The sequence below is a fragment of the Kribbella pittospori genome, from assembly GCF_004331465.1.
Lineage (GTDB): Bacteria > Actinomycetota > Actinomycetes > Propionibacteriales > Kribbellaceae > Kribbella > Kribbella pittospori.
Map to the genome: position 1 here is coordinate 1 of NZ_SJKB01000001.1, position 57,149 is coordinate 57,149.

Consider the following 57,149-nt stretch of genomic DNA (forward strand, 5'->3'; position numbering starts at 1 on the left):
GAGCAGGCAGCCCCTACTCGGCAACCCACGAATCTGTGCGAGTGAGGCCCCGGCCCGCAACCACCCAGCAACCCCGAGCGGTCACTTCATACCGTCTAGCCGCGGCCTGAACACCGGTCCGACTTAGCGCAAGGTAGTCGCCGGCTACTACTTGTCTCTCGACGGAGTGGCTGAGGCTCTTAACTGCGGCAATCGGTCGTTGGCGTACCTCCGCCATCGTGTGAATGGAGAACGTAAAAGGGCACGCGGCGAGTGGCCCAACAAGTGATGATGATGCGATGCCCGAACAACACTCACGCCCGGTGCCCGGCGGCCGCGCCTTCTACTTCACCGAACGTCTCTGGAAGCTAGCGGAAGACCTTCCAGTCGAGCCCGTGCCGATCGACTCCATCCGCGAGTTCGACGAGAACTGCTGGTTCGGCGACGGACCGGTCACCTGCCGAATGGTCGCCCAGCACGCCGACCGCATCCAGAAAGCCGATCTCCGCTACCCAGTGATCCTGTCCGCAGACGGACGCCTAATGGACGGCGGCCACAGAATCGCCAAAGCCTGGCTAACCGGCGCAACAACCATCAACGCGACCCGATTCACCACCGACCCCACCCCGGACTACATCGAGCCGACCCCCACCCCCTGAATCCAGCCGGCCAGACAATCGACCGGCCGGGGAACGGAACGAACCGGCGGTCATTGCCAGAGGTCAGCACCTTCTCGGCCGGATGGATCCGCGGTAAGGATGCTTTCGTGTAGCCCACCGACAACTCGTCCGCTTGGTGTGCCCTCGTCGCTCTCGTCGAACCGGATTTCGACCAACGACCATCCGGGAGCGTCCGTAGGAGCCTCGGGGTCGTAACCTTCGTCGACGCGTGAAAGCACGCCATATGCGGCTTCATATGCGGCCGATCTCATGGCTTGGGCAACATCCGCAGGATCTGCGCCAGCGGCGACAGCGCGTTGAGCGGCCGGTACTGCGGCGATGGTGTCAACTGTCCAACCGTCAATGTCCCGCCAGATTCCGCGCAGGACCAGCCAGCGCGCCTCCTGTGGACTGTCTTCTCGCAGTTCCGACTCTGCCCAGCCTTCGGGATCGTCCGCACCCAGCTCGCGCATGCGCGCGACGAGGTCATACTTCCGAGTCACCATGCGGGCATGGTTCCACGCAGTACGACGACAGCCCCGGCGACGTCCTCAAGCCGGCAGCTCGCGGCGGTTGTTCGTCGGGTGGTCAGCGACGGTCGAAGCCAAGGATCGCGGTACGAGGGTGGGCTTGCGGCGTACGTGCTCGCGCATAAGCCGGTGGACGGGCTGATCTGCGCGGCATACGGTCTGGCACGTGACGATCGAACTCCGGCCGCTGACGGCGGCGGATGCGGAAGCGCATTGTGCGGGGGAGGACGAACTGACCGTTCGTTGGCTGACCGGGGGGTACGGCGACGTCGAAGGGACCGTCGAGTACTTCGAGTGGCTCGCAGGGAATGCCGACGCGGGCGTTGGCAAGCGCGGGTTCGGGATCTGGAAGTCCGGGCGACTGTGCGGGTACATCGACTACACCCCTGATCTCGATGACGGACTCGACCCCGACGACGTGGCCCTGTCGTACGCCGTCCATCCGTGGGCTCGCGGCCAAGGCGTCGCGGTCGAGGCCGTCCGGCTCATCTGCGACGTCCTTCGAACCAACGAAGTCGGCAAGCGAGCCGCCATCCGCGTAGAGCCGCAGAACTCCGCGTCAGTCCGCGTCGCACAGAAGGCCGGCTTCACATACGTCCGCGACTTCCCATCCAATCGAGACACCCACCCAGACGGAACACCAACAACCTTCAGCCTCTACTTGCTGGACCTGTAGCGCACACTCAGGCGACCGCCGATCCGCTCATTGGCAGGAGGCGCTTCCCTCCCCGCGGGATGTGCGGACGTATGGAGTCCCCGGGCTATACCTCCGGTGCGGCCGGACGGATGCATGAACGCACTCACCTGCCTGATGCGCGCAGGAGGTCGGTCCAGGCGGGGCCTTCCATTCGCAATGCCGTCCATCCTGGTGAGTGCCACATGGGCCATGACTCTGTATGTCTGCGGAGCCGCTCGCACAGTTCGTCGGGTGGATCGAATGCGATATTCAGTCCGGCGCACACATCCTGCCCATGCAGGATCAGTTCCAGGCCTCCGCGTGGCACGAAGTCCGCGGGTCCGCGGGTTTCGACTCTGGGCCTGCGCCAGATCACGGCTCGCGCCTGCGAATCGGCATCTCGCACCACGGCCGACAGGACGCGGGTCGCCGTCTGGAGAGCCTCGATGTACTGCAGGGGATCGGCATCCGGACCCGGCGTGGTGATGCGATATTCGGGATAGCCGCCCAGGTTGCGCGATGCCAGGAAGATCGCAGGAGCGAAGACGGTGTCGACCGTGTGGTCGGCGGTCTGGCTACAGCTCCACTCGAGCAATCCCGCCCGCGCCGACCAATCGCGGTCCAGCCCGCGCCCCCACGCCTCCGTCACCACGCGTGTGAGCTCGTGAAGGTCCTCGCACGTGAAGGTCACGTCTCAACACTAAGGCGGCCCGAATCCAGTAGGAGGGCAGAAGCCCAAGCGCCACTCACCAGGAAGGTGGGAGCGTCGTCGAAGCGCGGGGGAGCCATTCATCCTCGCCGTACGCATCCCTCGACAGGGGTTGGTGGTTGCCGCAGACGCTTGGGATCAGGAGGCCGCACCCTTCCCCGATGGTCACTCTCATGACGGGTCGGCGCAGTAGCTGAGAGACAACCATGCGGTGGGGTTGGCGGTCGGGTGGGCTCAGGCTGGGTTTGGGCGGTGGAGCAGGTGGTAGGCCTTGCAGCCCAAGCACAGGCCGGTGGATGCGTTGAGGGCTGCTAGGGCGAAGGCGAGGGCGGTGAGGCTGTAGCCGGCGACATCGACGCTGAGTAGGAAGGTGATCAGCGCCAGGGCGGTGAACACGAAGCCGACGCCTTGGGCGAATCTCGGCGGCCGGGCATCCTCCAGCTCGCGTGGCGCTGCGATCCGCGGCCAGACGACACGGGCGAAGATCTGCGCCCACAGCGACCAGTGAAAACTCACGAACGCGGTGAATGCGAACACGGCGACCTGGGAGGCGAGCAGGCCGAGTCCCAAGGGTCGAGCGACGTCAACGATGAGCAGTACGACGCCGAGCACGGTCGCTGTGGCCCCAGCGCTGAATCGCAAGAGGCGCGGATCGACATGGGCGCGGAGCGGGCACGCGCCACTACCGGTGCTGCGCATGTGGCTCTCCAGAGTGGGATGCCAGCTAGTCCGATCCAGCTCAGGATACTCGGCTCACACCTGCATCTGTTCGGCCTTGGGGAGTGGAGCGGGTGACGAGAATCGAACTCGCGTAGCCAGTTTGGAAGACTGGGGCTCTACCATTGAGCTACACCCGCGGTGCTCGGACATGATTCCACATACCCCGGGGTGGACTCAAAACGCCACGGGTGGAGCCCTGATCGGCATGGTCGGTCGGGGTGGTGGCGCGAGCACTGGTTCGGGTCGACTAGACTCGTCCGGTCACTGCGGGGCGTAGCGTAGTGGCTAGCGCGCCTGCTTTGGGAGCAGGAGACCGCAGGTTCGAGTCCTGTCGCCCCGACAAACCCCCTGCAGCACCGCTGCAGCGCGGGCTGTCGCCCACGCTGTGAACGTCATCGATCAAGGAGAACCGCCACCGTGAAGAGCACCGTCGAGTCCTTGAGCCCGACCAAGGTCAAGCTCATCGTCGAGGTGCCGTTCGAGGAACTCAAGCCGAGCCTCGACGCGGCGTACCAGAGCATCGCCTCGCAGATCACCGTCCCGGGGTTCCGCAAGGGCAAGGTCCCGCCGCAGGTGATCGACCAGCGGGTCGGCCGCGGGCCGGTGCTCGAGGAGGCGATCAACGACGCGCTCCCGAAGCTGTACTCGCAGGCGGTGAGTGACAACCAGGTGAAGGCGATCGGCCGGCCCGAGGTCGACGTGACCGAGTTCAACGACAAGGAGAGCCTGCAGTTCTCCGCCGAGGTCGAGGTACGCCCGGAGATCACGCTGCCGGACCTGGAGGGCCTGGAGGCCGAGGTCGAGGACATCGCGGTGTCCGACGACGAGGTGACCGAGCAGATCGAGGCGCTGCGGCAGCGGTTCGGCTCGCTGAACCCGGTCGAGCGCGCGGTGCAGGACAACGACTTCATCACCCTCGACCTGTCCGCCAGCAAGGACGGCGAGAAGGTCGAGGAGGCGCAGGCGACCGGCCTGTCCTACCAGGTCGGCAGCGGTCAGCTGCTGGACGGCCTGGACGAGGCGGTCGTCGGGCTGAACGCCGGTGAGAGCAAGACCTTCGTCACCCAGCTGGTCGGCGGCTCGCTGAAGGGCGAGGACGTCGACGTCGAGGTGACCGTCACCGCGGTCAAGGAGCAGGAGCTGCCGGAGTTCGACGACGAGTTCGCGCAGACCGCGTCGGAGTTCGACACCGCCGACGAGCTGAAGGCGGACGTGCAGGGCCGGCTGGAGCGCGGCAAGCGGCTCGAGCAGGCCGGCGAGGCGCGTGACGCCGTACTCGAGAAGATCCTGACCCTTGTCGAGGTGCCGGTGCCCGAGGGCCTGCTGACCGACGAGCTGGCCGCCCGGAAGGAGAACCTGGAGCAGCAGCTCGGGTACTCCGGGATGACCTTCGAGCAGTTCCTGGAGGGCGAGGAGCAGTCCCAGGACGAGTTCGACGAGGACCTCAAGAAGCGCTCCGAGGACGCGATCAAGGCGCAGTTCGTGCTCGACCTGGTGGCCGAGCAGCAGGAGCTGAGCGTGAACGACCAGGAGCTGACCGAGCACATCGTGCGGCACGCGCAGCGCTCCGGCGTCAGCCCGGACCAGTTCGCCCAGCACGCGGTCGAGAACAACCTGGTGCCGAGCCTGGTCTCCGAGGTCGTCCGCGGCAAGGCGCTGGCCCACCTGGTCGAGAACGCCAAGGTCACCGACGCCTCCGGCAACGTGGTCGAGCTGAAGACCCTGCAGCCGGACGGCAGCTACGCCGACCCGGACGCGGAGCAGGCGGCCGAGGCGGCCCCGGCGAAGGAGACTCCGGCCGAGGAGCCCGCGAAGGCCTGATCAGCAGTACGCCGAACGGCCCGGACCCACTGTGGTCCGGGCCGTTCGCCGTTGAAAGGGAACTGAAAGGCGGCCGGCCTAGCGTTGCCGCCATGACCTGTTCCCTCGACGAACCACGCGTGCCGGTGCAGGACCAGCCGGCCGCCCGGGTCGAAGTACCAGCTGACAATGCCGGCGCGCCCCGGGAACGCGTTCCCGCCGACGCTTCCGTCGCAGTCTGCGGCTGGTGACCCTCGGCGAACCGGGATGAACGGTGTTCACCGGAGACCGCAGCCGCCTGTGTAAGGCGCCGCGAACCTCGCAGGCGGCTGCTTCCGGAATTCGCTCACGGCAGACACGGTGCGCCGTGAGCGAACACCTGTGGCCCAGCCTTAGGTCTGTCGCCGCCGCCCAGTAATGTCGGCTTCGTGAACGAGACATTTGCAGCCAGCCCCACCGCCGCGGGCGGCAACGGATCCGGCGGACTCGACGACCACATCTACCAGCGCCTGCTGCAGAACCGGATCATCTTCCTGGGGTCCGAGGTTCGCGACGACAACGCGAACGCGATCTGCGCGCAGATGCTGCTCCTCAACGCCGAGGACCCCAACAAGGACATCTGGCTGTACATCAACTCGCCGGGCGGTTCGGTCGACTCCGGCATGGCGATCTACGACACCATGCAGTGGATCTCGAACGACGTGGCGACGGTCGGGATGGGCCTGGCCGCCTCGATGGGCCAGTTCCTGCTCTGCGCCGGTGCGAAGGACAAGCGCTTCGCCCTGCCGCACGCGCGGATCATGATGCACCAGCCGTCGGGCGGTATGGGTGGTACGGCCTCCGACATCAAGATCCAGGCCGAGCAGTCGCTGCACATCAAGGCACAGCTGTTCAAGCTGATCGCCGAGCACACCGGCCAGCCGCTCGAGCAGGTCGAGAACGACGCCGACCGGGACCGCTGGTTCACCGCCGACGCGGCCAAGGACTACGGCTTCATCGACCACGTGGTCGCCAGCGCCGCGCAGCTCACCTCCGGCAGCCCGAACTCCTGATCTCCCACTCCGTCAGTTAAGGACGCACCATGAACTACTTCATCCCGCAGTGGGAGGAGCGCACGTCGTACGGCATGCGCCGGATCGACCCCTACACGAAGCTGTTCGAGGACCGCATCATCTTCCTCGGTACGCCGATCACCGACGAGATCGCGAACGCCGTGATGGCGCAGCTGCTGTGCCTGCAGTCGATGGACTCCGACCGCGACATCAGCATCTACATCAACTCTCCGGGTGGCTCGTTCACCGCGCTGACCGCGATCTACGACACCGTCCGCTACATCAAGCCGGACGTCCAGACGGTGTGCCTGGGCCAGGCCGCCTCGGCCGCCGCCGTGCTGCTCGCGGCCGGTACGCCGGGCAAGCGGCTGGCGCTGCCGAACAGCCGGATCATCATCCACCAGCCGGCCACCGAGGGCACCTACGGGCAGTCCAGCGACATCGAGATCCAGGCGAACGAGATCCTCCGGCTGCGCGCGCTGCTGGAGAAGATGATCGCCGACGCCAGCGGCAAGCCGCTGGAGGAGGTCTCGCGTGACATCGAGCGGGACAAGTTCCTGACCGCTCAGCAGGCGATCGAGTACGGCCTGATCGACGACGTGCTGCAGACCCTCAAGACCCCGGTTCCGGCCGGCGTCTGAGCGTCTCAGTCAGGTCTGACCCGGTTCGACGGTGCTGACACGAGGGCTGTCAAGAGCGGAGCGCGTTCGCCAGCGGCGTAGTCACAACGCGGCGCCGGGCGCGGCTTTTAAGCCATCGGCGCGGTACCGTCGAATCGGGATCCGGGGCGCCACACGGCACCCGGCCCGAGCGGCCTACGCCCCCTTGGCCCACGGTTCGACTGCTCAGAGAAGGGATCTGTCCCGGTGGCACGCATAGGTGACGGCGGCGATCTGCTGAAATGCTCTTTCTGCGGGAAGAGTCAGAAGCAGGTCAAGAAGCTCATCGCCGGTCCCGGCGTCTACATCTGCGACGAATGCATCGATCTCTGCAACGAGATCATCGAGGAGGAGCTGAACGAGGGCTCCGAGGTCGGACTCACCGAGCTGCCCAAGCCGCGCGAGATCTACGACTTCCTCAACGCGTACGTCGTCGGACAGGACGTGGCCAAGAAGGCACTCGCGGTGGCGGTCTACAACCACTACAAGCGGGTCCGTGACGGTCAAGGCAGCTCGAGCGCCGGCCGGCACGCCAAGGACGAAGCGGTTGAGCTGGCCAAGTCCAACATCCTGCTGATCGGCCCGACCGGCTGCGGGAAGACGTACCTCGCCCAGACGCTGGCCCGGATGCTGAACGTTCCGTTCGCGATCGCCGACGCCACCGCCTTGACCGAGGCCGGGTACGTCGGTGAGGACGTCGAGAACATCCTGCTCAAGCTGATCCAGGCGGCCGACTACGACGTCAAGAAGGCCGAGACCGGGATCATCTACATCGACGAGGTCGACAAGATCGCCCGCAAGAGCGAGAACCCGTCGATCACCCGCGATGTCTCCGGCGAGGGCGTACAGCAGGCCCTGCTGAAGATCCTGGAAGGGACGACGGCCTCCGTGCCGCCGCAGGGTGGCCGCAAGCACCCGCACCAGGAGTTCATCCAGATCGACACCACCAACGTGCTGTTCATCGTCGGCGGCGCCTTCGCCGGCCTCGACCACATGGTGGAGCAGCGGGTCGGCAAGAAGACGCTCGGCTTCAACACCTCGCGCGAGCCGGAGAAGCCGAAGGAGCTCGGCGGGTACGCCGACGTGATGCCGGAGGACCTGCTCAAGTTCGGCCTGATCCCCGAGTTCATCGGCCGGCTCCCGGTGATCACCACCGTGTCCCCGCTGGACCGCGAGGCGTTGATCAAGATCCTGTCCGAGCCGAAGAACGCGCTGGTCAAGCAGTACCGGCGGCTGTTCGAGATCGACAACGTCGAGCTGGAGTTCAGCGACGACGCGGTCGAGGCGATCGCCGACCAGGCACTGCTGCGCGGCACCGGCGCCCGCGGCCTGCGGGCGATCATGGAAGAGGTTCTCCTCAACGTGATGTACGAGGTGCCCAGCCGCGAGGACGTCGCCAAGGTCGTCGTCACCGGCGAGGTCGTCCTGGAGAACGTGAACCCGACGCTGATCCCGCGCGACCAGATCGAGCGCAAGCGCGAACGGCGCGAGAAGACCGCGTAACCCAAGTCTCGACAAGGAGGCCGGAAGTCCGACGGACTTCCGGCCTTCTTGTCGTCCCGCTGCGCTACAGCGCGCGCAGCACGTCGTCCGCTGCGCGGATGGTTTCGTCAATCTGCCCGTCGGTGTGCTCGGTGGACAGGAACCACAGCCCGCGCGGGACGATGTTGATCCCCGCCGCGTACAGCCCGGCATGGAACCTGGCCATCGCAGCCCGGTCGCACGCCGCGAACGACCGGTAGTCCGTCACCGCAGCCTGGTCGGTCAAATACGTCTGGAACACCGGCCCCGGTCCATCCACAAGCATCGGTACGCCGTGCCGCTCAGCGGACTCCCGCAGACCGGCCATCAACCGCTGGCCCGCGGTGGCCAGCGGCGGATAGACGGTGTCGCGGTGCTCGTCGAGATGACGCAGTACGGCGTCCGCCGCGGCCATCGCGACCGGGTGTGAGTTGAACGTGCCGGCGTGAGCGACGGTCCCGTTGGCGATCGAGCCCATCACCTCGCGGGACCCGACCAGCGCCGAGACCTGCATGCCACCGGCCATCGCCTTGCCGAAGGCGGACAGGTCGGGGACGACACCTAGCAGCTCCTGCGCTCCGCCCGGGGCGACGCGGAAGCCGGAGATGATCTCGTCGAAGATCAGCAGCGCACCGTGCTTGCGGGTCAGCTCGCGGAGTCCCTCGAGGTAGCCGGGCTGTGGAGTGATGCAGCCGGTGTTGCACAGCAGCGGCTCGAGAATGACCGCGGCGATCTGGTCGCCGTTGTCGCCGAAGACTTCTTCGACAGCGGACAGATCGTTGTAGGGCAGGACGATCAGGTCTTCCGCGCCGTTTCGGGGCTGGCCTGCCGTACCGCCGACGGCTGCGGGGTGCTGGGCGTCGCCGGCCAGGGCGAGGTCGGGGTGGACGCTGTACAGGACCGGGTCGAGCCAGCCGTGGTAGTTGCCCTCGAACTTCACGATCTTCGGCCGGCCGGTGTGGCCGCGGGCCAGCCGGATCGCGCCGTGCACCGCCTCGGAGCCGACGCTGTTGAAGCGCACCAGCTCCGCGGACGGGACCATCGCGCAGAGGCGCTCGGCGACGACCGCCTCCAGCTCATGCTGGGCGGCGTACGCGACGCCGCGGCTGACCTGGGCGGAGACCGCCTCGGCGACCAGCGGGGAGGCGTGGCCGAGCAGGTTGGGGCCTTGCCCGAGCACGTAGTCGACGTACCGGTTGCCGTCCACGTCCCAGAGCTCGGCGCCGCGAGCATGGTCGACGAACAGCGGCTGGTCGGCGCGCCGGGCGTCGCTGGACACGCCGCCGGCGATCACCTGGCGGGCGCGTTCGTACAGGCGCTCGGTGCGTTCGTAGCCTCGGGCAACGGTCTGCACAACATCCTCCAAAAGGGGCGGATCAGTCGAGTTTCTCGGTGAGCAGCCGGAACTGCTGGCGGGGACGGCCGCCACCGGTCGAGCGGGCCGGCGGCACCGGCCAGGCCAAGCCGGCCTCGACCAGCTCCTTCAGCATCCGGCGGCCGGTCCGTGGGGTGACCTGCATGATGTCCGCGACGCTCTCCACGTCGACGACCACCTGCTGGCCGGCGACCGGTGTGGTCGCGGCAGCGATCGAGGTGACGATCTCGAGCGCGCGCGGATCGATCGACGGCGTACTGTCCTGCGGCGCGGCCTCGGTGACTGCCGGACCCGGAGCTAGGTCGGTCCGCACGTTCGTGTCGTCGAGGTACACCGCGACCTTGCCGCCGGCGTTGACCGAGTCCTCGACCGCCATCAACGCGTTGGCCTCGGCGGCGCGAGCCGTCTGTCCGGCACCGGCTCCAACGGCAACAGGTACGCCGAGCTGCGCCGTCAGAGCGCTCAGGAACGGCGCGACCGTGAACTGCTCGGTCAGCCGGACCAGCGCACCGTGGGTCGTGGTGACGAGGAACAGCGTGTCCGATCGGCGCGCCACCGACGCACCGACCTGCCGTGCCTCCGACAACAGCTTCTGATGAGTCAGCAGCGCGAGCTCCTGCTGCCAGTAGTCACCCGACTCGGCGCGAGACGTGCCGGTCGGGATCAGCTGGACGGCGATCATCGCGAGCTGGTGGGCGCCCATCCGGGTGCCCTGGCCGAGCAGCACCGCGGTCTCCAGGGCGTCCCGCACACTCGCTCGTGTCGGGGCGACCCGCAGCACCGGGATGCCCTGGGTCCGCAGCTCGCGTTCGACCGCCAGGATCGTGGTCAGTGCGACTGTGGTGTGCTGCTGCTTCCACTTCTCCCGGTGGAAGGCGGCGAAGCCCGCGACCGACTCCGGGCCCTCGTACGGGATGTCGTAGACGTTGGTGGTGTCGAGGCCGATCTCGCCGTACGCCTCCTCGACGTCGGCTGCGGACAGCGAGTCGATGCTCACGCGGCTGAGGTCGACGTCCTCGATCGTCAGCGACGCCCGGAGCAGGGCGGCGTACAGCGCGGCGCCGGTCAGTGGGAGGTGCGTCGACGGAACCGTCAGCCAGTGCCCGTCGGTGGCCAGGTCGAACACCCACGGCCCGGGGAACACGGCCGAGTCGATCCGGTCCCGCAGCCGCAGGTACCGCTCCTCGGCCTCGCCCGGGTCGTCGTACCCGCCGGGGATGAACCGGACCCGATTCTGAGGTCGCAAGGCGACGTCGATCGCCACCTCGGACATCATTCGCACCAGCTTGCGCGGGCCGAAGAGCCCAACCGTCACCGCGGGCAGGCGATCACCGTTCGCCGGCTCAGCCGCTCTGACATCCTCACTCATCGACGTCCTCTCCCGTCCCTCCCGGTAGCTGGCGCCACCGGAACAGTCTGCGGGCATTCCCGCTGAGAACATCTTCGCGTTGACCGTCCGTCAGTGGCGCGCGCACCACCCGGCCGAGCGACATCCGCTGGTCGATGAAGGGGAAATCGGAGCCGAACAGCACTCGCCGGCTGCTGACCCGATCGATCATTTCCTGGATCAGCGGCCCGGTCATCTGCGAGCCGCACACCTCCAGCCAGAGCGATTCGTACCGGGCCGCGGCCTCGATCGCCTCGTCCACCCCGGCCGGCGTGATGCCTGCGTGGCCGAGGATGATCGGCGCGCGCGGGTACTTCGCCGCGACCGCCTCGAAGAGCGACGGAGCGTCGTACGCCGATCGATGCTCGGAATGACTGAGCACCGGGCAACCGGTCTCCTCGGCGAACGCCCACACGGCGGCGTACCGCGCACCGGTGACCGGGTACTTGTGCAGGGACGGATGCACCTTGATGCCGACGAACCGCTCGTCGGCCGCGAGCCGCTCGAGCTCGCGCTCCGGGTCCTGCCACGGGTTGATGACCGCGTACGCCGCGATCCGGCCGGGGTGAGCGTCGACCGCGGCGAGGGCCTGGGTGTTACCGAGGTGTGCGTCCTGCTGGATCGCGCGGTTCGCGGCGACCACGGTGACCTCGGTCCCGGTCCGGTCCATCACCGACACCATCGTCGCGGCGTCGGGATCGGGAATGTAGAACAGCGAGTACGGTCCGAGGTGCGCGTGGACGTCGACGACTCGGTGTTGGGGCAGCCGTCCGATCATGAGTGTCCTCCCGCCGCGAACAACCGCTGTGCGTTCCCTGCACCGATCCGGGTGACCGTCTCGTCGTCAAGCCCGGACCAGGCGAGGCGGACGATGCTCTCGCCCGGATCACGGATACCGAGTCCGGTCGCGAACACGATCCGATCGCTCAGCCCTTCCGCGGCGAGCCACTCCACGCCCTGATGCGCGGCGAAGTCGACGAGATCGACCGCGAGGTTGTGGTGGTCGCGCAGCGCCGACCACAGCCTGCGCAACTGGCGGTAGCCGAGATTCGACAGGACGATCGGCAGCATCGGAAAGCGAGTTGCGATCGCATCCAGGTCCGACCAGCCGATCTCCGCGGTGTCGACACAGAGCGGCAGCCCACTGCCCTCCAGCGCTGCATAGAGATCCAGCAAGGCATCCGGTGCGTAGCCGTGGGAGTGAGGATGGATCCGGAACGCCGCGACGCCTTCGGCAATTGCCTGAGCGACCAGCTTGTCGAGCGAGTCCAGCTCGCCCGCTGTGGTGGGGACGGCGGTCCAGCAGGCAAGCACACCGCGGTCCGCGAGGCTGTTGGCCACCGCGGTCGCCTCGGCGTTGCCGCCCAGCGGGTCGTGCAGCCAAGACGCCATCGCACTGACCAGAGCGCCCGACATCGCGTAGGTGTCCAGGTGAGCGGCGATCGCGTCGCGGTCGGTGGACGGCACCAGGGACGACGGGTGCGCACCGGTCACGATGCGCGCGTCGAACCATCCGGTGGTGGCATCGTCAGTCATGGCGAGCCCCGTCGACAGTCCAGCGCCCCGCGTACGGCAGGGTCAGGTGCGCCCAGCCATCGCCATCGCTCTCCGCGGTGACGAGTACGCCGTCGAGCCGGATGTCACCGAGCGGCCGGATCCACAGTCCGCAACGCCCGGAGCAGGTCACCTCGAGGCTCAGGACCCCATCGACGACTGTTGCCGACACGTCCACGTCCTCGGAGGTGCGCAGCAGATCGAGCAGCGTGCGGGTCCGCCAACCAGTTGCCCAAGACAACCTTCCGGACGTGGTCCGCACCCAGGTCGACGGTCCGATTCGGTCGACAGTGTCACCATGGTCGATCGTCAACTCGTCATCGTCACGGGTGACCGCGACCTCCGGCACCTGAGCGCCCGCATGCGGGAGGAGAACGGTCGTGAACGCTCCGCTGTCGCGCGTCAGCCCGAGCGAGCAGAGCGGTCCGTACTCCGCGACCGGCTTGTCGACGAGCGGACGCCGCGCGACGCCCTCAGACGTCTCGACTGCTGTGGTCGAGGGATCGCCTGTCTCGATCAGAAGCAGCCCCGGTCCCTCGGCGGCAGAAGCGTCGTACGCGAGAGCACCGACCTGCTGCCACGGGTTGAGGGCGTGCCAGTGCGCGCGGAACGTGTGCTCCCCGGCGGCGCTGTCGTCGGAGACCACCAGGACGGCCGGCTCCTCGCGCACCATCGCGATGGTCCGCGACTGCGGTACGACGTTGCCGTGGTGGCGACCGGAGAAGACCGCGACCTGCCCCGTGTCGACGAGCGGATCGACGTGGACGCCGCGATCCGTGCTCAGCTCCTGGTCGTCGACGAGCACGGTGTTGTGACCCCGACCGGACTGGTACCAGGTCAGGTAGTCCGGATCGTCATAGCTCGGCGGACCACCGGCCTCCCACAGCAGCGGGCGCTGCCAGCCCTCGAGGACCAGGTCGAGCACGGCACGGTGCGAATGCGACTCGAGCTCGTGCTCGATGTGCGGTCCGTAGTTGATCACGGCCCGCAGATCGTCGCTGCGCAGGATCACATAGCCGGTGTCGGACAGCACGGTGCTCTGCGGCGGAGCCGGCACTGTCCTGTCCCGTGCAGTGGCAACCGTGTCCAGCCAGCGACGCTGCCTGTCTGCGTCGTCCCACGCCGGTAGTGCCGCCGCCTCGACCCCGAAGTCCTCAGCAGACAGCCACTGCGCGGCAGTCCGCGCCAGCGCCGGGTTGTCGAGCACGTAGCTGCCACGCAGGAGTGACGTGGCCGGCCACTCGATACCGCTGTCTTGCAGGTGCGGGATCCAGCCGCCGGGGGAGACCAGCTCGCACAGCCACTGGTGCATGGCGGCAACCTTCGGGTGCGCTGCCACGTCCGCGTCGAGCAGAGCGGCCGTCTGCAGAGCAGTCAGGCACATCTTGTGATAGCCGGGGGAGCGCTCGTAGTGCCCGCCGTCTCCGTACACATCCAGCAGGAGGTGCTCGTCGATGCGTTCACGCGCCCGCTCCGCCCAGCTCCTGGCCTCAACCAGGTCGGGCAGAACGATGCTGATGTGGAGCAGTTCGGTCGCACACACCAGTTGCCAGTTCCCATGCCGGAACACGTCATGCTCGTCGTACGCCCAACGGGCTCCACCGACCAGCGTGGCAACGAGACTGCCCCACGCGCGGTCCGACAGCGCGGAGTCGGTCAGAACCTCCAGCGTGGGCAGGAGATTCCGGCAGCGTGCCCACGTGCCCAGCGAGTACCAGATGACGTCGAGGCCCGGCCACTCGCCGGTCACCGAGTCACGCTGCTCGACCCAGTCCTCGAGATGCTGCTCGAACGCGTGCAGATACCGGTCGTCGCCGGTCAACATCCATGCATGGATGCCAGGCGACAGCCAGCCCAGGTAGTGGAAGCCGTACCGCTGCGAGCGGCCGCGCTCGCGCCCGGTCACGTCCACTCCGGTCAGCAGTGGAGCGGCCGCGGCGAGTACGTCGTCCGCCGCGGACGTTGAGCGGATCGCGTCGGTCCACTCCTGGAGCGGCCACGCCGGCCGCCGGAGCCTGCCCGCGACGAAGGCGCGCAACGCACCGAGATCCTGGACGCCCGGTGGGGAGCCGAACGCCTTGATCAGGTCGTCGGTCCCGATCCGGTTGATCCGGCCGTCGATGTGCCGTGGCTTCTCGGGGCCTGTGGTGGCGTTCATGCGTTCCCTGGGTCAGCGAGCATCGAGACGTCGACCGGCTGCCGGGTCTCGATCGAGGTGTGCGCGGCCTCCAGCACGGCGGTCACGTTCCGGCTGCTCTCGATGGTGATCAGCGGCTGCTCGCCGGTGCGGCAGCAGGCGACCCAGTGCGCGATCGCATCGGCGTACGCGCCGGCCGGGATGCCGTGCATCACCCGTTGCAGCATGTTCCTCGGGTAGCTGTACCCGTCCGGGCGGGCCACCACGACGCTCTCCTTCTGCCGGTCGAGTTGGACCACACCGTTGTCGGTGACGACGGAGACGTAGGAGTCGACCGTGGTCGGGAAGGTGTTCGGGTAGATCCAGGCCGACTCGAACGTCGCCACCGCTCCGCGCGAGTACTCGGCCTGGATCTGGATCGCGTCCGGGGTGTTGATGCCCAGCGATCGAAGCTTGCCCCACCGGGCAGTCGCGTAGACCCGGCGGACTTGGTCTCGCAGCAGCCAGGAGACCAGGTCGATGTCGTGGCTGGACAGGAACCACGCGCAGGTCGTGCGGTCGGCCCAGGACAGCATCTCGGTCGGCACGAAGATCGTGTCGTCCTTACGGGCGTACGCGACCGCGCCGTCGCCGAGGTCCGCCAGCAGGTCGTAGGCCTGCGCGTAGGCGGGAACCCAGCGGTGGTTGAACAGGCACATAGCGACCACACCGTTCTCGCGGATCGCCTTCACCGCCGCGTCCGCCTCCGCGACGGACGTGGTCAGCGGCTTCTCGACCAGGATGTGTTTCCCGGCCTCGGCGGCCCGGACCATCATCTCGCCGTGCAGATGGTCCGGCGTGGTCAGGACGACCGCGTCCACCGACTTGTCGGCCAGCACGGCGTCCAGGTCCGGATGGATCGCCGGCCGCGGCGCACCGCGCCCCTCGATCTCGTCGGCCAGCCGTCCGGCGGAGTCCGCCGAACGACTGGTCACCGCGGTGACCTCGACCTCCGGCAGCCCGGACAGGGACAAGGCATTGCCTCGTCCCATGATCCCGGCGCCGACGATCCCGATCCGCACCCCGTTGCTCACCAATCCACCGACCTTTCGATTCTGCGGCTCACCGGTCTGTCCGACGCGAGGGCCAACTCACTTGCCCTTCGCGAGGGTGTCGTTCCACGCCTTCTCGGCGGCGTCCAGCGCCTCCTTGGCGGACTTGGTCCCGGACATGAACGCCCGGACCTGGTCGTCGAACAGCTTCCGCAGCTGCTCGTCGTTGCCCGAACCCATCGACGCGTCCACGCTGTTCTTGAACGTGTCCAGCAGGGTCTTGCGGGCCTGGTCGGCCGGCGTCGTTCCCTTGATGTCGGTGAAGAACGGGTCCTCGAGCGCCTTCACCGCCGACGGGTAGATCGGCACCAGCTTGCACAGCGCGAGCTGCTGCTCGGGCGCGGTGACGTACTTGAGCCACGCGGCTGCGGCGGCCTGGTTGTCCGACTTGGCCGGGACTCCCATCACCTGCTGGCCGGGCATGTAGAACTTGCCGTCGGCACCGGTCACCGGCGGGCCGACGACGATCGACTGGTACACCGCCGGGGCGTTCTTCTGGACGTTCAGCAGCGTGCTCGACGTGGCGGCCGGGTTGAACGCGATCAGCTTGTTCTCCAGCGACTGGGGCAGGTCACGCTGGTTCTGGCTGAGGCTACCCGGGGCGATCGCCCCTGCGCTGAAGAGGGTCTTGAACTTCTCCAGCAGTGCCGCCGCTTCCGGCGTGTTGAAGGCGGCCTTCTTGCCGTCGTCCGACAGCATCGGGATGCCGTCGGCCTGGACCACGGTGGAGTAGGACATGAAGTTGGTCGCGGACTTGCCGCTGCCGTCGTGGTACGTCTTGGCCAGCGCGAGCGCGTCGTCGTACGTCTTCGGCGGCTTGGCCTGGTCGAAGCCGGCCTTGGCCAGCAGATCCTTGTTGTAGAACGCCAGCGTGGTGCCGCCGTTGTACCAGGGCAGCGCGATCCGCTTGCCGTCGGCAACCAGGGGGTCGGCCAGGTTCGGCAGATAGGCGGCGATCTCGTCCTTGCTGAGCAGGGAGTTCAGATCGGCCATCGAACCGGCGAACAGACCGGTGGTGTCGGAGGTGAAGTTGACGACGTCCGGCACCTTGCCACTCGCGATCGCGGCCAGCAGCTTGGTGGTGATGTCCTGGCCCGGGACGTCGACCCACTTGATCGACACCTTCGGGTGTTCCTTCTGGTAGGCGTCGATCCACTTCTGGATGTCCGGCCCGTAGTTCTTCTGCAGGTTGATGGTCCACCACTCGACGTCGCCGGAGTAGGCGTCGGTCGATTGCTGCTCCGGCTCGTCCCCGCCGGCCGGGCTGCCGGAGACGCAGCCGGCCAGGGCCAGCGGCAAGGCCAGAACCATCGCGACGGTTGGGACCAAGCGGCCCCTCAGCATGGATCGTGTGCGTCGCGCCATCGCGAGCTCCTCGGGGATGTGTGTCCTAAACAGTGCTTACAGACACCACAGTGTTTGCCATCGATGGGCCGTCGTCAACCGGTGACTTCCAAAAATTCTTGCCAATTAACGCTTCCGGCGGCGGATGTGGTGAGCTACGGTTCCGCATAACCGCGAATCTGAAAGCCAGGTTTCAGACACGAGAGGCGGAAGGCATGCCGGGTCTCAGGGGCCGCGTGGTCGGTCAGCACTGGTACACGCCGTACGCGTTCATGCTGCCCGGGCTGCTGATGTACGCCGCGATGTTCGCCTGGCCGGCCGTGATCGCGATCCAGTTGGCCTTCTCCGACTACAACATCGTCAGCCCGATCCGGTTCTCCGGGCTGGACAACTTCTCCCGGCTGCTGGACGACCCACGGGTCTGGATCGCGCTGCGCAACTCGCTGCTGTTCGTGGTGATGTTCCTGCCGCTGACCGTGGTCGCCCCGCTGTTCCTGGCGATGCTGGTGAACCTGAAGCTGCGGGCGATCCAGGCGTTCCGGATGCTCTACTACCTGCCGGTGATCACGTCGATGGTCGCGGTGGCGGTCGCCTGGCGGTACGTCTTCAACCGCGAGGGCGTCATCAACTGGGTGCTCAGCCTGGTCGGGGCAGGTCCGATCGACTTCCTGCTCGACCGGCACTGGGCGCTGCCGACGGTGGTGCTGCTGGAGGCGTGGAAGAACGCGGGCCTGTTCATGATGATCTATCTGGCCGGACTGCAGGCGGTCCCGCCCGATCAGGTCGAGGCGGCCAGGATCGACGGCGCCAACAGTTGGCAGCGGCTCAGACACGTCATCGTCCCGTCGCTGCGGCCGACGTTCGCGGTCACGCTGATCCTCAGCATGCTCGAGGCGATGCGCGCCTTCGAGTCCGTCTACGTGCTGACCCGCGGCGGTCCGCTCGACTCCACACTCACCCTCGGCTACTACATCTGGTCGAAGGCCTTCGAGGACTACGACATGGGCTATGCGAGCGCCGTCGGCCTGCTGCTGTGGGCGATCATGATCGTCCTGGCCGGCTTCAACCTGGTCGTGACCCGGCGGAGGGACGGCTGATGGCGACCCGGAGCCGGCTGGCCCGGCGCGCCGGACAGCTGCCACGCGTCGGTCCGCCCACGACGCAGGCCACGCCGGCCGGGACGTCGCGGCGCAAACTCCGGTGGATCGGGCTCTACGTTCTGCTGATCGCGGTGGCGGCGCTGTTCATCGGTCCGTTCCTGATCCTGCTGAGCTCGGCCACCAAACCGGCCAGCCAGGACGTGTTCGGCTTCCCGCCGGACCTCATTCCGCGCCCGCCGGTGGCCGACTGGTTCCGGGAGGCGTGGACGACGATCCCGTACGCCCGGTTCCTGGTGAACTCGCTGATCTATGTCGGGGTCACGGTCCCGATCTACCTGGTGGTCTCCGCGCTCACCGCCTACCCGCTGGCCCGGATCGCGTTCCGCGGCCGCGGCGTGTTCTTCATGCTGTTCCTGTCGATCATGTTCCTGCCGGGTGAGCTGATGCTGATCCCGCGCTTCCTGGTGATGAGCCAGTTGGGACTGACCGACACGTTCGCCTCGGTGATCCTGCCGGCCATCCTGTCGTCGCTCGGGATCTTCCTGCTCCGCCAGGCCTTCTCGCAGATCCCCGACGAGATCGTCGAGGCGGCCCGGATGGACGGTGCGAACGAGTTCGCCATCTTCTGGCGGATCGCGGTGCCGATCGTCGCCCCGACCCTGGCTGTGCTGGCGATCCTCGGCTTCGTCTCGGTCTGGAACAGCTTCATCTGGCCGCTGGTCACGCTGACCAGTCAGTCCAAGTTCCCGATCGCGCTCGGCATCGCCTACCTGAGCGGAGTCAGCGGGACCGACGTCCGCGGTCTGGCCGCGGGCACGGTGATCTCGCTGGTCCCGGTCGTCATGGTCTTCCTGTTCCTGCAGAAACGCATCCTCAACAGCATGGGCGGTGCGGTCAAAGGCTGAGTCGCCATGTCCGCCCGCCCCCATGTGGTTCCCGCCTTTCCCGTCCACCCCAGTGAGGCATCATGTTGAACCCGCCCGTCAGCCGTCGCACGCTCTTCCTCGGTACCGCCGCCACCGGAGTCGCCGCCTGGACCGGTCTCCCAGCCCTTCCGGCGTCTGCCGATCCACTGGACTACGACTCGCCCGAAGCCTTCGACGCCGCGCAGACGGCGTACCTGGCAAGCAACCCGCAGGACAACGAGGAGGGTTTCTACGCCTGGGGCGAGTCCTACTTCCTGCTCGGTCTGCTCCGGATGTACGAGACCTATCAGGACGAGCGCTACCTGCGCACGTTCGAGGACCGCGCCCGGCACCTGATGGCGACGACCGACCACGCCCGCGGAGTCACCGACTACCTCGGTCGGTCCGGCCCGGTCTGGCGGACCGCCGGCAACTACACGGTGGCCCGTGGAGTCATCCCTGACGGCAACGGCACACCCGCTGTCGAGGTCCGCTGGGCCTGGTCCAGGGCGGCCGAGTCGACCGTCGAGGTGACGAACGTCGTCGGCACGCTGTTCGATCTGATCCTGCGCAACCCGTACCAGAACACCACGGTCAACGTGCGTGGCGTCTCACTGGACCCGGCTGCCCCGACGTACGTCGTGACCGCGGTCAACAAGGTGTTCACCCCGTCGCTGCGGTGGACGGCGGCCGATCTCAGGTCCGCACCCGCCGCAGCTCCGGCGCCGGCTCCGGCCACGATCACGTTCACGTCTGACCACTACGTCTTCGCCGTCCACACCGGGATGGTCGCGTATCCGCTGGCCAGATTCGCGCGGATGGTGTTCGAGAATCCCAAGCTGCGACACGGCGGCCGGATGAAGACCGCCAAGCAGTTGCTCGCCGCGGCCACTGCGGCGCTGGAGTTTCACGACGACGAGTACGTCGCTTCCGCGGACGGGACCGGCAACTACGTCTGGGCCAAGGGCGCGCCGGTCCCGTGGGACGGCACCATCCAGCCGTACAACCAGAGCCATGCGCTGGGGGCGGTTCTGGTCGAGCTCTACCGCGCCACCCGCCGGCAGGCTTATCGCACCAAGGTCGAGCAACTGATCAAGGCCTTCCGCGCCGGCTTCCAACTGACGGCCGAAGGCGCCTACCTGTGGACCTACTGGCCGCCGTACAGCCAGGTGTACGCCGGCTTCTCCAGCACCTCCGGGATCTCGGAGTACACGCCGTCGTACCCGCGGCAGCGGCAGTACGAGGACATCAGTCATGCGGCCATCAGCACCGAGTTCATGCACGCGGCGTACGACGCGGGGATCGACCCCGACCTGGCGACCGATGTGGAGCGGATCGCGGCGACCTTCACCCAGCGAATCATCCGGTCGGAGACCGAGGTGTGGTTCGTGATCGACGGTCGGACCACCGCAGTACCGGCCAACGCCGTGCAGTGCGCCCGCTGGTGTCCGTACGCTGAGCAGGACCCGCTGGTCTACGAGCAGTCGCTGCGGGTGTACGACGCTGCACAGCTGGAAATGACGCAAGGCTCCCACGCGCTGGGAGTCGCGTACCTGAACTGGGCCGGACAAGCCGCATGGAGGAATCAGTGAGATTGCTACGTGTCCACACCGACGACGGTCTGCGTGACGCCGTACTGACCGAGGACGACCGGGTGGTGACGCTGGCCGGGGAGCCCGGGGCGTTCGACCCGGCCGGGCTCCGGGAGCGCGCCACCGCGGCCCTCGCCGACGTGGGGACGGCTGCCGCGTTGGACGAAGTACGGCTCGCCGCACCACTCAGCCCCGGCAAGATCGTCTGCGTCGGGCTGAACTACGCCGACCACGCGGCCGAGGGCGGCCAGGCGGCGCCGGCCGAGCCGATCCTGTTCATGAAGGCACCGGACACCGTGGTCGGCGCGCGCGACGACATCGTCATCCCGCGCGGCAGCGAGAAGACCGACTGGGAGGTCGAGCTCGGCGTCGTGATCGGGCGTACGGCGGCCTATCTCGACAGCGAGGCGGAGGCGCTGGAGCACGTCGCCGGCTACGTGCTGGCCAACGACGTGTCGGAGCGGCACTTCCAGTTGGAGCGTGGTGGCCAGTGGGACAAGGGTAAGAACGCGGCCACCTTCTGCCCGCTGGGTCCGTGGATCCTGACCGCCGACGAGGTGCCCGATCCGCAGGCGATCAAGCTCGGCCTGGACGTCAACGGCGACGTACTGCAGGACGGCTCGACGGCGAACATGATCTTCGGCGTCGCGCACCTGGTGCACTACATCTCGCAGTACATGACGCTCTACCCGGGCGACGTGATCAGCACCGGCACGCCGGCCGGCGTCGGGGCAGGACAGAAGCCGCCGCGGTTCTTGCGCAAGGGCGATGTCGTGCGCGTGTGGGCCGATGGTCTGGGTGAGCAGCACAGCAGGCTGGTCTCCGCGTCTTGATGATCGTCGACAACCTGGAGGTCGAGACGCTTCCAGATCCCGCAGCCGTCGGGGCGGCGGCAGCGGCGGCCGCGGCCGAGTCTCTGCGCCGGATCATCGAGGCGCAGGGCTCGGCCCGGCTGGTCCTCGCGGCGGCGCCGAGCCAGCAGCACACGCTGGCCGCGCTGTCCGTTGCCGAGGGCATCGACTGGTCACGGGTCGAGGCGTTCCACATGGACGAGTACGTCGGGCTGCCGGTCGCTGCGGAGCAACGCTTCGGCCGGTGGCTGGGCCGGCACTTCACCGCCCCGGCGCCGCTCACCGTGATCGACCCGGACGGCGGCGCGGATCCGGCCACCGAGGCCGCTCGCTATGCGGCGCTGGTCGCGGCCGCGCCGATCGACATCGTGCTGGCCGGGATCGGTGTCAACGGGCACCTCGCGTTCAACGAACCGCCGGCCGACTTCACCACCACTGACGTCGTGCAGGTGGTCGCACTCGACGAGACCAGTCGCCGGCAGCAGGTGGACGAAGGGCTGTTCGCGGCGCTGGACGACGTACCCACCCATGCCTGGACGTTGACGGTGCCGTGCCTGCTGTCGGCCCGCGAGATCTTCTGCATGGTGTCGGGTCCGGCGAAACGGGATGCCGTACGGCGGACGCTGCACGGTCCGGTGGATCCCGACGTACCGGCGAGTGCGCTGCGGACGCATCGGCGGGCCCGGCTGTATCTCGACCAGGAGGCCAGTCCCGATGAGTGAGTACCTGACCGCGATCACGGCGTTGCTCGGGCGGATCGAGGCCGAGGAAGGCGAGTCGATCGCGGCCGCTGCCCAGCTGATGGCCGAGCAGGTCGCTGCCGATCGGCTGATCCAGGTGTACGGACCGGGCGGGCACTCGAACCTGGCCGCGCAGGAGATCTTCTTCCGGGCCGGCGGCCTGATGCACGTCTCCGCGATCCTCGACGAGGGCACCTTGCTGTCGAACGGCGCGCTCCGCTCCATGGCCGTCGAGCGCACGCCGGGTTACGGTCGGATAGTGATCGAGAACGCCGGGCTCGGCCCGGACGATCTGTTGCTGCTGGTGAACGCCTACGGGATCAACGCGGCGCTCATCGACGCGGCCCTGACCGCGCGCGAGCGGGGTGTGCGGACGATCGGCGTGAGTTCCCGTGAGCACGCCGCGCAGACGGCGAAGTCGCATCCGGCCCGGCATCCGTCCGGCGCGAACCTGCACGAGGTCGTCGACGTTGCCGTGGACACCAAGGTCCCGATCGGCGACGCGGTGGTCGAGGTCGCCGGGATGCCCGAGCGCGTCGCCGCGGTCTCCACCTTCGCCAACGCGTTCACGCTCAACACAATGGTGCTGGCCGCGATCGAGCGACTCCTGGAGCAGAACGTCGTGCCGCCGGTGTGGCGCAGCGGCAACGCGCCGGGCGGCGACGAGGCGAACGCGGCCTTCATCGGCAGGTTCCGGGAGCGAGTGCGGTGGCTGTAGACAGGTTGTCCGGCCGGGACCCATGGTCGGGGGAGACCCTCCACCTCGAGTACGCCGACGGCCTGATCTCCCGCATCGAGCGAGCGCCAGGTGATGCGGATCTGCCGTGGATCAGCCGGGGACTCGCCGACCTGCAGGTCAACGGGTACGCCGGCTACGACCTGAACGGCGACGACTTGTCCGTGGACACGGTCCGCGGTTTGCGGGAGGCCTTGCGGCGGGTCGGAGTCACGGTCTTCGTGCCGACGCTGATCACGGCGAGCCCGGAGCGCAACCGTCGTGCTCTCGGGATCGTGGCCGAGGCGAGGCGGCAGGACGCCGAGGTTGCGGCTGCCATTCCGTTCGTGCACCTCGAGGGTCCGCACATCTCCGACCAGGACGGTCCGCGCGGCGCGCACGACGCGGCCTTCGTCCGTCCGCCCGATCTGGCCGAGTTGGAACTGTGCCAGGACGTGTCGGACGGACTCGTCGGCTTGATCACCGTGTCGCCGCATTGGCCTGACAGCACTGGCTTCATCGCGGAGGTCGTTGCCACCGGCATCCGAGTGGCGGTCGGGCACACGCATGCCGACGGCGCGCAGATCCGTGCCGCGGCCGAGGCCGGCGCGACGCTGTCGACCCATCTGGGCAACGGCGCGCACGCCCAGTTGCCGCGCCATCCGAACTACCTGTGGGCACAGCTGGCCGAGGACCGGTTGACCGCCGGGTTCATTGCCGATGGCCACCACCTCCCGGTGGACACGTTCGTGGCGATGGTTCGCGCGAAGGGCCTGGACCGGTCCTTCCTGGTCTCCGACTCGGTGGCGACCGGCGGCCGGCCACCGGGCACCTACTCGTCGTCCGTCGGCGGCGACGTCGAACTCACCGACGACGGACGCCTGCTCGTCAGCGGTACGCCGTACCTGGCCGGCGCGGCCGCGCCACTCGCGGACGGCGTCGCCTGGGCGGCCGCCGCTTTCTCGTTGCCCGAGGCCCTCACCATGGCCATCACGACACCCCGCCGGATCATCGACGGGACGGATGGACGGCTGCAGCCGGGGGATCCGGTCACCGACGTCATCACCTTCAGGTGGCAGCCCGGCGACCGGACACTGACGATCAACGCGTGAGATCGTCCGGGCGCAGGGTCGCGACGAGCTCGCCACGGCTGCGCACACCAACTTTGGCGAACGCCGACTTCAGGTGGTCCTGGATCGTGTGCGGCGAGATCGACAGCCGGTCGGCGATCTCCGTCGTACTGTGACCTGAGATGATCTCGAGGCAGATCTCGCGCTCCCGAGTGGTCAGTCCGTACGCCGCGAGCAGCATGCCGACCAGGTGGTGACCGCCGGCCGGTTCGATCGTGACGACGACCTCCGACCGGTCGTCGTCGCTGATCAGCCGGCTGCCCTGCAGGACCACCCAACCACCGCTCGCCGTCTGCACCCTCGCCTGGAAAGTCCCGGCCGCTCGAGTCCCGGTCACCACGGCACGCAGGAGGGTGTTGAACCGCCCGGGCGCGATCTCGTCGAGCTCGTCCTGCCAGGTCCGCGCCGCTGCCGTGATGGCGCGCGGCTCACCGCTCGGGCCGGTCACTACGATCGACGGTCCGGCCCCGCCCTTGTAGCCGTGGGCATCGGTCCGCACCGCCACCCGCGTCGCCGCACCGATCGCCGGCGCCACCGAGCCGAGGAACTCGACCTCGCGATCGCTGAACTCGGGACCACTCCGGACGAATCCGGCCGCGCCCCAGCAATCCCCATCGACGGTGAACGCGGCCCGCACCTCGTGCTCGATCCCGAGTGGCCGCCAGATCTCGTTCAGCCGCCGGTGCCCGACGACCTGGCGGTACGGCAGGTCGGACAGCCGCGCCACCGGGTCCGGCCGGCGGGCCAGGTCGGCGAACGAGTTCGGCACGGTGCCGGCGTACTCGGTCTCAGCCAGCGTGGGTTCGTACTCGGGCGGGATGTGGTCGCGGCCGCTTGTCATCGAGCTGATCACCAGCGTGCCCGGATCCATCGCGGCCCAGCAGGTCAGCTCACTGCCGACGACCTGCTCGACCACCTCGATCGCCGCGGCATGCAGTTCCGAGACGCCCAGTCCGGACGTCGCCAGTGCCGCGATGTCCCGGCGCGCGGCTCGCGCCCGGCCCTCCCACATGGGCTCAGTATGCGCCGCCGTACCGGACCCGCCTATCCCTGAAATGTGGGGATCCGAGGCGGAGAAGACCACCGGTGGACGGGATGGAGCCCCCGCTCTCCGCTGCCTACCGTCGCAGCCAGACAAGGGAGGCAGCATGAATGAGTCGGTACACCTGAGCACGGCCGGGACAGGCGCGGAGTACGCCGCTCCGGACGCGATCGTGACGGTCAAGGTCGGCAGCGAGCACACCGGAGCGCAGTACGAGGTGTTCGAAATCGATGCGCCACGAGCCCCGGCCGCGCCACCGCACAGCGAGTCCTGGAGCAAGGCATTCTACGTCCTGACCGGCCGGATCCTCGTCCAGGCAGGCGATCAGGGCTATGACCTCGGTCCGGGGTCGTCGATCAGCATCCCGGCCGGCACGCTGAACACGTTCTCCGTGCTCACGCCGTCGGCCAAGTTCCTCGCCATCAGCCAGAGCGGCCGGATGAGCGCGCTCTTCGCCGAGCTCGCCGAGATGCAGTCATGAGTACGGCGACGCAGGTGCTGGCGATCGTCATCGCGGTGATGCTCGTGTCGGTGTTCGTGATGGAGTCGTTCCTGTACCGCCACCCGCGGCTCTACCCGCTGTTCCTGACCAAGCCCCGCGACTTCGACGCGGTCCGGTTGTGGACCGTGAACCTGGGCTTCTACAACCTGACCACAGCGATCGCGCTGGTCGCCGGCGTACTGCTCGCGCGCAACGACTATGTCGCGCAAGGGCAGGCTCTGGTCGTCTTCACCGCCGCGCAGCACACGTTCATGGCCGTCGTCCTGGTGGTGTCGCAGCGGAAGCTGTGGTTCAACGCCCTTCTCGAGGGCGTCCCCGCGGCGGTGCTGCTCATCCTCGCCCTCAACTGAGCAGTACGACGCGAGGTGTAGGAAATTTACGGGTCTTGCGCAACTATGGGCATCAAGCACCATCACTCAAGGTTCTCCGGATGTCACCATCAGCTTCATCCAGCCGGGGACCCTGCCGCCCTGAGTACCCGTGAAGGTGAGGCTCATGAGCCCAATCAGTCGCAGAACCCTTGTCCTCGGCGGACTCGCCGCGGCCGGCGCCAGTGCTCTGCCGGTCCGCTCGGCCGTGATCGCGGCGACCGCCGCCGTCCCGTACCCGTTCCAGCTCGGTATCGCCTCCGGTGAACCCGACGCGAACAGCGTCGTGCTGTGGACCCGGCTGGCCCCGTCGCCGCTGAACGCCGACGGCCACGGCGGGATGACCGACACGAACATCGTCGTCGACTGGCAGGTGTCCACCACCGACACCTTCAGCACTCTGGTCGCCAACGGTCAGGTCACCGCGACGTACGCGACCGCCCACGCCGTCCACGTCGTCGCCGGCAATCTGAACCCTGACTCCGACTACTTCTACCGTTTCCGGGCCCAGGGCCACGTCTCGCCGGTCGGCCGCACCCGGACCACGCCCGCGATCGGCGCGGCCGGTCGCGACCTGACGATGGCGTTCACCTCCTGCTCGCACTACGAGGAGGGCTACTACACCGTCTACCGCCGGATGGCCGAGGAGAACCCGGGCCTCATCCTGCACCTGGGCGACTACATCTACGAGTACGGCGCCACCTCCGGGCGGCCGCGGTTGCACCTGGGCGCCGAGATCGTGACGATCGCGGACTACCGGCGGCGGTACGCGCAGTACAAGACCGATCCGGATCTGCAGGCCGCCCACGCGGTCGCGCCGTGGATCGTTGTACCGGACGACCACGAGGTGGAGAACAACTACGCGGGCACGATCCGCGAGAACAACACTCCGGCGCTGACCGCTGCGCAATGGACCGCGCGACGGTCGGCGGCGTACCAGGCGTACTACGAGAACATGCCGCTGCGGCCGGCTCAAGCCAACAGCGGCAACAGCATCCCGCTGTACCGGCGGCTGCGTTGGGGGAGTCTGGCAACGTTCCACATGCTTGACACCCGGCAGTACCGCAACGACCAGGCCTGTGGCGACGGCTGGAAGATCTGCTCGGACGCGGATCTGGCGTCGCGCAGCCTGCCCGGCAATGCGCAGGAGACCTGGCTGCTCGACGGTCTGAACCAGCACCTGGGCACTTGGGACATCATTGGTCAGCAAGTGTTCTTCGCCCGGCGGTTCAACTCGACCGGCGCGAGCATGGACTCGTGGGACGGCTACCGCGCGTCCCGGGCCCGGATCCAGCAGGGCTGGGTCGACCGCGGAACGCGCAATCCCGTCGTACTGACCGGTGACGTGCACCGTGCCTGGGCGAACGACCTCAAGGCCGACTACACCAACGCGAACTCGGCGACCATCGGCACCGAGCTCGTGACCAGTTCGGTCACGTCCAGCGGTGACGGCGACGGCTCGACAACTGTTCCCGATGTCGGGACCAATCCGTGGCTGAAGTTCTACAACAACCGGCGCGGGTATGTGCGGGCGACGCTCAGCCCGACGCAGCTGCAGGCCGACTTCCGCGCGGTGGCGAAGGTGTCGGAACACGGCGCTGCCGCCACGACCGTGAAGTCGTTCGTCGTCCAAGAGGGCCGGCCCGGCCTGCAGGCTGTGTGAGGGGATCATGAAGCTTTCCGCAGCTGCTGTCGCAGCCATCACCCTGCTGTCGTCCGTCGTACTCGCCGCTCCCAGTGCGGATGCGCACATCGCCACGCCGACCTGGGCGACCGCCAACAGCGTGTCGACCGGTGACCAGGACGCGCCGTCGATCGCGACCAACCGCAACGGCTACGTGGCCGTGGCGTGGGAGGACGACCGCGACACGGACAACGCGACCGACAATGTGCACAGCGAGATCTTTGTGCGGGTGTACCGCAACGGGACCTCGCTGTATGAGAAGAAGGTGTCCGCCGCCGGCAGCAGTGGCGTGACGAACTGGCGCCACCTGCACCCGGATGTCGGCCTGGACGACAAGGGCAACGCGGTCGTTGTGTGGCAGGACGACCCGGACGGCAACGGCTTCTACAACATCCCGTACCGCGTCCTGAACCCCGCGGGCACGGTGACCGCATCGGGTAACTCCAACACCAGCGCTGACGGACAGCAGATCAACCCGCGTGTGTCGGTCGATCCGGATGGTGCACCGTCGAGTGCAGCGGTCGCGTTCACCGTGGTGTGGGAGGACATCCAGACCGGTACACAGCCGACGGTCAAGGCGGCCGGGTTCACCGGTCCGACGACGCGTGCCTGGGAAGTCACTGCCTCGACCACGACAGGACAGCACCACAACCCGGACGTAGCGGCGTCGGCCTCCGGCGATGCGGTTGTCGTCTGGGAGGACGACGGCGACGCCAATGCGTCGTACGAGGTCGGGCTGATCCGGCTCGCCCGAACCAACGGTGCGGCGACGTTGACCCGCCGGGTCGCGAACTCCAACACCACTGGTCAGCAGACGCGTCCGTCGGTGGCGGCGAACTTCAACGGTGACTTCGCGGTCGCGTGGGAGTCCGACCACACCGGTACCGCGGGGTCCTGGACGCGCAACTTCACCTCGACCGGCACGGCCCGGTACGCCGACGTCCAGGTCGCGACCGGCGCCAAGGCACCGTCGATCGGTATCGACGACCAAGCCCAGACGGTCGTCGGCTGGACGCTCCAGGCCACCGACCTCGATGTCTGGGTCCGTGGCTTCGGTACGACGGGTACGGACACCGGCCGGCTGTCCGCACAGCAGCTGATGTCGCTCCCGGCCGGGCGGCAGGAACAGATGACAGTGGCGGTCTCGCCGTTCGCCGAGGTTGCTGTCGCCTACACCGACGACAACGACGGCAACACCTACGACCAGATCTATCTCGGCACCGGAATCTCAAACAACAGCTGGTGATTTAGTGCCCTGCGTCGGGGACGCAGGGCACTACCGCGTCTCCGGGGACACCGTGCTCAGCACTGTGTTCCCGGAGGTGACCACCTCGAGCCGCTCGATGTCCTTCAGCGGGATCGACGTGCTCGCCGGGACGTTGGCCTTGTAGGTGCTCGTGGTCGCCCACCAGCCCGCGGTCTCCACGCTGCCGTCCCGGCCGTGGACGAGGAGCTCGCAGTGCTCTCCGGGATTCAGATCAGTCATCCGCAACTGGATATCGGTACCCCAGCCCTTGCTGGTCAGTTCGGCCGTCGTGTCGATCCCGCCAACGCCGTTGGTCGCGGTCCAGGTCGCCGAGTCCGGGGTGTCGATCGCCTGCCAGCCGACCACCCCGCCGGCCGCAACGACCGCGACGGTAGCTGCCGCAGCCAGGATCCACCGACGGGTACGTCGTACCGGACGTGGCGGCAATGGCAATGGGAGCGGCGCCGGATCCTCTGCCTCGAGGTCTTCGGGCGGAACGGAGTGCAGCAGGCCGGGGAGCGGTGCGAACTGGAGCAATGCCTCGCGGCAGGACGCGCACGTGCGCAGGTGCTGATCAGTGGCGTGGCGCTCCGCGCTGTCCAGGGCGCCAAGGACGTACGCCCCGATCGCGATGGTCTCCGGACACTTCATGACCCGGTCACTCCCCGTTCCTCCAACGCGGCCCGCAACGCGTGCAGCGCGTAATAGCTCCTCGACTTCACCGTCCCGGGCGGGATCCCCAGGACGACGGCGGCTTCTGCGACGGTCCGCCGCCGGTAGAACAGTTCGACGATCACCTGCAGGTGGTCGTGACTCAGCTCGTGCAGCACCTCCGCCACCTGCCAGGCCTGCAGGACCCGGTCGATGTCGTCCGCCTCGGCCGCTGGGTCGCGCCGCCCGTCCAACGGCACCTCTGTGACGCGGGCCACGCGTTTGCGCCGCCCCGAGATGACGAGGTTGCGCGCGACCGTGAACAGCCACGGACCGGCCCGTTCCGGATCCAGCTGGTCGGAATGTTTCCAGGCCCGGGCCATCGTCTCCTGCACGATGTCCTCGGCGTACTGGTGATCGCCGCCCACCGAACGCAGGACGTAGCCGAACAACGGTCGCCGGTACCTGTCGTACAGCGCGCGGATCACCGTTTCGTCATCCACACAAGGAGATACGCGCCAGCGCGGTCAAAGGTTCAACTGAACCATCTCCGGAGCGCGTGCGTAGTTGACCGGGAGAGGAGAACATCCCATGAGAGCTTTCAATCTGTTGCTCGGGGCAACCGCGGCGCTGGCCACCCTGACCGCGTGTGGTGCCGGTGGCAGCAACCAGCCGACGGCCGGTGACCAGCCTGCTGCTCCTGCCGCGAACGGTGCCGTGTCGGTCAAGGACGTGAGCGGTATCGGCCAGACCCTGGTCGATCCGGCCGGCAAGACGGTCTACTTCGCCGACCAGGAGGCCGGCGGCATGATCAAGTGCACGGCCGGCTGCCTGGACTTCTGGATGCCGGTCGAGGGATCCGACAGCGCGGCCAAGGCCATGGACGGTCTCGGGGTCGTCCAGCGGTCCGACACCGGCAAGAGCCAGCTCACCTTCCAGGGCAAGCCGCTGTACACCTTCCGCCTCGACACCGCGGCAGGGCAGCACAAGGGCCAGGACCTGACCGACGAGTTCGACGGCGCGAGCTTCACCTGGCACGCGGCCGCCACCACGGCCGCGGCTCCCTCGCCGGCCCCGTCGACATCGTCCGGCAACGGCAACGGCAACGGGGGCTATGGCTACTGACCGCGGATCAGCCGGAGGTCGTTGCTGTCGACCAGGCGGAAGCCGAGGCCACGCGCGGCGTCGATGTGGACCAGGACCCCGGCCTGCCGCAGCTTGGCCCGGAGCCGCTTGATCACCGACTGCACGGCCGCGGGTCCGGTGAAGTAGGAGCCGTCCCAGGCCCGGTCGTGCAGTTGCTGGTACGTCCAGATCCGGCCGGGCCGCTCCGCCAGGCAGGCGAGGACCTTCAACTCGTGCGGTGTCAACGGCAACGGCAGGCCGTGCCAGGTCGCCTCGTGATCGTCCAGGCGCAGACCACCCACGCGTACGACGGAGGCGTCGCCGGCCGGTTGTGCTCCTCCGGATCCGCGGAACTGGCGGAGGAACTGACCGGCGACGGTGGGGTCGGACGCGACCACGAGCACACCGGCGCCGTCGAACTGGGCGGCGAGCCGGCTCCGCTCCTCGGGGCTGGTGGCGATACAGACGACGACCGGGATGGCGGCGTCCATCACGCCTGCTTCAGGGGTTCGGAGGCGCTCCACAACGTGTCGAAGAGGAACTCGAGCGCGGCCGCGAGTTCGTTGTTGCGGACGATGATCGCGACCACGCCGGTGACTCCGGGCGCGACCAGCGGCATCACCACGGTGTGCGCGTCGAACAGGGCGAACTTCATCGGCAGCGCGCCCGGATACACCCGCGCCTGCTCGCCTCCCGACGTCCAGGACGACAGGTTCTTCGCGACCACCGGATCGGCGAGGATCGCGTTGTCGTAGATCGCCCGGGCCCGGACGCCCCGCCGGAGTGCGCCGAGCTCGGCCTCGTTCGAGCCGCCGACCTGCAGCGGTCCGCGGACGACCACGTCGATGCTCTCGCGTGCCTCGGACTGAAGCCGGTCGAACCGCTGACCGACCAGGCTCGGGGTGCGGAGGATCTCCACGAGTTCGCCGTCCGCGCCGGTGCTCTGCTCGAACAACTTGGACAGGTCCGGCAGCACCTGCTCGACCTGCTGCTTGCGGTTCTCGAGCTCCTGCTGTTCGCGTTCCAGCAGCGCGGCCAGCGCCCGGTCCGGGGGAGCGGCGTGGTAGCGGCTGCTGTAGCCGGCGCCCGCGTCGATGAGTCCCTTGTCGACGAGAGAACGCAGTACCAGGTAGACGCTGCTGCGCGAGGTCCCGGTCCGGTCGGCGATGGTCGCGGCGGGCAGCGGCGCCTCGCCGAGCAGACAGAGGTAGACCTTGGCCTCGGTCTTCGACAGGCCCAGCTGTTCCAGCAACGACTCCGTGTCCATCTGGCTCCCTCCCCGGTCGTCCTGGCTCCAGTCAACAAGTTCTCCAGTCGCTGGACGACATCTGCCTACGAAGTGCCGACAGTTTGCCCCGCTTTCTGCCGCCGAGGCGACATAAAGTCACCGGCCACCCTGCCATTTCCACGGAAGGTCGGCACATGAGAATCCGGGCGGCCGTCATCGCCTGCATCGCACTGTTGGCAACGTTGCTCAGCGCTCCGGCTCGAGCCAATCCACCGACCGCCACGCCACCGGCAGACAAGATCCAGCCGGCGTTGCGGACTCAACTGACCGCCAAGTCGGTCGCTCCCATCGCCTTCTGGGTCCGGTTCGGCGCGCAGCCGGACCTGTCGAAGGCCGCGGCCATCGACGACTGGAAGGCCCGCGGTACGGCGGTCGCCGAGGCGCTGCAGCGCGCCGCCCAGTCGTCGCAACACGACGTCCGGGCCGAGCTCGACGCGGCCGGAACGTCGTACCAGTCGTTCTGGGCGACGAACGCGATCCGCGTCACCGGCGGCAGCTTGGCGATGGCCGAGCAACTCGCCGCGTCGGCCGACGTCCAGGGGCTGTACGCCACGACGTCGTACGAGCCGCCCACACTGGACAAGAAGACCGCGGCGGCGAAGGAGGCCGCGGCCGTCGAGTGGGGTATCGCGAACATCAGGGCCGATGACGTCTGGAACCAGTACGGCGACCGTGGCGCCGGGATCACCGTCGCCAGCATCGACAGCGGTGTGCAGTACGACCATCCCGCCCTGGTCCAGCAGTACCGCGGCAGGAAGCCGGATGGGACGTTCGACCACAACTACAACTGGTTCGACGCGGCGGGCACCTGTGGACCGGTGCCGTGCGACAACAACGGTCACGGCACCCACACGATGGGCACGATGATCGGCGCCGATGGCATCGGAGTCGCACCGGAGGCGAACTGGATCGCGGCGAACGGGTGCTGTCCGAGCGACGCGTCGCTGATCGCGTCGGGCCAGTGGATGCTGCAGCCGACCGACCTGGCCGGGCAGAACCCCGACGCCGGCCGTCGTCCGCAGATCATCAACAACTCCTGGGGCAGCGAGGCACCGTCGAACGATCCGTTCATGGAGGACATCACCAAGGCGTGGGCGGCGTCCGGGATCTTCGGGGTGTGGTCCAACGGGAACAACGGCCCCAGCTGCCACACCAGCGGCTCACCGGGCAGTCTGGCGTCGAACTACTCGACCGGCGCGTACGACGTGAACAACACGATCGCGGAGTTCTCCAGCCGCGGCAGCGGCCAGGACGGTGTCACCAAGCCGAACCTGTCCGCACCTGGTGTCGACGTCCGGTCGTCTGTTCCGGGTGGCTACGCCTACGCCAGTGGTACGTCGATGGCTGCACCACACGTGGCTGGTTCGGTAGCACTGCTGTGGTCGGCGGCCCCCGGGCTGGTGGGTGATGTCGACGCGACGCGCGCCTTGCTCGACGGGAGCAGCGTGGATACGCCGGACGGGCAATGCGGCGGGACAGATGCCGACAACAACGTGTACGGCGAAGGTCGGCTGAACGCGTTGGCGTTGGTGGACTCCGCGCCGGTGGGTGACACCGGAACGCTGGCCGTCGCGGTGACGGACTCACGGACCGGCAAGGCGATTCCGTCGGCGGGGCTGAAGATCACCGGACCGGTCAGCCGGGAGCGCACGGCCGGCGACGACGGGAAGTACTCGCTGCCGTTGCCGGTCGGCACCTACAGCGTCGCGGCGTCCTCGTTCGGGTACGACGCCGGTACCGCGCAGGTCACTGTGGCCGCGGGGAAGACGAGTCAGGTTGCAGTGCGGCTGCGCTCGTTGCCGCGGGTCACGGTGTCGGGAACGGTCGAGGACGGCTCCGGTCAGGGCTGGCCGCTGTACGCCAAGATCACGGTCGACGATGTGCCGGGCGGAGTCTTCTACACCAAGCCGGAGAACGGTCGCTACAGCTTCGAGTTGCCGGCCAATGCGTCGTACAGCTACAAGATCGAGGCGGTCTATCCGGGGTATCGAGCCGGTTCCGTGGCGATCGACGTTGGTGGGAAGGACGTCAGGCGGGATGTGGCGCTGCCGGTTGATCCGGACTCGTGTGTTGCCCCTGGCTACAGCTTCGCCGGAGTCTCGGCGGACTTCGATCATGGTCTGCCGGCTGGTTGGACCAACAACGGGTGGCGATTCGACGATCCGTACCGGACCAGGAACCGGACCGGCGGCAACGGCGGGTTCGCGATCGGGCAGACCCCGGGCAGTCCGGTCGTGCTCGACGCCAGTTTGGTGTCGCCGGCGCTGGATCTGCGTGGCCGGAAGTCGCCGGCCATCACGTTCCGGCAGAACCTCCAGTCGCTGAGCGAGACCGGCGACGTCGATCTGAGTGTGGACGGCGGCACCACCTGGCAGACGGTCCTTCACCAGACCGACGACGTACAGCCGGAGCGGACCGTCGTACCGATCCCGCAGGCCGCCGGCAAGAACGGCGTCCGGGTCCGGTTCCACTACTGGGACGCGAAGTACAACACCTACTTCTGGCAGGTCGACGACGTGTTCGTCGGTGATCTGACCTGCGGTCCGGTGAACGGTGGTCTGGTGCTCGGACAGGTGAGTGACCGGAACACCGGTGCGGTGCTCAACGGTGCATCGGTTCAGCTTGCGGATCGGACCGTCCGGACGGCGGCGACGCCGGCCGATGGCGGAGTGGGCGACGGCTTCTACTGGATGTTCTCGCCTGCCGGACGGCAGACGGTCGGTGCGAGCTTCGTCGACTATCAGGACGGCTCCGAGCGGGTGCAGGTGGACAGCAGGCGGATCAACCGGGTCGACCTGCGGCTGTCGGCCGGAGAGCTGTCTGTGAACCCTGGTGCCGTGACCCTTGATGTCAAGGCAGGCGGCGTCGCGACAGCCCGGTTCACGGTGCGGAACACCGGGACCGCTCCGGCCAGGGTCAGCTTCGGCGAACGTCAGGTCGTGGCCGCTGGCAACAGCACCTTGGTTGCTGGCAGCAACAGTGTGGCCCGGGTCCCGGGTGACTACTCGCCGCTGGCGCTGGCGAGTGATGCCGTGGATGCGAAGGAGCCTGGGTCCGGGACGCCGGCGGCCGGGCCGTGGGTCGATCTGACTCACTACCCGACCCGGATCATGGACAACACCGTTGGTGAGGTCGGCGGGCTGGTGTACTCCGTCGGCGGTATCGACGGACGGCTGACCACCGCGAAGGGTTATGTCTACAACCCGTCGACGCAGGAGTGGTCGCCGATCGCGGATCTTCCGGACGGCCGGGAGAACGCGGCCGGGGCGTTCATCGGTGACACCTTCTACGTCAGCGGTGGCTGGGGTCCCGACCTCGTCCCGTCGAAGAAGACGTTCGGCTACGACCGTCGTACCGACACCTGGACGCAGTTGGCCGACGCGCCGGATGCCCAGGCGGCGCCGGGGCGGGCGGTCCTCGACGGGAAGCTGTATCTGGTCGGCGGGTGTACGAACGCGTGCGACTCGACGAACGTCCGGCGGTACGACCCGGCCACCAACACCTGGGACGTGCTCGCGGATTACCCCGAGCCGGGCGGGCATCGGGCCTGTGGGGTACTCGAAGGGAAGGTGTACTGCGCCGGCGGGATCCGGCGCGGCGGGACCATCTCGCAGAGCACGTTCGCGTACGACCCGGCCACGAACGTGTGGACGAAGAAGGCCGATCTGCCGATCAACCTGTGGGGGATGGGCTACACCGAGTCGTACGGGCGTCTGCTGGTCTCCGGCGGGATCACCACCGTCGTCTCCGGTGGCAGCACGACCGGTGCCATCACCAACGAGGGGTTCTCCTACGACCCGGCGACCGACCAGTGGTCCGCGCTGGCTCCGTCCGGGCATGTCCTCTACCGCGGTGGCAGCGCGTGCGGACTGAATCGGATCGGTGGGTCGGCGAGGTCCGGATTCACCCCGGTCGACACCGCGGAGCAGTTGCCGACGTACGGCGCGTGTGGCCAGACGGATGTGCCGTGGATGTCGGTCACCGGTTCACCGACGACGTTGGCTCCGGGCCGGAGTACCACGGTGACGGTGCGGGTGAACGCCGCTGGTCTGAAGGCCGGTGTCTACTCGGCGGGCGTTTGGGTCGGGGAGAACACGCCGTACCTCGCCAAGCCGGTGGACGTCACGCTGCGGGTCCGGTGATGGTGCTCAGCGGGAGAACAGGCCGGTGAGGCGGCCGCGGGCGACGGTTCTGTCGTCGATGGCGCTGAGCGCCTTTTCGAGGTCGGCGCCGTCGGCGAGGCCGGTTGCCTCGGAGAGGGCGTAGATGGTGAAGCGGTAGTGGTGTGTGCCGCTCGGCGGGCAGGGGCCGTAGTACTTGGCCCCGCCCGCCGAGTTCTTCGCTTGCTTTGCACCTGCTGGTGTTTCTCCCTCTTTCAGGGAGGTCGTGGTCGGCTCGAGGTCGAGCAGGACCCAGTGGGTGAAGGTGCCGCGTGGTGCGTCCGGGTCGTCGACCACGACGGCGAGGGCGCCGGCGTTCTGCGGGACGTTCTTCCAGGCGAGTGGCGGGGAGACGTCGTCGCCGTCGCAGGTGTACTTGCGGGGAATCGAACCACCCTCGCGGAACGCCTGGCTGGTGACAGAGATGCTGGCGGGTGCGGTTGTGGCCGGTTCCTTGGCCTGGTCACCACTGCATCCGGCCGCCCCGAACAGGACGGTCGTGCACAGCAGCAGCCGCAGTCGCACCCGCTCAGCGTCTCACGAAGGTGCGCGCCCTCTTAGTGGTCAGGCTTCTCAGTGGCTGGGGATGAAGACGATGGCGTCGCCGACCGCGCGCTCGGCGCCGTTGGTTCCGCTCGGGTGGTTGACCAGGGTGCCGTCCTGCAGCGCCATCGCGGTCGATCCGCCGCCGTCCAGGTTGATCGAGTTCCGCAGGCCGAGCGACTGCGCGACCGCGGCCGTCTCGTCCATGGTCGTGCCGACACTCGTGGTCTGCCGTCCGTCGAGCGTCGCGAGCACGATCTTGCCGTCTCGCGTCGTCCCCGCGATCGTCCGCGGGTTCCGGTCGAAGAAGCTCCCGGTCCCGTCCGGTACGACGATCTCGCCGTTCGCCGTCAGCCGGTAGCGGCCGGTCACGCCGTACAAGCCGCTGCGCAGCGGCACGTTGTCGCCGTCCTCGTTCGACACCTTGAGGTCGCTGTCGAGGCATCCGCGCGACGCGACGTTCAGCAGCGCAACCGTGTCCTGCCCAGTCGCCTGCAGCGATGTCTGGCCGGCCATCAGGCTCGTACCACGCGTTGTCGCGGTGCTGACCACGCAGCCACGCCGGTCGAGGACGACCTCGACGCCTGCGCCGGCCGGAGTCGCGGCGGCGAACTCGGGCGTGAACAGTACGACGTCACCCGGGGACGTGCAGGTGGTCTGGTCCGGCAGGCCGGCGCAGTCAGCCGGGATCACCGGGCGGTGGTTGAGGAACTCGAGCGGCAGCTTGGCGTGCGTCGTGCGGTTCCGCACCTCGCCCGACCACTGCAAGTGCCCGGCGACCACCTTGTTGCTGTTGGCATCGATCAGCAGATTCGCCTCGGCCGGGTCGGTCAGCGGCTCGCTCAGCAGCTTGCCGTCGGAGATGCCGAGCCCGACCGGGTCACCCGGGTACAGCGGGTCGGCGGTGAAGGTGAAGAACGACGCGTTGACGCCGGCCACCGCGCCCGCCGAGCGGACCAGGTCCGAGGTCTTCTCGACCCTCGCGAGGTCCGGCCCGTACGTCGCCTTCAGGTGGCCCTTGGCCTTCCGGGGATCGATCGTCAGCACGCTGACAACCCACGGACCCCGGGTCGTGGTGTTGATCTGGTCAGCGGGGGCCGGTTCGGTTCCGCGCACGATCCGGGTCAGCGTCACACCGCGTGCCAGCTCCTGGCTGGTGCGGGTCTCGGCCAGATCCGGGTCGCCGAGCGGCAGTCCGTTGCCGCCGGAGGTCGCGGCGGTCGCGTTGAGGGGGAGTGCGACGCCGATCGTGGCGGCCGCCGCGACCACGGTCGCCAGCGCAGCACGCACAGTTCGAGGGGAAAGAGTCATGGTCACCATCCTGTTCGTCGATGGTGGAATCTTTCCGCTCAAGGCGCTGTCTCGTCAGCATCTGACAGGTTAACGGTTTCGTCACCTGTCCGCGGGCTGAGCCGTCGCCGGGTGGGGGCGACGCGTTTTCATATACGATCCGCACGTGCCAACGTCCTCGAGTGCCTGACCGCCCATGTCCGCTGTCGTCGGTGCCTTCGTCGCGTTGGTTTCGGTCGCGGTGCTGGGGTACGTCGTCGGTCTGATCGGCGTACTGCGCGCGCAGGACGAGTTGGTGCTGTCGCGGATGGCGTTCTTCGTGGCCACACCGGCGTTGTTGTTCACGACGGTTGCGCGGGCGGACCTGCATGCGATCTTCTCGGTCGTCCTGCTGACCAATGTGGCCAGTCTGTTCGTGGTGCAGTTGGTGTTCCTCCTGGTCGCTGCGGTGATCTGGCGGCGGACGAGATCGCAGGCGACGATCGGCGTTCTTGCGTCGTCGTACGTGAATGCCGGGAACCTCGGCGTACCGGTGGCGGCGTACGTGCTGGGGGACGGTGCGTTGGTTGCGCCGATCGTGTTGTTCCAGTTGCTGGTGATGGCTCCGGTGGCGTTCGCCGTACTGGATGGTGATCGGCTGGGATCCGGGCGACGGGTGTCGCTGCGGGCCGTGGTGACGCGACCGTTGCGGAATCCGTTGACCGTGGCGTCGTTGCTCGGGTTGTTGGTGGCTGCGCTCGGTGTGCAGTTGCCGTCGTTGCTGATGCGGCCGATCGACCTCGTGGCGGCTGCTGCGGTGCCGGTGGCGTTGGTGGCGTACGGGCTGAGCTTGAGTGGCGGTACGAAGGACTCGATCAGCTTGCGGCGGGACGTCGTACTGGCCGTTGTGCTGAAGACAGTCCTGCAACCGATCGCCGCGTATGTCTTCGGACGGTGGGTGCTCGATCTGCACGGGATCGCGCTGCTCGCGCCGACCCTGCTGGCCGCGCTACCGACTGCACAGAACGTCTACGTGTACGCCGTTCACTACCGCAGCAGCCGGACTCTCGCGCGGAGTGCCGTGCTGATGAGCACGTTGCTGTCGATTCCGATCATGACCGCGATCGCCGGGTTGCTCAGCTGACTGGTCACTTCATCGCGTTGAAGGCTTCCTCGGCGACCGGCGCTACTGCGTCAACGGCCACGCCATCGTTGCCCGATTGGGCAATCACGGTCAGCGTGTTCGAACCGCGGTAGCACTGGGTCGGCAGGTTGCCGGCCGACTCGACGCAGGTGGCGCGGCCGACGCGCTTGATCTGGTCGGGGGCGGCGCCGGAGTCGGCGAGGGTCTTGTCGATGTCGACCTTGCCGCGGAGCGCGATCACCACGAACATCCGGTTGCCGTCGAGGTTCCCGTACGCCTCGACCGTGGCCTGTTTCCCGTCGTTGATGCGGCTCAGCGCCTCGCGGGTCTGGTCCAGCTGGAGTTGGCTGCGGATCTCCTGGTCCGTGATGCGGTCAAGACCCGCGAGCTTGGCCGGCGGGGTGATCCCGCGGGCCGTGTTCAGCCGGTTGAGCGGGCCGAGGCCCCAGATGTAGCCCAGCAGCGCCAGCACCAGCAGCACGACCAGGATGCCGCCCACAGTCATCCAAGGACCCCGGCGAATCCGCCGCCACCATTTCTTCTTCGCGACCTTCCCCCCAGCCACAGCCTTCGCGGGCGCATCACCTTTCCCACCAGCCGCAGCCTTCTCGCCTGGCGCACCCTTCTCACCTGCGGCAGCCGTCCCCGCATCGGTCTTTGTGGGCTTCGCGTCTTCGACCTTGGCGAGTTCTGCGGTGTCCGCCATGTCGGCGGCCGTGGTGGTAGGAGCCTTGGACGTAGGGTCCGGGGTGGTGGGGTCGCTCATACGGGCTCCTCAGACTGGCAGGACGCATGGTTCCGGCCCGATGGTGTCACATCGGGGCAACCTGATTTCGCAGAGTAGTCGTTGAATGCAAACGGGTTGGCGCCCGCCTCCCGACGGGAGACGGACACCAACCAGTAGAGCTCAGAGAGTCGCGACGACCGTGATCGAGTCGGATTCGTCCGCATGCCAGACAATCTCACCGGTGATCCGGCCCGCGGCCCGCAGGTCGGGCTCGGCCCGCTCCGCCAGCGTGAGCCGGGCGGCCGGACCGCTGACCTCGACCTTGCTGACCTCGGTCTTCATCGAGACCTGCGCCGAGGACTTGGCCCCGCGGATGCCCGCAAGCACCTCGGAGACCGCGTCCAGCACCTCAGGGTCATGCGCCGCGACCGTCAGGTCGACATCCGGCTCCGGCCAGCGCGTCAGGTGGATCGAACCCTCCTGCCACCACGACCACACCTCTTCGGTCGCGAACGGCAGGTACGGCGCGAGCAGCCGCAACTGGACCGACAACGCGACGGCCAGCGCCGCCTTGGCCGAGGCCGCCCCGGCGTCACCCTGACCGCCGTACGCGCGCTCCTTGACCAGCTCGACGTAGTCGTCGCAGAACGTCCAGAAGAACCGCTCGGTGCCCTCGAGCGCAGCGGTGTAGTCGTACCGCTCGAAGGCGGCGGTCGCATCGGTGACAACCGACCGCAACTGCTGCAGCATCGCCAGGTCGACCGGCTCGGTGACCGCAGCCGGGTCAACCGTGGTCGCCCCGAAGCTGAGGACGAACTTCGACGCGTTCAGGACCTTGATCGCCAGCCGGCGGCCGACCTTCATCTGCGACTCGTCGAACGGCGAGTCCAGCCCTGGCCGTGCCATCGCGGCCCGCCACCGGACCGCGTCGGAGCCGAACTTGTTGAGGATGTCGTCCGGCAGCGCTGCGTTGCCCTTGGACTTGCTGAACTTCTTCCGGTCCGGGTCGACAACGAAGCCGGAGATCATCGAACGCCGCCACGGCAGCGTCTCGTTCTCGAACTTCGCCCGGACCACGCGGGAGAACAGCCAGGTCCGGATGATGTCGTGCGCGTGCGTGTTCAGGTCCATCGGGAAGGTCCGGGCGAACAGGTCCTCGTCACGCTCCCAGCCGCAGACGATCTGCGGTGTCAGCGACGACGTGGCCCAGGTGTCCATCACGTCCGGATCCGCCTGGAAACCGCCCGGCTTGCCCCGCTGCGACTCGTCGTACCCGGCCGGCGCCAGGGCGGTCGGGTCGATCGGCAGGTCTTCCTCCCGCGGGACCAGCGGGTGGTCGTAGTCCGGCTCGCCGTCCGCGCCGATCGGGTACCAGACCGGGAACGGGACGCCGAAGAAGCGCTGGCGGGAGATCAGCCAGTCGCCGTTCAGCCCTTCGACCCAGTTCTGGTAGCGGTGCCGCATGTGCTCCGGCACCCACTCCTCCTGCTGACCGAGCTCGACGAACTCCTCGCGCAGGTGCTCGTCGCGGCCACCGTTGGCGATGTACCACTGCCGGGTGGAGACGATCTCGAGCGGCTTGTCGCCCTTCTCGAAGAAGTTCGCCATCCGCTCGGTCGGCTTCGGCTCACCGTCCAGGTCGCCGCTCTCACGCAGCTTGGCCACGATCAGCTCGCGTGCGCTGAACACGGTCTTCCCGGCCAGCTCGGCGTACAGCTCTGAACCCTCCAGCCAGGGCGGGGTGTCGCGCAGCAGCCGGCCGTCACGGCCGATGACAGTGCGGACCGGGAGTTGCAGCTCGCGCCACCACAGGATGTCGGTCTGGTCACCGAACGTGCAGCACATCGCGATTCCTGCGCCCTTGTCCATCTCGGCGGCCTCGTGCGCCAGGACCGGGAGCTCGACGTCGAACAGCGGGGAGCGGACCGTCGTACCGAACAGGTCCTTGTAGCGCTCGTCGGACGGGTGCGCGATCAGCGCGACGCAGGCCGGGATCAGCTCGGGACGGGTGGTCTCGATGTAGATCGGTCCGGTCTCGCCGTGGAAGGCGATCCGGTGGTAGGCGCCGGGGTACGGCCGGGCCTCCAGCTCGGCCTGCGCGACGGCGGTCTGGAAGGTGACGTCCCACAGCGTCGGCGCCTCGGACAGGTACGCCTCACCGCGGGCGAAGTTGCGCAGGAAGGCACGCTGCGACGTCCGGCGGCTGTCGTCGGAGATCGTCGTGTACAGGTACGACCAGTCGACGCTCAGGCCGACCTGCCGCCACATCCTCTCGAACGCCTGCTCGTCGATGTGGGTCAGCTCACCGCACAGCTCGACGAAGTTCTGCCGGGAGACCGGGAGCTGCTTCTTCGGGTCGGGCTTGTCCGGCGGGACGAACGACGGGTCGTAGGGCATGGTCGGGTCACAGCGCACGGCGTAGTAGTTCTGCACCCGGCGCTCGGTCGGCAGACCGTTGTCGTCCCAGCCGATCGGGTAGAAGACCTTCTTGCCCCGCATCCGCTGGAACCGGGCGATCAGGTCGGTGTGGGTGTAGCTGAAGATGTGGCCGACGTGCAACTTCCCGGACACGGTGGGTGGCGGGGTGTCGATCGAGTAGACGTCGGCCCGCTCCGCCGTACGGTCGAACGCGTACGTCTGCTCGTCCTTCCATACCGCTACCCACTTCGCCTCCAGGCCTTCGAGGGTCGGTTTGTCAGGAACACGGGACGTATCGGTCATGCGCACAATCGTAGTGGTTGTCAAGGGGTGCTCCGACCGGTTTATCCACAGGGCTCATTAGACTCGGTGTCCTGATGAGCGACCTCACCTACGCCGATGTGTCGGCACGGCTCCAGCAGCGCTGGCCGGAGCACAAGATCGAGCCCACGCTGGACCGGGTCCAGCGGCTCACCGAACTGCTCGGTGACCCGCAGAAGTCCTACCCCGTGGTGCACCTGACCGGGACCAACGGCAAGACCTCGACCGCGCGGATGATCGACACCCTGCTCCGCGAGGCCGGGCTGCGGACCGGCCGGTTCACCAGCCCGCACCTGGAGTCGGTCCGGGAGCGGATCACCCTGGACGGCGAGCCGATCAGCGAGGAGCGCTTCACCGAGGCGTACGCCGAGATCGCGCCGTACCTGGACGTGGTCGACGCCGAGCAGGAGCACCCGCTGTCGTTCTTCGAGGTGATGACCGCGATGGCGTTCGCGGTGTTCGCCGACGCCCCGGTCGACGTGGCCGTGATCGAGGTCGGCCTGGGCGGCACCTGGGACTCGACGAACGTCGCCGACGGGACCGTCTCGGTGATCACCCCGGTCGCGGTCGACCACGCGCACATCCTCGGCGCGGATCCGGTCACCATCGCCCGGGACAAGGCCGGCATCATCAAGCCCGGCGGTACGACGGTGATGTCGCAGCAGAGCCTGGACGTCTTCGAGGTGCTGCTGACCAAGGCCGCCGAGGTCGGCTCGCAGGTCGCCCGGGAGGGGATCGAGTTCGGCATCACCAGCCGGTCGCTGGCGGTCGGTGGGCAGGTGATCTCGATCAAGGGACTCGGCGGCGAGTACGAGGAGATCTTCGTCCCGCTGCACGGTGAGTACCAGGCGCACAACGCGGCCACCGCGGTCGCTGCGGTCGAGGCTCTGCTCGGCGCCGGCCCGCAGCACGAGGACCGCGTCACCACCGAACTGCTGCAGGCCGGGTTCGCTCAAGTCACCAGCCCGGGCCGGATGGAGGTCGTCCGGACCAGCCCCACGATCATCGTCGACGCCGCCCACAACCCGCACGGCGCCGAGGCGACCGCGGCCACGGTCTCCGAGGCCTTCGCGTTCCAGCCGCTGATCGGCGTACTGGGGTGTATGAAGGACAAGGACGTGTACGGGCTGCTGGAGGCGTACGAACCGATCATGGAGACGGTCGTGTGCACCCGGAACAGCTTCGTCGAGCGCTCGATGCCGGCCGAGGAACTGGGTGAGCTGGCGATCGAGGTGTTCGGCGAGGACCGCGTGCTGGTCCGGCCGCACCTGATCGACGCGATCGACGACGCGATCCGGCTGGCCGAGGAGAACGCGATCGCCATGGGGACGGGCGGCGTACTGATCACCGGGTCTGTCATCACCGCCGGCGAGGCGCGAACGCTGCTGGTCCGCAAGCCGAAGCAGGCCGACCAATGAGGTCACTCGCTTCGATCGTGCTCGGGTTCGAGTCGCTGGTGCTGGCGCTGGCCACGCCGGTGATGATCTCCGTCGCCGACGTCCGGCCCGCGGTGGCCCTGTCCGTCTGTCTCGGGCTGGCCGTCCTCGCGATCGTCGCGGCGGGGCTGCTACGCAACCAGGTGGGCTATGTCCTGGGCTCAGTGGTCCAGGTCGGCGCGGTCGGCCTCGGCTTCGTCGTACCGGTGATGTTCGTGCTCGGACTGGCGTTCGCCGCCTTCTGGGTGGCAGCTTTCGTGCTCGGCCGCCGGATCGACGAAGCGAAAAAAGCCCAGCAGGCACAGCAGGGGTAAAACAGCTAGGCTCAGCGGCCCGAACTACTTCGAGAGAGAGTTGACAGATGTCGCAGCGCACCCTGGTCCTGCTGAAGCCCGACACGGTTCGCCGTGGCCTGGTCGGCGAGGTCCTCGGCCGGTTCGAGGCCAAGGGACTCCGGATCGTCGCGATGGACCAGCGCACGATCGACGGCGAGCAGGCGGACCAGCACTACGCCGAGCACGTCGAGCGCGACTTCTACCCGCCGCTGCGCGCCTTCGTCACCAGCGGTCCGCTCGTTGCCCTGGTGCTCGAGGGTGACGAGGCGGTCGAGGTCGTCCGCCTCCTGAACGGCGCCACCGACGGTCGCAAGGCCGCTCCCGGCACCATCCGCGGCGACTTCTCCCTCTCCAACCGCGAGAACCTCGTGCACGGCTCCGACTCGCCGGAATCCGCCGACCGCGAGATCAAACTCTGGTTCCCCGACCTGCCCTGAGAACTCGTGCCGGCGGTGATGCAGCCCGCTGGAGACGGGTAGTGCAGGAATGGATACGATACGTGCCTGGGCGGACGGAACGTGTCGGTCCATGGGGTGAGCGCGGGCGGCGCTTAGCCTGATCGGGGACCGAGTGGGAGGTGCCGCGGTGGCGAACAGCATGCTCGGCCGCGACATGGCGGTTGACCTGGGTACGGCGAACACCCTTGTGTACGTGCGTGGTCGAGGCGTCGTACTGAACGAGCCATCGGTGGTGGCGACCCGGACGGACGAACCGCGCGAGGCGGTCGCGTTCGGGCACGAGGCGAAGAAGATGATCGGCCGGACGCCCGGCAACATCACCGCGATCCGGCCACTCAAGGACGGCGTCATCGCCGACTTCGACGCCGCCGAGCAGATGTTGCGCTACTTCATCCAGCGCGTGCACCGGCGCCGGTACTTCGCGAAACCACGGATCGTGGTCTGCGTACCGTCCGGGATCACCGCGGTCGAGCAGCGCGCGGTCCGCGACGCCGGCTACATGGCCGGGGCCCGCAAGGTCTACATCATCGAGGAGCCGATGGCGGCCGCCCTCGGCTCCAACCTCGAGGTCCGCGACGCCACCGGCAACATGGTCGTCGACATCGGCGGCGGTACGACGGAGGTCGCGGTCATCTCGTTCGGCGGCATCGTCACCAGCCAGTCGATCCGGGTGGCCGGCGACGCCATCGACAAGGCGGTCGTGAACTACTGCAAGAAGGAGTACTCGCTGCTGCTCGGCGAGGCCACCTCCGAACAGATCAAGATGACGATCGGATCGGCGTTCCCGACCACCGACGGTCCGGACAGCGAGATCCGCGGCCGGGACATGGTCTCCGGCCTGCCGCGGACCGTGAAGGTGTCGTCGTCGAACATCCGGCAGGCGATCGAGGAGCCGATCACCGCGATCGTCGACGCGGTCAAGGCCACCCTGGACAAGACCCCGCCCGAGCTGGCCGGCGACATCGTCGACCGCGGCATCGTGCTGACCGGCGGCGGTGCGCTACTGAAGGGGATGGACGAGCGGCTGCGGCACGAGACCGGCATCCCGATCCACGTCGCCGAGAACCCGCTGGACGCCGTCGTGCTCGGCGCCGGCAAGTGCGTCGACAACATCGAGACGCTGAACCGCATCCTGGTCACCGACAACAGGCGCTGACGCCCGAGGGACGCTGACCCATGCTCAAAGACCTCGGCACCCCCGCCAGGGGCCTGGTCCGTTCGGCCGGTATGCCGCGGGAGATCCGCCGGCGCCGGACCGTGCTGGTCCTGGTCATCCTGGCCTGCTTCACGCTGATCGTGCTCGACGCCCGGCGTTCCGCCGGTTCCCCGGTGGAACCGTTGCGGGAGGCCGCGGCCGGCGTGTTCGGCCCACTCGAGTCGACCGCGAGCTCGGCCCGGCAGCCTGTGGACAACCTCCGCGACCGATTCGCCGAAATGGATAGGTTGAGGGACGAGAACGAAAAACTGAAGAAGGACAACGAGTCACTCACCCGGGACCTGAACTCCTCCGACTACGCGCGCAACCGGGCCGCCGAGCTGGACAAACTGCTCAAGCTCGCGCCCGCGTTCACCATGACACCCGCCCGGGTGATCGGGATCGGCAGCGCCCAGAGCTTCAACCACACGGTCACCATCGACGCCGGGACGGCGGATGGCGTGCACGTCGACATGACCGTGCTGAACGGGAACGGTCTGGTCGGCCGGGTGGTGCGGACCACCCAGGCGACCGCGACCGTGCTGCTGATCGGCGACCGGAAGTCGACCGTGGGCGGCCGGCTGAACGCCTCGATGGCGCTCGGCTTCGTCTCCGGCCGGGGCGACGTCGCGGGATTGCTCGACTACCACCTCGTCGACCTGAAGGCGCAGCCCAAGGCAGGGGACAAGATCGTCACCTGGGGCTCCAGCGACAACGCGCCGTACGTGCCGGGGGTGCCGATCGGCGTCGTCACCTCGGTGACGGAGAACGAGGGCTCCCTCGGGTCCACCGCGACGATCCGGCCGTACGTCGATCCGACCCGGATCGACACCGTCGGAGTGGTGACCGGACCACCGGCCCGGCCGCCGCGCGCCCAGCTCAAACCAACGCCTTCGCCGAAGGTGTCGACCACAGAAGGGAAGGTGAACTGACGTGATCGCACTGCGCATCGGGTTGGCCGCCCTGTTCCTGATGGTGGCCGTCACCGTGCAGACCTCCGTGCTCACGAACATCGCGGTGGCCGGCGTGACCTGCGACCTCGTGCTGATCGTGGTGATCGCGCTGGCTCTGTCACGTGGGCCGGAGTGGGGAGCGATCGCCGGATTCGCCGGTGGTCTGCTGCTCGACGTCGTACCGCCTGCTGATCACACCGCGGGGCGGTGGGCGCTCGCGCTCGCAATCGCCGGGTACATGGCCGGCCTGATCCGACGCGAGACGTCGACCGGCCCGGTCGGTCCGCTCTTGGTCGCCTTGACCGTGGTGCTCGGCACCGCCGTGTCGCTGTTCATCTACTGCGCGACCGGCTCGCTGCTGCACGATCCGTCGGTCGACTGGGGCGAGTTCGGCGTCCGCCTCGGCATCGCCGCCGGGTACGACGTCGTCGGCGCGATCGTCGTGATCCCACTCGTCATGTGGATCATGGGCCGCGTGGTCCCGGCCCGCGAACGCCGCCGGGTCCTGCCATGAGCTTCGACGGCTTCGAGGCACCGCTGAAGGCCCGGTTGCGGTTGTTCGTGATCGGGGTGCTGGTCTTCTCCTTGCTGTGCACGCTGTTCGCCCGGCTCTGGTACATGCAGGTGATGTCCAACGAGGACTACACCCAGGCCGCGACGCAGAACCACACCCGTCAGGTCCTGGTGCCCGCGCCGCGCGGCACGATCGTCGACGCTGCGGGCCGCACTCTGGTCGGCAACCGCGTCTCGCTGGTGATCACGGTCGACCGGTCGGTGCTGGCGAAGCTGCCGGACAGCCAGCAGAACGCAGTGCTCGCCCGCCTGGCGAAGGTGCTCCGCCAGAAGCCGAAGGACCTCAAGGCGCGCACGATGCTGTGCGGCGAGCCCGGCGCATCGAAACCACCCGCCTGCTGGAACGGCACGCCGTACCAGCCGATCCCGGTGGCGAAGGACGTCAGCGAGCAGATCGCGATCGAGGTGATGGAGCGCCGCGAGGACTTCCCCGGTGTCGCCGCCGAGTCGCAGACCCTGCGCGCGTACCCCGAGCCGTACAAGGTGAATGCGGCCCACCTCCTCGGCTACCTGTCACCGATCACGACCGAGGAGCTGGAGGCGCTGGACAAGGCCGGTCAGGACTCGGTCCCGCACCGGTCGGACCTCGTCGGCCGGGCCGGCGTCGAGCGCACCTACGACCAGCTCCTGCGCGGCACCCCGGGCGTCAAGGACGTCATCGTCGACGCGGTCGGGTACACGACCGGCATCCAGAAGCAGACCGCACCGGTCCCGGGCGCCACGCTGGTGACCAGCATCGATGCGCGGATCCAGGCGTCGGTCGAGACCCAGCTGAAGAGCGCCATCATGACCGCGCGCAAGCAGACCGATCCGGTCACCAAGCGCAAGTACGTCGCCGACTCCGGTGCCGCGGTCGTGCTGGACACCAAGACCGGCCGGGTCGTCGCGATGGCCAGCTACCCGACCTACGATCCGGGTGTTTGGGTCGGCGGCATCACCCAGCGCGAGCTGGACGCTCTGTACTCGACGAAGTCCGGCACCCCGCTCGTCTCCCGCGCCCTGCAGGGCCAGCTCGCGCCGGGATCGACGTTCAAACCGATCACCACCGCCGCCGCGATGGGCGCCGGGTACAGCCCGAAGACCCGGCTGGACTGCTCGTCGTACTTCGAGGTCGGCAACCGCCGGTTCAAGAACTACGAGTCCGCGTCGTACGGGATGATCGGCTTCGACCAGGCGCTGGCGCTGTCCTGCGACACGTTCTTCTACCGGATCGCCTACGCGCTCTGGCTGAAGGAGGGCGGCAACTCCACCGACGTGGGCACCCACGACCCGCTGGTGGAGATGGCGAAGAAGTTCGGCCTCGGGACGCCGACCGGTGTCGACCTGCCCGGTGAGGTGAGTGGCCGGATCGCCGACCGCAAGTGGAAGAAGCAGTACTACGACTCGCAAAAGGACTACTACTGCAAGCTGGCGCAGAACCCGCCGGCCGGGACATCGGCGTTCCTGAAGCAGTTCTCCCGCGAGTTCTGCGTGGACGGCTACAAGTACCGTGCCGGTGACGCGGTGAACTTCGCCATCGGTCAGGGCGACACCACCGTCACGCCACTGCAGCTGGCCTCGGTCTACGCGGCGCTGTCCAACGGCGGCACGCTGTACGAGCCGCGCGTGGTGCAGTCGTGGATCGGTGCGAACGGCAAGAAGCACGAGATCAGGCCCACGGTGAAGGCGAAGCTCCCGGTGCCGTCGTCGACCCTGCGCTACATCGACAAGGCCCTCCAGGAGACGGTCAAATCCGGTACGGCGGCCTGGAAGTTCAACGGGTTCCCGGTCGACCAGATCCCGGTCCGGGCCAAGACCGGTACGGCCGAGGTCTACGGCAAGCAGACGACCTCATGGCTCGCGTCGTACACGGATCGCTATGCCGTGGTGATGATGCTGAGCCAGGCCGGTACCGGTTCGGGTGCCGGTGGTGACGCGGTCCGCAAGATCTACGAGACCCTCTACAACATCAAGCCAGCCCCGCCGGCCGGCAAGCAGCCGGGACAGTGAGGGCCTCGACATGGCACTGCTGAGCCCGATCCGGACCCGGCCGCGGATGGACCGCCGGTCGACGGTGTGGCAGGTCGACTGGATCCTGGTCCTCGGTGTCGTCGCGCTGTCGGCGATCGGCGCCGTACTGATCTGGTCCGCAACGCACGCCCGCACCTCACTCACCGACGGCAACCAGTACGCGTTCCTGGCCCGGCACGCGCTGAACTTCGCCATCGGCCTGGTGCTCGCGGTCGGGGCCGCCGTCACCGATCACCGTCGCGTCCGCATCCTCGCCCCGGTCCTGTACGCCGCCTCGATCGTCGGGCTGATCCTGGTCCTGGTGCCCGGGGTCGGCGCGGTGATCAACGGCTCCCGTTCGTGGATCCAGCTGCCGTGGATGTCGATCCAGCCGAGCGAGTTCGCCAAGCTCGCGGTGATCGTCGGGATGGCGCTGCTGATCGCGGAGAAGGGCGAGACCGACCACAACGAGACGGCCCGGACCATCGACGTCGCGCAGGCGATCGCGGTCGCCTGCATCCCGGTGATCCTGGTGATGCTGCAGCCCGACCTCGGCACGGTGATGGTGCTGGGAGCGATCGTGTTCGGGATCATCGCGGTGTCCGGCGTACCGAAGCGCTGGATGCTCGGGCTGATCACCGCGGGCGTCGTGGTGGCCGCGGTGGCGATCAAGCTGCAGGTGCTGAAGGATTACCAGCTGGCCCGGTTCATCGCGTTCGCGGACCCGTCTCAGGATCCGCAGGGCATCGGCTACAACGTCAACCAGGCCCGGATCGCGATCGGCAACGGCGGGATCTTCGGCCAAGGGCTGTTCCACGGCAGCCAGACCCAGAACGCGTTCGTGCCCGAGCAGCACACCGACTTCGTCTTCACCGTGGCGGGGGAGGAGCTCGGCCTGATCGGGGCCGGCGCGATCATCGCATTGTTCGCGCTGGTGCTGTTCCGCGGGCTGCGGATCGCGATCAACGCGCGGGACGCGTTCGGCCGGTTGGTGGCGACCGGCATCGTCTGCTGGTTCGCGTTCCAGGCGTTCGAGAACATCGGGATGACGCTCGGGATCATGCCGGTCACCGGTCTGCCGCTGCCATTCGTCTCGTACGGCGGTTCGTCGATGTTCGCCTGCCTGCTTGCGGTCGGGCTGCTGCAGAACATCCACCTCCGCTCGCACCGGTTCTGACCGAGCTACCCAGACACGACCCGACACGGCACCGACTGGGCTGACGCGTCAGGTACGCTGCTGCCTGCTCGGCCACCGGAGGGCGCGCTCGGCCCACGGTTCTGACCAGGGTTTGGAAGGTCCATGACCAGGTTCGTGTCGCTCCCGCTTGCCCTCGCCGCTGCCCTCAGCCTGTCGCTCACCGCCTGCGGTGGGGACGACAAGAAGAACGCAGCCGCGCCCTCGACTCCCGCCGGGACCACACCGGCACCGAGCGTGACTCCATCGGCACCGAAACCGTCCGGTCCGGTCACCCGCTCGTCCGCCGAGCTCACCAGAGCCCTGCTCGCGCTGAGCGACCTGCCGACAGGGTTCTCGCAGGAGAAGGAAGATCCCGAGGACACCTCGAAGCCGTTCTCGTCGCCGACGAGCAAGTGCAAGACGCTGGTGAAGTACCTCAACGCCACCGAGGCGCCCGGTGCGAAGGCCAGTGTGACCCGCTCGTTCTCCGGTGGCCAGGAGGGTCCGTACATCGACTTCGGCCTGGACTCGATGGGTACGGCGGCGAAGGTCGCGGACCTGCGCGAGACCTACGACGACGCGGTCTCGTCCTGCTCGAAGGTGTCCCTCAAGATCGAGGGCGAGAGCAGCACGTCGATGATGGTCGAGGAGATCTCCGCGCCGAAGGCCGGCACCGGCCCGTTCGCGTTCCGCCTGACCGGCACCAGCGGGCCGAAGCGCGGCCTGGAATACACGGCCGCGATCACCGGCGTGAACGACGTCATCGTCTCAGTCGGTGTGCTGGCCGGACAGGGCTCGGAGTTCGAGGCCGCCACCGAAGCCGCCGTCACCAAAGCCCAACAAGTCCTCAAAGCCGGCTGACCCGCAGACCGGCTGACTTGCAGGGCGGGCCGGCGGACTCAGCCGAAGGTCCAGGTTGGGTGGGCGGCTTCGAGGACGGAGCGGTGGCCTGACCACCTCGCCGAGGCGAGTGGAGTGACGTCGAGCAGTGTCGGGCGACCGGCTTCGAGCCGGTAGCCCCACGTGAACGCGGCGACCGGCGCGACGGTGCGCGAGCGGATCACGTCGGGCACGACGACGAGGAACGTGTCCGCGCGCCACGTGCCGTCCGGGTGATCCGGATTCGCCGGGCCGTCGAAGAACGTCGGCAGGTAGCCGTAGGAGTAGAACGGATCGGCGGGGCTCAGGTTCGGCTGGCGGTCGACCGAGATGTCGCCGTCGAAGTCCCGGGTGATCAGCTGGATCCAGCCCATGATCGCTTTGATGCCGGAGCCGTGGTACCGCAGACTCGCCGTACACAAAGGAAAGCCGCGGAACGCCTCGGCATTCAGGTCCGGTACGACGAGCTGATGGCCCGACGCCCACGGGTCGTCGTTGGGCACGATGCGGACCGAGATCAGGCCGCGGTGACCCCGGACGTCGAACGGGATGGACAGCTCTCGGCGCATGATGTTCCCCTCTTGAGGTTTCAAGCAATTCTCCAACAAACGCTGGGTTTCCGTTGGAGTTCACTACCGGCGTGCGAGGGCTTGTGCGCGGGCGGTGAGGGGGAGGAAGGTGAATCCAGAACAGAGACTTGGGGGCCGACTGTTCGGTGGGGGAAGGCGGGACGTACCGCCTTCGATCGAAGGGCGGGCTGGGGGAAGACCTCTTCGGTCCGGGATCGTGTGCGGTCCCGACCTGCTCGTGCGCCCCCGTTGGAAGGGGGAGAGATGCCGAGGAAGGCCAACGGTCGAGCGGGCAAACACCGCGACGACGACTACCGGATGCCGGGTGACACGGCGGCCGGTCAGGGCGCCAACGGCCAGCCGGCGAGCGGGATGCCGATGACGGGCATGGACTCTGCGCCGGGTTTGGCGGGAGCCGGCGGCATGGGCAGTGGCGGATCGGCGGGCGGTGCCGGTATGAGCGGCGGCGGCCAGGCCGGTGGAGTGGGCATGAGCGGTGGCGGCCAAGCCGGTGGAGTGGGCATGAGCGGTGGCACCGGTGCAGCCGGTGGCGCGGGCATGAGTGGTGGCGGTTCAGCCGGTGGTGCAGGTATGAGCGGCACGGACGGGCGGATCGAGAACCCGACTCGACGGCAGTGCGGTGTGATGGACGTGCACCGGCGGCTGCTGTCGACGTCACCCGAGTACGCCGCCGCCCGGTCGGCGATCGAGAACGCGACGTCGTTGTACGCCGCCGGACCGCCGCGTTTCACCGGTATAGCGCGGATCCCGTGCGTGGTGCACGTGGTCTGGAACACCGCCACGCAGAACATCTCGCAGGCCCAGATCGACAGCCAGATCGACGTACTGAACCGGGACTTCCGGGCGACGAACTCCGACATCGGCATCGTTCCGGCCGCGTTCACCGGCCTGATCGCGGATTCCCGGATCGAGTTCTACCTCGCCACCGTGGACCCGAACGGCAACCCGACCGGCGGTGTCACCCGGACCCAGACGAGTACGGCGTCCTTCGGCACCGACGACAAGGTGAAGAAGTCGTCGACCGGCGGTATCGACCCGTGGCCGACGGACCGCTACCTGAACATCTGGGTCTGCCAGCTCGGCGGCGGCCTGCTCGGGTACGCCCAGTTCCCGGGCGGCCCGGCGAACACCGACGGCGTGGTCATCCTGCACAGCGGGTTCGGGACCAACGGCACGGCGGCCGCACCGTTCGACCTGGGCCGGACCACGACCCACGAGGTCGGGCACTACCTGAACCTGTTCCACATCTGGGGCGACGACGGCAGTGGCTGCAGCGGCAGCGACGAGTGCGCCGACACCCCGAACGCGGCCGGCCCGAACTTCGGCGTACCGACGTTCCCGCACGTGACGTGCAGCAACGGTCCGAACGGCGATCTGTTCTACGACTACATGGACTACACCGACGACCGCGGCATGGTCATGTTCACCAACGACCAGGCCACCCGGATGGAAGCCTGCCTGGACACCGTCCGGACGAACCTGCCGACCTACGCCGGGGCCGGCGCCGGTACGCCGGAACCGGCCGGCTCGGTGGTGTCGTGGGGCGCGAACCGGCTGGACGCGTTCGTGCTCGGCACCGATCTGGCGATGTATCACAAGTGGTGGGACGGATCGTCGTGGGGACCGTCCGTCGCCGGTTACGAATACATGGGTGGTGTCTGCATGAGTGCTCCTGAAGTCGCGTCCTGGGGCCCGGACCGGCTGGACGCGTTCGTCCTCGGCACCGATCACGCGCTGTACCACAAGTGGTGGGACGGCTCGAACTGGGGACCGAGTGTCACCGGCTACGAGTACCTCGGCGGTGTCTGCATGAGCCCGCCGCGGCTGGCGACCTGGGGGCCGAACCGGCTGGATGCCTTCGTTCTCGGCACCGACCGCGCGCTGTACCACAAGTGGTACGACGGCGCGGGCTCAGGCTGGGGGCCGAGTGTCACCGGCTACGAGTACCTCGGCGGCATCTGCATGAGCCCGCCCGAAGTCGTTGCCTGGGGCAGCGATCGGCTGGACATGTTCGTGCTCGGCACCGACAACGCGGTCTACCACAAGTGGTGGGACGGTTCGAACTGGGGACCGTCGGCGACCGACTACGAGTACCTCGGTGGTGTCTGCGCTTCACCGCCGCGGGTCGTCGCCTGGGGCGAGAACCGTCTCGACATGTTCGTCCTCGGCACCGATTTCGCGCTGTACCACAAGTGGTGGGACGGCTCGGCCTGGTCGGACTGGGAGTACCTGGGCGGCGTCTGTACGACGGCCCCGACCGTCGTCTCGTGGGACGCGAACCGGCTGGACGTGTTCGTGCTCGGCACGGACTCCGCGCTTTACCACAAGTGGTGGGACGGGTCCGCCTGGGGACCGTCGGTCACCGAGTACGAGTACATGGGCGGTGTGTGCACCGACGAGCCACGCGTCGTCTCGTGGGCCCCGAACCGGCTCGACGTGTTCGTCACCGGCACCGACAAGCAGCTCTACCACAAGTGGTGGGACGGCTCGAACTGGGGACCGGGCATCACCGGCTACGAGCCGCTCGGCGGCGTGATCAGCGACTTCAGGGCGACGGTCCCTTCGACCGTGCCGGAGTCGATGCCGGCGTCCGGAACGATGCCGGGGGCAACCATGGAACAGGCGGTGCTGCGCTGACCGGATACAGCAACGGGCGGTGGACGCACTCGTTCGAGGAGGATCACGACGGGATCAGCGTCTACCGCCGGGACGACTTCGCCTTCCCGCCGGCCCGTGGCCGGCGGGGGGTGGAGTTCCGGCCGGACGGCACGCTGGTGGAGTACGCGTTCGGCCGCGGCGACGTGCCCGAGCCGCGACCGGGCGGGCACTGGAGCGCCGACGGCCTGATCACGCGTTCCGCCGGCGGGACCGCCCGGATCGTCGCGGCCGAGCCCGATCGTCTCGAGATCATCTGGCAGGACTGACATGACCACTGCACCCGTGCGTTATCTCGTCGTACCGACCGCCGATGCCGCCGATGGCGCGCACTCGGCCCGGTTCGGCGACAAGACCCTGCTCTGGGTCCCGGCCGACCAGCGCCTTGGCCGGGCCTCCCGGACCGTACCCGGCCTGTTGCTCGTGACGCAGGTGGGCCGGAGTTTCCAGGACGACTACCCGGACGTCACGCCGCTGCTCGACCACGGCCGGCACCTGGTGATCTCGTCCGCCGACAAACCCCGCCGCCGCTCCAACAACTGCTGGCGGATCGAACCACTCCGCGCCGGTACGACGGTTGTCGACAATCCGACACCGACGGCGGCTCGTGTCGACCCGGTCGTCGCGGACCTGGTCGGGCAGTTGTCGCCGGCGTCGTACCACGACGATCTGACCTGGCTGGCGAGTCTGCCGACGCGGCACTCGCTGAGTACGTCGTTCACCACCGCGGTGGACTTCGCCGCCGCCAAAATGGTTGCCCTCGGCTACGGAGTGACCCGGACGCAGATCACGGTCGGCGCCGGACACTCGCAGAACCTGATCGGCGACCGGCCCGGCACCGGCGGCGGTGGCCTGGTCCTGATCACGGCGCACCTCGACTCGATCAACATCGCCGGCGGACCGGCCGCCGCCGCGCCCGGCGCGGACGACAACGGGAGCGGCTCCGCGGGCGTGCTCGAACTCGGCCGGTTGCTGTCGGCCCGGTACTGGCGGCACGACGTACGGCTGATCCTGTTCGGGGGTGAGGAGGAGGGGCTGTTCGGCAGCAAGCAGTACGTCGCCGCGCTGCCGCCGGCCGAACGCGCCCGGATCCGGGCCGTCCTCAACATGGACATGATCGCCAGCAAGAACACGGCTGTGCCGACAGTCCTGCTCGAAGGTGCACCGGTGTCATCGAGCCAGATCGCGGACCTGGCGACGGCGGCCGCGACGTACACCGGGCTGAAGGTGGAGACCTCGCTCAACCCGTTCGCCAGCGACCACGTGCCGTTCATCGACGCCGGGATCCCAGCCGTGCTGTCGATCGAGGGCGCGGACAGTGCGAACGGCCACATCCACTCGGCGAACGACACACTCAACTTCCTCAACTGGTCGCTGGCGGCCGAGATCCTTCGGATGAACATCGCCGCCCTGGCCGGTTGGCTCGAACCCGCGACCACGCTCGCCCGGCCAAGACCAGCCGGTTCGGTGGTCTCATCGGGCCCTGGCCGGCTGGACGTCTTCGCGGTCGGCATGGACTCCGCCCTGCACCACAAGGCTTTCGACGGCACCTGGCACGACTTCGAGTCCCTGGGAGGCGTTGTCTTAAACTGACGCCCGTGTGGAGCCCGAATGCGCGTGACCTTGGTGGACTTCCTACGCGGCACGGCGTCGCGACTCGCGAGCGGGCGGTCTTCCGGTCGGAGTCACCCGACGACCTGGACTCCACGGGCCGGAGCGCGTTGGACGCCCTCGGAGCCGGCTTGGTCCTCGACGTGCGCAGCGACCGCGAGCTGACGCGACCACATCCGCTCGACGGCACCCCGGCGTACCGGCGGATCCCCTGGATCGACCCGGTCGCCGACAAGTCGCGGAACGCGGCCGCCGAGCTGCGACTCGTCGATGTCTACTCCAACGGCCTGAGTCGTAACTCCGCCCACATCGGCAAGATCTTCCGGGCGGTCGCGGACGCCCCGGCGGACCGCCCGGTGGTCGTGCACTGCCAGGCCGGCAAGGATCGCACCGGACAGTTTGTCGCACTGCTGCTCGAGCTGGCAGGCGTACCTCGCGACGTGATCGCCGAGGACTACGCGATCAGTGAGGTCCGGCTTGGCCTGCAGGACGGTCCCGAGCGGTCGCGGACCAGACCGGAGACCATCCTCGGATCACTCGACCACCTTGACTTCCGCCTCGGCGGCATCCGTGCGTACCTCGCC

At 68.1% G+C, this 57,149-nt stretch carries 53 protein-coding genes and 2 tRNA genes (1 of these 55 running past the window's edge); 34 read left to right on the top strand and 21 right to left on the bottom strand.

Features of this window, described 5'->3' with window-relative positions; genetic code table 11:
* The first annotated feature begins 224 nt into the window (after positions 1 to 224).
* Positions 225 to 638 (top strand): hypothetical protein, encoded by a 414-nt coding sequence (locus E0H73_RS00005; RefSeq protein WP_202867146.1) that lies wholly within the window; start codon positions 225 to 227, stop codon positions 636 to 638.
* 50 nt (positions 639 to 688) lie between these two features.
* Here E0H73_RS00005 and E0H73_RS00010 read toward each other — a convergent pair whose 3' ends face one another.
* Positions 689 to 1,144 (bottom strand): hypothetical protein, encoded by a 456-nt coding sequence (locus E0H73_RS00010; RefSeq protein WP_131349673.1) that lies wholly within the window; start codon positions 1,142 to 1,144, stop codon positions 689 to 691.
* A gap of 190 nt (positions 1,145 to 1,334) precedes the next feature.
* Here E0H73_RS00010 and E0H73_RS00015 point away from each other — a divergent pair, with 190 nt between their 5' ends.
* The gene (locus tag E0H73_RS00015) at positions 1,335 to 1,844 is read left to right on the top strand and encodes a GNAT family N-acetyltransferase (protein ID WP_131349675.1); all 510 of its coding nucleotides are present in this window, start codon (positions 1,335 to 1,337) and stop codon (positions 1,842 to 1,844) included.
* 124 nt (positions 1,845 to 1,968) lie between these two features.
* Here E0H73_RS00015 and E0H73_RS00020 read toward each other — a convergent pair whose 3' ends face one another.
* The 3 genes from E0H73_RS00020 to E0H73_RS00030 all read right to left on the bottom strand — a co-directional run bounded on the left by E0H73_RS00020 (position 1,969) and on the right by E0H73_RS00030 (position 3,410).
* Positions 1,969 to 2,535, bottom strand: a complete 567-nt coding sequence (locus E0H73_RS00020) for a single stranded DNA-binding domain-containing protein (protein WP_131349677.1) — start codon at positions 2,533 to 2,535, stop codon at positions 1,969 to 1,971.
* Positions 2,536 to 2,787: 252 nt separating this feature from the next.
* A complete protein-coding gene (locus tag E0H73_RS00025; protein WP_131349679.1) occupies positions 2,788 to 3,252 on the bottom strand; it encodes a DUF4395 domain-containing protein in 465 nt (154 codons plus the stop codon).
* A gap of 84 nt (positions 3,253 to 3,336) precedes the next feature.
* Positions 3,337 to 3,410 (bottom strand) — tRNA-Gly (locus E0H73_RS00030).
* Positions 3,411 to 3,540: 130 nt separating this feature from the next.
* Here E0H73_RS00030 and E0H73_RS00035 point away from each other — a divergent pair.
* The 5 genes from E0H73_RS00035 to clpX all read left to right on the top strand — a co-directional run bounded on the left by E0H73_RS00035 (position 3,541) and on the right by clpX (position 8,287).
* Positions 3,541 to 3,613, top strand: a tRNA-Pro gene (locus E0H73_RS00035).
* A gap of 77 nt (positions 3,614 to 3,690) precedes the next feature.
* Positions 3,691 to 5,094: a trigger factor gene (gene tig, locus E0H73_RS00040; RefSeq protein ID WP_131349681.1), complete on the top strand. Its 1,404-nt coding sequence runs from the start codon at positions 3,691 to 3,693 to the stop codon at positions 5,092 to 5,094.
* A gap of 407 nt (positions 5,095 to 5,501) precedes the next feature.
* Positions 5,502 to 6,125, top strand: a complete 624-nt coding sequence (locus E0H73_RS00045) for a ClpP family protease (protein WP_131349683.1) — start codon at positions 5,502 to 5,504, stop codon at positions 6,123 to 6,125.
* Positions 6,126 to 6,154: 29 nt separating this feature from the next.
* Complete coding sequence (locus E0H73_RS00050) at positions 6,155 to 6,766, top strand: ATP-dependent Clp protease proteolytic subunit (RefSeq protein WP_131349685.1); 612 nt, start codon at positions 6,155 to 6,157, stop codon at positions 6,764 to 6,766.
* Between the two features lie 225 nt (positions 6,767 to 6,991).
* A complete protein-coding gene (clpX, locus tag E0H73_RS00055; protein ID WP_131349687.1) occupies positions 6,992 to 8,287 on the top strand; it encodes an ATP-dependent Clp protease ATP-binding subunit ClpX in 1,296 nt (431 codons plus the stop codon).
* Between the two features lie 64 nt (positions 8,288 to 8,351).
* Here the strand turns inward: clpX and E0H73_RS00060 are convergent, their stop codons facing one another.
* The 7 genes from E0H73_RS00060 to E0H73_RS00090 are packed head-to-tail and all read right to left on the bottom strand — an operon-like array spanning position 8,352 to position 17,214.
* Complete coding sequence (locus E0H73_RS00060) at positions 8,352 to 9,659, bottom strand: aspartate aminotransferase family protein (protein ID WP_165555437.1); 1,308 nt, start codon at positions 9,657 to 9,659, stop codon at positions 8,352 to 8,354.
* Between the two features lie 22 nt (positions 9,660 to 9,681).
* Positions 9,682 to 11,049 carry a transcriptional regulator gene (locus tag E0H73_RS00065; protein ID WP_131349691.1) on the bottom strand — a complete coding sequence of 456 codons (1,368 nt, stop codon included), beginning with the start codon at positions 11,047 to 11,049 and terminating at the stop codon, positions 9,682 to 9,684.
* The gene (locus E0H73_RS00070) at positions 11,042 to 11,845 is read right to left on the bottom strand and encodes an amidohydrolase family protein (protein ID WP_131349693.1); all 804 of its coding nucleotides are present in this window, start codon (positions 11,843 to 11,845) and stop codon (positions 11,042 to 11,044) included. The genes E0H73_RS00065 and E0H73_RS00070 overlap by 8 nt, the downstream gene beginning before the upstream one ends.
* A complete protein-coding gene (locus tag E0H73_RS00075) occupies positions 11,842 to 12,603 on the bottom strand; it encodes an amidohydrolase family protein (protein WP_131349695.1) in 762 nt (253 codons plus the stop codon). The genes E0H73_RS00070 and E0H73_RS00075 overlap by 4 nt, the downstream gene beginning before the upstream one ends.
* Positions 12,596 to 14,779 (bottom strand): heparinase II/III family protein, encoded by a 2,184-nt coding sequence (locus tag E0H73_RS00080; protein ID WP_131349697.1) that lies wholly within the window; start codon positions 14,777 to 14,779, stop codon positions 12,596 to 12,598. The genes E0H73_RS00075 and E0H73_RS00080 overlap by 8 nt, the downstream gene beginning before the upstream one ends.
* Positions 14,776 to 15,831, bottom strand: coding sequence for a Gfo/Idh/MocA family protein (locus tag E0H73_RS00085; protein ID WP_238163724.1), 1,056 nt, complete (start codon positions 15,829 to 15,831; stop codon positions 14,776 to 14,778). Before E0H73_RS00085 ends, E0H73_RS00080 begins: the two co-directional genes overlap by 4 nt.
* A gap of 57 nt (positions 15,832 to 15,888) precedes the next feature.
* The gene (locus E0H73_RS00090) at positions 15,889 to 17,214 is read right to left on the bottom strand and encodes an ABC transporter substrate-binding protein (RefSeq protein WP_131349699.1); all 1,326 of its coding nucleotides are present in this window, start codon (positions 17,212 to 17,214) and stop codon (positions 15,889 to 15,891) included.
* A gap of 194 nt (positions 17,215 to 17,408) precedes the next feature.
* Here E0H73_RS00090 and E0H73_RS00095 point away from each other — a divergent pair, with 194 nt between their 5' ends.
* From E0H73_RS00095 to E0H73_RS00125, 7 genes are all read left to right on the top strand, one after another.
* On the top strand, positions 17,409 to 18,290 hold the full coding sequence (locus E0H73_RS00095; protein WP_131349701.1) for a carbohydrate ABC transporter permease: 882 nt from the start codon (positions 17,409 to 17,411) through the stop codon (positions 18,288 to 18,290).
* Complete coding sequence (locus E0H73_RS00100) at positions 18,290 to 19,198, top strand: carbohydrate ABC transporter permease (protein WP_131349703.1); 909 nt, start codon at positions 18,290 to 18,292, stop codon at positions 19,196 to 19,198. Before E0H73_RS00095 ends, E0H73_RS00100 begins: the two co-directional genes overlap by 1 nt.
* Positions 19,199 to 19,260: 62 nt before the next feature.
* A complete protein-coding gene (locus E0H73_RS00105) occupies positions 19,261 to 20,790 on the top strand; it encodes an AGE family epimerase/isomerase (protein WP_131349705.1) in 1,530 nt (509 codons plus the stop codon).
* On the top strand, positions 20,787 to 21,623 hold the full coding sequence (locus tag E0H73_RS00110) for a fumarylacetoacetate hydrolase family protein (protein WP_238163725.1): 837 nt from the start codon (positions 20,787 to 20,789) through the stop codon (positions 21,621 to 21,623). The genes E0H73_RS00105 and E0H73_RS00110 overlap by 4 nt, the downstream gene beginning before the upstream one ends.
* The gene (locus E0H73_RS00115; protein WP_131352453.1) at positions 21,623 to 22,363 is read left to right on the top strand and encodes a 6-phosphogluconolactonase; all 741 of its coding nucleotides are present in this window, start codon (positions 21,623 to 21,625) and stop codon (positions 22,361 to 22,363) included. Before E0H73_RS00110 ends, E0H73_RS00115 begins: the two co-directional genes overlap by 1 nt.
* On the top strand, positions 22,356 to 23,099 hold the full coding sequence (locus E0H73_RS00120; protein ID WP_131349709.1) for a sugar isomerase domain-containing protein: 744 nt from the start codon (positions 22,356 to 22,358) through the stop codon (positions 23,097 to 23,099). The genes E0H73_RS00115 and E0H73_RS00120 overlap by 8 nt, the downstream gene beginning before the upstream one ends.
* The gene (locus tag E0H73_RS00125; RefSeq protein ID WP_131349711.1) at positions 23,090 to 24,208 is read left to right on the top strand and encodes an N-acetylglucosamine-6-phosphate deacetylase; all 1,119 of its coding nucleotides are present in this window, start codon (positions 23,090 to 23,092) and stop codon (positions 24,206 to 24,208) included. Before E0H73_RS00120 ends, E0H73_RS00125 begins: the two co-directional genes overlap by 10 nt.
* Here E0H73_RS00125 and E0H73_RS00130 read toward each other — a convergent pair.
* Entirely contained in the window at positions 24,198 to 25,238 is a 1,041-nt protein-coding gene (locus tag E0H73_RS00130) for a helix-turn-helix transcriptional regulator (RefSeq protein WP_131349713.1), read from the bottom strand. The two genes, E0H73_RS00125 and E0H73_RS00130, sit on opposite strands and share 11 nt — an antisense overlap.
* Before the next feature lie 136 nt (positions 25,239 to 25,374).
* On the opposite strand from E0H73_RS00130, the gene E0H73_RS00135 reads away from it, so the two are divergent.
* The 4 genes from E0H73_RS00135 (at position 25,375) to E0H73_RS00150 (ending at position 29,068) form a co-directional block, all read left to right on the top strand.
* Positions 25,375 to 25,749: a cupin domain-containing protein gene (locus E0H73_RS00135; protein ID WP_131349715.1), complete on the top strand. Its 375-nt coding sequence runs from the start codon at positions 25,375 to 25,377 to the stop codon at positions 25,747 to 25,749.
* Positions 25,746 to 26,120, top strand: a complete 375-nt coding sequence (locus tag E0H73_RS00140) for a DUF1304 family protein (protein WP_131349717.1) — start codon at positions 25,746 to 25,748, stop codon at positions 26,118 to 26,120. Before E0H73_RS00135 ends, E0H73_RS00140 begins: the two co-directional genes overlap by 4 nt.
* 145 nt (positions 26,121 to 26,265) lie before the next feature.
* On the top strand, positions 26,266 to 27,801 hold the full coding sequence (locus E0H73_RS00145; RefSeq protein WP_131349719.1) for an alkaline phosphatase D family protein: 1,536 nt from the start codon (positions 26,266 to 26,268) through the stop codon (positions 27,799 to 27,801).
* A 7-nt stretch (positions 27,802 to 27,808) separates the two neighbouring features.
* Entirely contained in the window at positions 27,809 to 29,068 is a 1,260-nt protein-coding gene (locus E0H73_RS00150; protein ID WP_131349721.1) for a hypothetical protein, read from the top strand.
* A 30-nt stretch (positions 29,069 to 29,098) separates the two neighbouring features.
* On the opposite strand, the gene E0H73_RS00155 is transcribed toward E0H73_RS00150, so the two are convergent.
* Together E0H73_RS00155 and E0H73_RS00160 are read right to left on the bottom strand one after the other, a co-directional pair.
* Positions 29,099 to 29,719, bottom strand: a complete 621-nt coding sequence (locus E0H73_RS00155; RefSeq protein WP_131349723.1) for an anti-sigma factor family protein — start codon at positions 29,717 to 29,719, stop codon at positions 29,099 to 29,101.
* On the bottom strand, positions 29,716 to 30,222 hold the full coding sequence (locus tag E0H73_RS00160; protein WP_131349725.1) for a sigma-70 family RNA polymerase sigma factor: 507 nt from the start codon (positions 30,220 to 30,222) through the stop codon (positions 29,716 to 29,718). The genes E0H73_RS00155 and E0H73_RS00160 overlap by 4 nt, the downstream gene beginning before the upstream one ends.
* 88 nt (positions 30,223 to 30,310) lie before the next feature.
* Between E0H73_RS00160 and E0H73_RS00165 the strand changes: the two genes are divergently transcribed.
* A complete protein-coding gene (locus tag E0H73_RS00165; protein ID WP_131349727.1) occupies positions 30,311 to 30,844 on the top strand; it encodes a COG4315 family predicted lipoprotein in 534 nt (177 codons plus the stop codon).
* On the opposite strand, the gene E0H73_RS00170 is transcribed toward E0H73_RS00165, so the two are convergent.
* Together E0H73_RS00170 and E0H73_RS00175 are read right to left on the bottom strand one after the other, a co-directional pair.
* Positions 30,838 to 31,335: a winged helix-turn-helix domain-containing protein gene (locus E0H73_RS00170; protein ID WP_131349729.1), complete on the bottom strand. Its 498-nt coding sequence runs from the start codon at positions 31,333 to 31,335 to the stop codon at positions 30,838 to 30,840. The genes E0H73_RS00165 and E0H73_RS00170 overlap by 7 nt on opposite strands.
* Positions 31,335 to 32,111, bottom strand: coding sequence for a TrmB family transcriptional regulator (locus E0H73_RS00175; protein WP_131349731.1), 777 nt, complete (start codon positions 32,109 to 32,111; stop codon positions 31,335 to 31,337). Before E0H73_RS00175 ends, E0H73_RS00170 begins: the two co-directional genes overlap by 1 nt.
* Positions 32,112 to 32,266: 155 nt before the next feature.
* Here E0H73_RS00175 and E0H73_RS00180 point away from each other — a divergent pair, with 155 nt between their 5' ends.
* Complete coding sequence (locus E0H73_RS00180) at positions 32,267 to 36,274, top strand: S8 family serine peptidase (protein WP_131349733.1); 4,008 nt, start codon at positions 32,267 to 32,269, stop codon at positions 36,272 to 36,274.
* A 6-nt stretch (positions 36,275 to 36,280) separates the two neighbouring features.
* Here the strand turns inward: E0H73_RS00180 and E0H73_RS00185 are convergent, their stop codons facing one another.
* On the bottom strand, positions 36,281 to 36,817 hold the full coding sequence (locus tag E0H73_RS00185) for a YbhB/YbcL family Raf kinase inhibitor-like protein (RefSeq protein WP_131349735.1): 537 nt from the start codon (positions 36,815 to 36,817) through the stop codon (positions 36,281 to 36,283).
* 48 nt (positions 36,818 to 36,865) lie between these two features.
* A complete protein-coding gene (locus E0H73_RS00190) occupies positions 36,866 to 38,146 on the bottom strand; it encodes a phosphodiester glycosidase family protein (RefSeq protein ID WP_131349737.1) in 1,281 nt (426 codons plus the stop codon).
* A gap of 175 nt (positions 38,147 to 38,321) precedes the next feature.
* Between E0H73_RS00190 and E0H73_RS00195 the strand changes: the two genes are divergently transcribed.
* Positions 38,322 to 39,248 (top strand): AEC family transporter, encoded by a 927-nt coding sequence (locus E0H73_RS00195; protein ID WP_131349739.1) that lies wholly within the window; start codon positions 38,322 to 38,324, stop codon positions 39,246 to 39,248.
* Positions 39,249 to 39,252: 4 nt separating this feature from the next.
* Here E0H73_RS00195 and E0H73_RS00200 read toward each other — a convergent pair whose 3' ends face one another.
* Positions 39,253 to 40,014, bottom strand: coding sequence for a hypothetical protein (locus tag E0H73_RS00200; protein WP_238163726.1), 762 nt, complete (start codon positions 40,012 to 40,014; stop codon positions 39,253 to 39,255).
* 141 nt (positions 40,015 to 40,155) lie between these two features.
* Positions 40,156 to 42,720 carry a valine--tRNA ligase gene (valS, locus tag E0H73_RS00205; protein ID WP_420323412.1) on the bottom strand — a complete coding sequence of 855 codons (2,565 nt, stop codon included), beginning with the start codon at positions 42,718 to 42,720 and terminating at the stop codon, positions 40,156 to 40,158.
* Positions 42,721 to 42,770: 50 nt separating this feature from the next.
* Between valS and E0H73_RS00210 the strand changes: the two genes are divergently transcribed.
* The 9 genes from E0H73_RS00210 to E0H73_RS00250 all read left to right on the top strand — a co-directional run bounded on the left by E0H73_RS00210 (position 42,771) and on the right by E0H73_RS00250 (position 51,691).
* Positions 42,771 to 44,132, top strand: coding sequence for a bifunctional folylpolyglutamate synthase/dihydrofolate synthase (locus E0H73_RS00210; protein WP_131349743.1), 1,362 nt, complete (start codon positions 42,771 to 42,773; stop codon positions 44,130 to 44,132).
* Positions 44,129 to 44,464, top strand: coding sequence for a DUF4233 domain-containing protein (locus E0H73_RS00215; RefSeq protein WP_131349745.1), 336 nt, complete (start codon positions 44,129 to 44,131; stop codon positions 44,462 to 44,464). Before E0H73_RS00210 ends, E0H73_RS00215 begins: the two co-directional genes overlap by 4 nt.
* Positions 44,465 to 44,511: 47 nt before the next feature.
* Entirely contained in the window at positions 44,512 to 44,922 is a 411-nt protein-coding gene (gene ndk / locus E0H73_RS00220) for a nucleoside-diphosphate kinase (protein ID WP_131349747.1), read from the top strand.
* A gap of 148 nt (positions 44,923 to 45,070) precedes the next feature.
* On the top strand, positions 45,071 to 46,099 hold the full coding sequence (mreB, locus tag E0H73_RS00225; protein WP_272948902.1) for a rod shape-determining protein: 1,029 nt from the start codon (positions 45,071 to 45,073) through the stop codon (positions 46,097 to 46,099).
* 20 nt (positions 46,100 to 46,119) lie between these two features.
* Positions 46,120 to 47,070 carry a rod shape-determining protein MreC gene (gene mreC, locus E0H73_RS00230; RefSeq protein WP_131349749.1) on the top strand — a complete coding sequence of 317 codons (951 nt, stop codon included), beginning with the start codon at positions 46,120 to 46,122 and terminating at the stop codon, positions 47,068 to 47,070.
* 1 nt (position 47,071) lies between these two features.
* Entirely contained in the window at positions 47,072 to 47,605 is a 534-nt protein-coding gene (gene mreD / locus E0H73_RS00235) for a rod shape-determining protein MreD (protein ID WP_131349751.1), read from the top strand.
* On the top strand, positions 47,602 to 49,653 hold the full coding sequence (gene mrdA, locus E0H73_RS00240) for a penicillin-binding protein 2 (protein ID WP_131349753.1): 2,052 nt from the start codon (positions 47,602 to 47,604) through the stop codon (positions 49,651 to 49,653). The genes mreD and mrdA overlap by 4 nt, the downstream gene beginning before the upstream one ends.
* A gap of 10 nt (positions 49,654 to 49,663) precedes the next feature.
* A complete protein-coding gene (rodA, locus tag E0H73_RS00245; RefSeq protein ID WP_131349755.1) occupies positions 49,664 to 50,830 on the top strand; it encodes a rod shape-determining protein RodA in 1,167 nt (388 codons plus the stop codon).
* 123 nt (positions 50,831 to 50,953) lie between these two features.
* A complete protein-coding gene (locus E0H73_RS00250; protein ID WP_131349757.1) occupies positions 50,954 to 51,691 on the top strand; it encodes a sensor domain-containing protein in 738 nt (245 codons plus the stop codon).
* A gap of 38 nt (positions 51,692 to 51,729) precedes the next feature.
* Here E0H73_RS00250 and E0H73_RS00255 read toward each other — a convergent pair whose 3' ends face one another.
* Positions 51,730 to 52,278, bottom strand: a complete 549-nt coding sequence (locus E0H73_RS00255) for a hypothetical protein (RefSeq protein ID WP_131349758.1) — start codon at positions 52,276 to 52,278, stop codon at positions 51,730 to 51,732.
* 264 nt (positions 52,279 to 52,542) lie between these two features.
* On the opposite strand from E0H73_RS00255, the gene E0H73_RS00260 reads away from it, so the two are divergent.
* The 4 genes from E0H73_RS00260 to E0H73_RS00270 all read left to right on the top strand — a co-directional run.
* A complete protein-coding gene (locus E0H73_RS00260) occupies positions 52,543 to 54,936 on the top strand; it encodes a DUF8189 domain-containing protein (protein ID WP_272949101.1) in 2,394 nt (797 codons plus the stop codon).
* 110 nt (positions 54,937 to 55,046) lie between these two features.
* Positions 55,047 to 55,223: a hypothetical protein gene (locus E0H73_RS45670; RefSeq protein ID WP_165555438.1), complete on the top strand. Its 177-nt coding sequence runs from the start codon at positions 55,047 to 55,049 to the stop codon at positions 55,221 to 55,223.
* A 1-nt stretch (position 55,224) separates the two neighbouring features.
* Positions 55,225 to 56,547: a M28 family metallopeptidase gene (locus tag E0H73_RS00265; protein WP_131349760.1), complete on the top strand. Its 1,323-nt coding sequence runs from the start codon at positions 55,225 to 55,227 to the stop codon at positions 56,545 to 56,547.
* A gap of 5 nt (positions 56,548 to 56,552) precedes the next feature.
* Positions 56,553 to 57,149 carry the 5' portion of an HAD-IA family hydrolase gene (locus tag E0H73_RS00270; RefSeq protein ID WP_131349762.1) on the top strand. Its footprint extends 738 nt past the window's final position, so the window shows 597 of its 1,335 coding nt (coding positions 1-597); its start codon is at positions 56,553 to 56,555; its stop codon lies beyond the right edge, outside the window.

Coding starts and splice junctions, on each gene's coding strand:
- E0H73_RS00180 (WP_131349733.1), top strand. CDS start 32,267: ATGAGAATCCGGGCGGCCGTCATCGCCTGCATCGCACTGTTGGCAACG.
- mreC (WP_131349749.1), top strand. CDS start 46,120: ATGCTCAAAGACCTCGGCACCCCCGCCAGGGGCCTGGTCCGTTCGGCC.
- mrdA (WP_131349753.1), top strand. CDS start 47,602: ATGAGCTTCGACGGCTTCGAGGCACCGCTGAAGGCCCGGTTGCGGTTG.
- E0H73_RS00135 (WP_131349715.1), top strand. CDS start 25,375: ATGAATGAGTCGGTACACCTGAGCACGGCCGGGACAGGCGCGGAGTAC.
- E0H73_RS00070 (WP_131349693.1), bottom strand. CDS start 11,845: ATGATCGGACGGCTGCCCCAACACCGAGTCGTCGACGTCCACGCGCAC.
- E0H73_RS00005 (WP_202867146.1), top strand. CDS start 225: ATGGAGAACGTAAAAGGGCACGCGGCGAGTGGCCCAACAAGTGATGAT.
- ndk (WP_131349747.1), top strand. CDS start 44,512: ATGTCGCAGCGCACCCTGGTCCTGCTGAAGCCCGACACGGTTCGCCGT.
- E0H73_RS00260 (WP_272949101.1), top strand. CDS start 52,543: ATGCCGAGGAAGGCCAACGGTCGAGCGGGCAAACACCGCGACGACGAC.
- E0H73_RS00255 (WP_131349758.1), bottom strand. CDS start 52,278: ATGCGCCGAGAGCTGTCCATCCCGTTCGACGTCCGGGGTCACCGCGGC.
- rodA (WP_131349755.1), top strand. CDS start 49,664: ATGGCACTGCTGAGCCCGATCCGGACCCGGCCGCGGATGGACCGCCGG.
- E0H73_RS00105 (WP_131349705.1), top strand. CDS start 19,261: ATGTTGAACCCGCCCGTCAGCCGTCGCACGCTCTTCCTCGGTACCGCC.
- E0H73_RS00100 (WP_131349703.1), top strand. CDS start 18,290: ATGGCGACCCGGAGCCGGCTGGCCCGGCGCGCCGGACAGCTGCCACGC.
- E0H73_RS00130 (WP_131349713.1), bottom strand. CDS start 25,238: ATGTGGGAGGGCCGGGCGCGAGCCGCGCGCCGGGACATCGCGGCACTG.
- E0H73_RS00120 (WP_131349709.1), top strand. CDS start 22,356: ATGAGTGAGTACCTGACCGCGATCACGGCGTTGCTCGGGCGGATCGAG.
- E0H73_RS00190 (WP_131349737.1), bottom strand. CDS start 38,146: ATGACTCTTTCCCCTCGAACTGTGCGTGCTGCGCTGGCGACCGTGGTC.
- E0H73_RS00065 (WP_131349691.1), bottom strand. CDS start 11,049: ATGAGTGAGGATGTCAGAGCGGCTGAGCCGGCGAACGGTGATCGCCTG.
- E0H73_RS00150 (WP_131349721.1), top strand. CDS start 27,809: ATGAAGCTTTCCGCAGCTGCTGTCGCAGCCATCACCCTGCTGTCGTCC.
- E0H73_RS00050 (WP_131349685.1), top strand. CDS start 6,155: ATGAACTACTTCATCCCGCAGTGGGAGGAGCGCACGTCGTACGGCATG.
- E0H73_RS00165 (WP_131349727.1), top strand. CDS start 30,311: ATGAGAGCTTTCAATCTGTTGCTCGGGGCAACCGCGGCGCTGGCCACC.
- E0H73_RS00075 (WP_131349695.1), bottom strand. CDS start 12,603: ATGACTGACGATGCCACCACCGGATGGTTCGACGCGCGCATCGTGACC.
- E0H73_RS00250 (WP_131349757.1), top strand. CDS start 50,954: ATGACCAGGTTCGTGTCGCTCCCGCTTGCCCTCGCCGCTGCCCTCAGC.
- E0H73_RS00025 (WP_131349679.1), bottom strand. CDS start 3,252: ATGCGCAGCACCGGTAGTGGCGCGTGCCCGCTCCGCGCCCATGTCGAT.
- E0H73_RS00170 (WP_131349729.1), bottom strand. CDS start 31,335: ATGGACGCCGCCATCCCGGTCGTCGTCTGTATCGCCACCAGCCCCGAG.
- E0H73_RS00155 (WP_131349723.1), bottom strand. CDS start 29,719: ATGAAGTGTCCGGAGACCATCGCGATCGGGGCGTACGTCCTTGGCGCC.
- E0H73_RS00095 (WP_131349701.1), top strand. CDS start 17,409: ATGCCGGGTCTCAGGGGCCGCGTGGTCGGTCAGCACTGGTACACGCCG.
- E0H73_RS00090 (WP_131349699.1), bottom strand. CDS start 17,214: ATGGCGCGACGCACACGATCCATGCTGAGGGGCCGCTTGGTCCCAACC.
- E0H73_RS00145 (WP_131349719.1), top strand. CDS start 26,266: ATGAGCCCAATCAGTCGCAGAACCCTTGTCCTCGGCGGACTCGCCGCG.
- E0H73_RS00080 (WP_131349697.1), bottom strand. CDS start 14,779: ATGAACGCCACCACAGGCCCCGAGAAGCCACGGCACATCGACGGCCGG.
- E0H73_RS00195 (WP_131349739.1), top strand. CDS start 38,322: ATGTCCGCTGTCGTCGGTGCCTTCGTCGCGTTGGTTTCGGTCGCGGTG.
- E0H73_RS00200 (WP_238163726.1), bottom strand. CDS start 40,014: ATGAGCGACCCCACCACCCCGGACCCTACGTCCAAGGCTCCTACCACC.
- E0H73_RS00140 (WP_131349717.1), top strand. CDS start 25,746: ATGAGTACGGCGACGCAGGTGCTGGCGATCGTCATCGCGGTGATGCTC.
- E0H73_RS00265 (WP_131349760.1), top strand. CDS start 55,225: ATGACCACTGCACCCGTGCGTTATCTCGTCGTACCGACCGCCGATGCC.
- E0H73_RS00210 (WP_131349743.1), top strand. CDS start 42,771: ATGAGCGACCTCACCTACGCCGATGTGTCGGCACGGCTCCAGCAGCGC.
- E0H73_RS00115 (WP_131352453.1), top strand. CDS start 21,623: ATGATCGTCGACAACCTGGAGGTCGAGACGCTTCCAGATCCCGCAGCC.
- E0H73_RS00215 (WP_131349745.1), top strand. CDS start 44,129: ATGAGGTCACTCGCTTCGATCGTGCTCGGGTTCGAGTCGCTGGTGCTG.
- E0H73_RS00010 (WP_131349673.1), bottom strand. CDS start 1,144: ATGGTGACTCGGAAGTATGACCTCGTCGCGCGCATGCGCGAGCTGGGT.
- E0H73_RS00175 (WP_131349731.1), bottom strand. CDS start 32,111: ATGGACACGGAGTCGTTGCTGGAACAGCTGGGCCTGTCGAAGACCGAG.